The organism is Psychrobacter immobilis (assembly GCF_904846175.1).
Taxonomy (GTDB): domain Bacteria; phylum Pseudomonadota; class Gammaproteobacteria; order Pseudomonadales; family Moraxellaceae; genus Psychrobacter; species Psychrobacter immobilis_E.
Genome location: NZ_CAJGZM010000002.1, coordinates 403,698 through 461,368, shown reverse-complemented (window position 1 = coordinate 461,368; position 57,671 = coordinate 403,698). Strand labels below are relative to the sequence as shown.

The window sequence follows — 57,671 nt, the reverse complement described above, 5'->3', positions numbered from 1 at the left end:
ATCACGTTGAATGAAACCAAAGCCTTTTGAGTCATTAAACCACTTAACGATACCTTGCTCACGAGCTGACATAATATTACTTCCTAAAAAGTCACTTAACCCCAAATTCCTTTGCGAGATTGCATATAAACGGGGTTTAAGATTATGAAATCAAAATGTAAGAGTACTACTCCACATACCATCATCCGAACATAAAGACTCTTATGACTCTCTTTATGATTCAGCGTACAGTAAATTTACTATGGCCAATATAAGCAAATACTAAAATAATTTTAATCAATTTAATAGATAGCCCAATTAGCATCCGCAACAAATAGGTAATATATGTTGCGTAAAAAATATCATAGCACGGGTTTTTAGCAACATAAAGCCTTTTAACACGATTTTTAGTCCTTCGGATAACTTTTCATGTTATTTTTTATAACATTGCTGACAAGCTGTTATCATAAAGGGATAAACAGTCTTATATTTGATTCATTTTATATATTGAGAACGTATATATATTAATTTTATCTTATTCGATGCATCAACTAACGCTTTACTATAATTATAAAAACCAATCTCACCTAATAACGATAGAGCCCATTATGACCCCCACTTCTCAGTCAGCAGTAGCTGACAAACCATCTCAACAACAAGCTGTTTTAAATTCAAAGGCTAAAACGCATAAGTTATTACTTATTAATGGCGTTAATTTAAATTTACTCGGTAAACGTGAGCCTGAGATTTACGGTCATACGACCCTTGCTGATATTGAAACAAACTTAGTCGCGCGTGCAGCTAAATACGGCATTGAGCTGATTTGCATCCAGTCGAACCATGAAGGCGAACTTGTCGATGAGATTCAACATTATGGCCTGTTAGCCGAGGCAGCAGCGCAAGTAGATGCGATTATTATCAATCCTGCTGCCTTTACTCATACTTCGGTTGCAATACGTGATGCACTATCGGCGACACAAAAACCTTTTATAGAAGTGCATTTATCCAATGTACACGCCCGTGAGTCGTTCCGGCAGCATTCTTATTTCAGCGATATTGCCGTGGGCGTTATTTGCGGCTTAGGGCATTTGGGCTATCAAATGGCATTAGATTATTGGCTGACTCATACTTATCATTTAGCAGTAGACAGCTAACAATTTATCACTTGATACTTATGATAGAAATTCTATTTATTAGCCAATAAAAAACCGTCATACTGCAAATGCAATCGAAGTAGCAATTATGTTGCTTTTGGGATATTTTTTGGCACAGTAGTCAAACAGCATTCGTTTGCTTAAAATAATAACATTAGGGCTTAGTAAATAAACCCACTATATGGTGACATGAATGGCAAAATCGTCCGGAAAACGCTTTATGAAACTCGCTGGCATGACTGCCAGTATTGCCGGCAAAGCTGCAAAAAACTCATTAAAGCATCTCTCAAGTGATGAAGAAAAACGTTTACAAGCGCGCTCAGAGCTGATGCAAGACGTCGGTATTCAAATAGCCGAAACGCTTGGTGAGATGAAGGGCGCGGTGATGAAAGTTGGGCAAATTGCCTCACAATATAAGGACGTATTTCCGCCTGAAGTTGCGACAGCTTTAGAAAAATTGCAAAAAGATGCGCCGCCGATGCCTTATGCACAGATACGCGCACAAGTTGAGCGTGAGTTAAAAGCGCCGGTTGCTGAGTTATTCACTGAGTTTGAAGAAACGCCATTTGCCGCCGCGTCAATCGGGCAAGTGCATAGAGCGGTTTTGCCATCTGGGCAAAGAGTGGTGGTAAAGGTGCAATATCCTGATGTTGATGAGAACTGCGATAGCGACCTAAAGCAAGTACGCATGGCGCTAAAAATAGCTGGCGTGCTCAATATGAGTAAGCAATTACAAGAGCAGTTATTTAATGAGATTCGCCAAAGCTTGCATGATGAGCTCGACTATATTAAGGAGGCGCACAATCTACAAGTATTTGGTGCGTTTCATGCGGACGACGATGGTCTTATCATTCCTAAAGTAATTGGTAGCCATTCATCCAGACGGATTTTGACCTTGACCGAAGAGATGGGTGAAACCTTAACAGTCGCAGCGACTTGGGATAATGCCATTAAGCAAAAAATCGCTGAGCGCCTGTTCCATTTTAGTGCAGGGCAACTATTTGGTTTATATCGCATGCACTGTGACCCCCACCCTGGCAACTTTGCTTTTCGCACCGATGGTAGCGTCGTCGCTTATGATTTTGGCGGTATTCGCAGCTATAGCGATAGTGAAGTACAATTATTTAGACGTTTTGCTAAACATGCCTTAAAAGGTGATGTGACCGCGCTTGAGCAAGATTTAATTGCCCTCGATATTCGCCGTGATGACGATAAGAATGTGCCGGGTGAGTTTTATGAGAAGTGGCTAGAGATTGGTCTTAAACCTTTATCAATCAAACCCTATCAAGATGGAGCATTTGATTTTGGTAGCAGCCAAACCCATCACGAAGCCATCGCCCAAATGCGTTCATCCTTGAAGTATTTTGGACAATTTCAGCCCTCAGCGACGACGATGATGCTTGACCGTACAATTTCGGGTCAGTATTGGAATTTGGTCAATCTGGGCGTAGTGATAGATTTATCACCATTGGTTGCTCAATATATAGACTATTAAAACTTACGAGCCTAATAATTTTAAAAAGCCATATAAATAGCGTTAATAAACACTAAACATGCAGCGCATGACCGCAGCGATCACAGAAATCCGCTCCTACGGCGTGGCCAAATTTTCCACAGTTTGGGCAGGCAATAGGATTCAGCTGTGGACGCATATTACGCGCCAGCTCAGCCGTAAAAATACCCGTTGGCACGGCAATAATCGCATAACCGGTAATCATCACCATAGATGCAATCGCTTGCCCGATTGGCGTTTTTGGTGACATATCGCCATAGCCAGTGGTGGTGACCGTTACCACCGCCCAATAAATAGAGATGGGAATACTGGTAAAGCCATTTTCCGGCCCTTCCACCACATAGACTACCGCGCCAAAAATAGTCACAAGCAAGACTAAAGATAAGAAAAATACCGTGATTTTTTGCTGACTGGTTTTAAGCGCTGAGGCAAGAAAACCCGCTTGCTGCATATAAGTATTGAGCTTGAGCACGCGGAATATACGCAAGATACGCAGTATGCGAATCACCAGCAGATACTGGACGCCACCAAATATTAAGCTTAAATAGCTTGGCAATACCGACAATAAATCCACGACGCCAAAAAAGCTAAAAACATAACGAAAGCGATTGGGCGCTGAAAATAGCCTTAGACTATATTCGATGGTAAACAAAATGGTAAAAAACCATTCTGCATAACGAAATAGCGTGCCATATTGCAAACGCATGTACAGCACACTATCGAGCATCACCACAGCGACACTGGCCAAGATTGCAATCAACAATACAATATCAAACAGCTTACCCAAACGGGTATCCGTGCCTTCGATAATGATATGAATGCGGTTACGCAAATGAGTAATGGCTTCGGCGGTTGGTTGCTTCATAGAGTCAATAAAGTCACAAAATCAATGGTTATATAAAACCGAACGTTTTAGGCTGGCATGGACAAGCTTAGGTTGGTCAAAATGCGCTAAAGTGGTTTATAATATTGCAAATATTATTGCTGTCGACCGTTATTATGAGAATCAATAGTAGGTCAAAAGATAGAAAATAGCAGTGTAGCAAAAAAGCGCGCCAAACGACATACAAATCGTTAACTTGCCGATAGGCCGATTACACTGCATTGACAGCACAATCATATAATAAAAACACCTCATCAGGTATAAAAGGTTGTCATTGGGGCATGCCCTAACAACTTTTTTACCCGCACTATCAATAACACGTAAAACGTAAGGATGTTATATGGCAGGCCATTCAAAATGGGCAAATATCAAACACCGTAAAGCCCGTCAGGATGCGGTAAAAGGTAAAGTATTTACCAAGATTATTCGTGAAATTGTTTCTGCTGCCAAGCAAGGTGACCCTGACCCTGATAAAAACCCACGCTTGCGTGCCGCTATCGAGAAAGCACTGTCAGTCAATATGACCCGAGATACCATCAACCGTGCAGTTGCTCGTGGGACAGGCGGCGATGACAATGACAATATGGATGAGGTCAGCTATGAAGGCTATGGCGTTGGTGGCGTCGCGGTATTGGTCGAAACCATGACTGACAATCTGAACCGTACAGTCAGTGAAGTGCGACATGCTTTTACTAAAAACGAAGGCAATCTTGGCACCTCAGGCTCAGTGGCTTATCTATTTACCAAGCGCGGTGAAATCACCTTTAATGACATCAGCCTAGAGGAAGATGTCATGCTCGCGGCCTTGGACGCTGGGGCACTTGATATTGAAAACGATGGCGAGTCACTACTGGTCATCACCGAATGGGAAGATTTCGGTAAAGTAAAAGATGCGCTCAATGCAGCAGGTCTTGTTTCTGATAATGCCGAGGTCACTATGGCACCTGCCACCAGCGCCGAGATTGATAATGTCGACGACGCCCTCAAAGTAATGAAAATGATTGATATGCTAGAAGATATTGACGATGTGCAAGAAGTCTATAGCAACGTCAATTTTACAGATGAAGTCATGGCGCAGCTTGAACAGTAGTTAAGTATAAGCTGGCTTAGCTGCAAAGTGAGTGTCAAAAAATATTCATTTTAATAAATAGCTGACTTATCGGTATCAGAACCCGCATCAAAACATGAGAACCAGACAGTATAAAACTGTCTGGTTTTTTCATTTCAATCACCCACCTGCGGTATTGTATTTTTTCTAATCGAGGAATATAATCGGATTCAATAGTAACAATTATCATTAACATATAAGAACGGATAAGGACTCTTTATGAGCACAACTCTTTCACCCTCCTATCCTACCCCTACTGCTGCTAATATCAACACTCTTAATTCCAATGCTGCAAATAATACCAATGCTGAAAATCTGTGCTCCTTACTCGATTTGGCTAAACACCAACCTGCTATTATTGATGACATTGTCGCTAATGAACGCTTTGGTGATATCGATGACGTTATCAGTCAACGACTCAAAGATTTAGGCTTTTTGCCTAACACTATCATTCAAATTGTTGCCAAAGGTCTATTTGGAAAACCGCCTTATGCGGTGCAGCTTAGTACAGGCGCACAGTTTAGCTTACGTGCCGATGAGTTAATAAAAATCAGATGCCTCGCTATCACTATAGACTCAAGATAAGTCTTCGGTTCAATTTAATAAATTGCTCCTAAGCCACTGCATTAAGGCTGTTGTATAACCTTGATGACTTATAAATTGATAAATAAGCGATGTCCGAATAAATGCCAATTACGCAAATACAAGCTGTAACTAGCGCTATCAATCTTGCCTTAGTTGGCGCCCCTAATTGTGGTAAAACAGCTACTTTTAATGTACTGACAGGCTCTAAAGCGAAAGTAGCAAACTATTCCGGCGTCACCGTCGATAAACGCACTGCCACGATGCTTGGCCATTCTACTGTCAATATTGTAGATTTGCCGGGTACTTATAGCTTAAGAACCACCAGCCTTGATGAAGAGGTCACTCGTAAAGTGCTCTTTGGTCAGATGCCAGGTGAGCCGATACCTGATGGTATTATCTTCGTAGCTGATGCGACCAACTTGCGCATGTCACTACGTATGTTATTGGAGCTCAAAAGCTTAGGTTTGCCAATCATAGTCGCACTCAATCTGAGCGACGTGGCCGAGAGCCGCGGTTTAGTGGTTGATGAGACCGTATTATCAGAAGAGCTGGGCGTTCCTGTTGTTAAAACGGTCGCCATCAAACGCCAAGGCTGCGAGCAATTACTAATGTTGGCGGATGAATTTATTGACTATCTCAATAATAAAGCTCAGCCTGTACGTTTTTTTAATGCCGATACTAATGGTAATAGCATTAATATCGGCATTAATAGCATCAATAGCCTTAATACTGATACACAAGCTATGTATAAGAGTGCTGATGATATTCTGAGCCGAGCGGTGATAAGCTCACAACGTTTGCCAAAGTGGCATGAGCGCATAGATTATTTGGCGTTGCATCCTGTCATCGGGGTCATTATCCTATTAGCGATTCTTTTTATTATCTTTCAAGCCGTCTATGCGTGGGCAGAGCCACTTATGCTAGGCATTGAATGGTTGGTCGCGAGTATTGGGGCGCTATTAGTCGAATGGCTACCGGATGGCATATTACAAAGTCTTCTCGTCAATGGCGTCGTGGCTGGGGTCGGTAGCGTCGTGGTATTTGTACCGCAAATCACTTTGCTATTTTTATTCTTATTAATTCTTGAAGACTCAGGTTATCTACCGCGCGCTGCTTTTTTATTAGACAACTTATTGTCTAAAGTAGGCTTATCCGGGCGCTCATTTATTCCCTTACTGTCAGGTTTTGCTTGTACGGTACCAGCGGTTATGTCAACTCGCACTATCCCCAACCATAAAGAACGTTTTGTGGCGATTGCTGTTTTGCCCATGCTGACGTGTTCGGCGCGTCTACCGATTTATGCCCTGATTATTGCGGCGGTGATACCCAATCAAACTGTCCTAGGTATTTTCAACTTGCAGGGTTTGACTTTATTTATATTGTATATCGCGGGTATTTGTTCGGCGGCGTTTGTATCGTGGTTATTTAAACGCTTTCATAATACGACATCAAAAGCGGCGGCATTTCCATTATTGATGGAGCTTCCCACTTATCGTCTGCCAAATATCAAACATATTGCCAGTGAGCTTTGGGACAAGGTGAGCGCCTTTTTAATGAGAGCCGGTACAGTAATTTTTGCGCTGACGGTGATATTATGGGTATTGGTTACTTTTCCCGCGGCCCCGATTGGAGCGACAAACCCAGCGATTGATTATAGCTTTGCTGGCATGCTCGGGCATGTTATCGAGCCAATTTTTGCGCCCATTGGTTTTACCTGGCAGATGTGTATTGCTTTAATCCCGGGTCTAGCTGCCAGAGAGGTAGTCATTGCGGCGCTTGGCACAGTATATGCGGTCGGTAGTGTGGGCGATGAAGCCGTCAATCAAACGCTTATCCCTATCATTCATACGCAGTGGGGATTGGCTACTGCGTTTTCATTTTTAGCATTTTATGTTTATGCGCCGATGTGTTTGGCCACACTGGCAGTTATTCGCCGCGAAACCAATTCTTTGAAACAAACTGCAGCCATTGCTGGTTATTTGTTTATCTTGGCTTATTTAATGGCGTGGCTAACCTATCGGGTAACAGGTCAAATTTTCGGATTTTAGAGGTATGATGATGAGTACATTCTTAGAATATTTATTGGTATTTATAATAGTTGTTTTATCTTTTTATTATGTATGGACAAAGGTGATATTTAAAAAGTCGAAGGATTGTAACGGCTGTGGTAAATGTTCTAAATAGCCAAATGTTATTCAGAAGTTCTAGTGTCTGCTTATTGGTATAGGCCTGTTCTAAACACGAAAAGGCCAAACGTTTTCAGCGTTTGGCCTTTATTATTTGTAGAAATCTGCACAATAATAATTGAATGACTAAAGCGCATTCGCGGCATCGTATGCTGTCTTAGTTGCATATGATATATCAGCAACCTCACAACAATCACCTACCTGCACAACCTCAATACCTTTAATGCTCAAAGCCTCTGTATCGAAGACTACGGGGCGCGCACCACTAGCGATAACGACATAGTCGTATGGAATTTGGGCAATACTGCCATTTTTATCTTTGCAATTCACTTCACCGCTGTTAATGGTTGTTACCATATATCCAGTATACTGCTCTACATCGTATGCCTTATAATTTTCGAGCATGCTAGGTAAAACAGCCACGCTGATATCACCACCAATCTGATCACGCATCTCTATTATCGATACCTTGCAGCCTTGTGTAGCTAGATATTCAGCGGTCTCACAGCCGACCACACCACCACCGATTACCGCCACGCGCCCAGATACTTTATGTTTACCTGCCAGCACCTGCCACGCATCATAGACGTTTTTGCCATCTATACCTGGAATTGGCGGTATAAAGCTCAACGCACCGACTGCGACGATAACAGCATCAGGCTCTAGCGCTAGTATGCTTTGAATATTCGCTGTTTGACCCAATTTTAGCGTTACACTCTGAGTATGTACGGCATGCACTAAGTCTTCTATGGCTCGGCGTATTTCATTTTTACGCGGCGGGACAGCAGCGATATGCAACTGCCCACCCAGCTCAGTAGCGGTTTCAAACAGCGTTACACTATGACCTTTCTTTGCAGCCACACGGGCAGCTTCCAACCCTGCAGGACCGCCACCGATGACCACAATATTCTTCTTCATTTCAGCAGGCGTAATAAAACGCGTTTCTTCAAAGCCATTTTCAGGGTTGACCACGCAAGCAATAAACGAGCGATTTAGGACATTATCAACGCAGCCTTCGTTGCAGCATATACAGCGAACGATATCAGTGGCTTTATCCGCGCCCACCTTGTTCGCCCAATCAGGATCCGCTAAGAGCGCACGACCAATCCCAATCATATCAGCCTTGCCATTTTGCAGTATACCCTCACCCATGTCAGGATCAATGATACGACCTGAAGTGCTAACCGGGATGGAAACCGCTTGCTTGACGGCACCTGTGATATCAGCAAAGAAGCAGTAAGGCTGCACGCCCATCGGCGGGATCGTGTCTGCCATATTGCCCGTATGGTTCGCTTGCCCAACATGCAACATATCCACGCCAGCTGCTTCAAGCCACTGTGCAAACTCTGGCGCGTCGATTTCATCAACACCACCTTTACCGCGCTCAGGTGTGACAACCGATAATTTATAATCGATAATCATATCTGGTACGACCTTTTTTAACGCCCGTACTAACATCAAAGCAAAGCGTGTACGATTCTCAAGAGAGCCGCCAAACTTATCCGTGCGCGTGTTCATTTGTGTGCTGCATAGCGCGCCTACCAGTCTGTCGCCATGCACCTGAATGACATCTATCCCCGCTTTTTGTGCACGCACTGCACAGGCACACATCTTGTCGATAATATCCATCAAAGCGTCTTCTGACACCTCATTGACGAAATGTTGCATATCATGATTGAGCTGGGTGCGTACCTTGTGCATCTCGCCAGCAGCAAACAAGGCGTTAAGGACATTAACGTCATACTCAGGATAAAAAATCTGCACGCCAAGCTTGGCTCCGTAGGTATGCACATTATCAGCAAGTAGCCAGAAACTGTCTATTTGGCTATCATCAAATAATTTAGGCGTCGGCGCAAAACTACGGACAGGTGCGACGTCGCCTAGCACGATATAGCCTGTGCCACCCTTGGCAAGACGAGTATAAAAGGCACGGCTTTGCGAGCTGATATTGCCGTCTTTATCTTCATAGCCAGTCGTCAATGGTGGAAACATCGTACGGTTTTTAAAGATGACACCACCAATGGTGATAGGTTGTAATATTTTCATAGCCGATATTTTAGTGGTCGTATTATTCATAATACTCTACTTTTAGTCTATCCTTTGCACGCATGCTATTGATAGTATTTGTATCGAAAATTTGTATTGAAAAAACAATATTGGACTTGTACAATCAAAATAACTAATGCTTAACCTCGATACCTTTAATACCTTCGAGCGCTAGCAGGTACTCTTTTTTGTCTAAGCCGCCTGTATATCCTCCCAGCTTACCATCGCTAGCAATAACACGGTGACAAGGAATAATGATGCTAAATGGGTTTCTGCCATTGGCATTGGCAACGGCGCGGTAACCTTTAGGATTACCGACTCGCTGCGCGAGTGTGGCATAACTAATCGTTTCGCCATGCGGTATCTTTTGCAGCTCTTGCCAGACGCGTTGCTGAAAATTAGTACCTAAGCTTATATCTAATGGCAAATCAAACGCTTGACGCTCACCTTTAAAGTACGCTGTTAATTGCTCAAGCGCTTCTATAAGTAGCGCCTCGGCAGGCTTGCTTTTGCTTAGACTGTTTTGAGATATAAAGGTAAAATCTTGATCAACAAGTCCATAATGCTTTTTAAGCTTGGGAATAGATTTTGAGCTGTGCCAAGAATCGCCCACCTGCAGCCAATTGACTTCGACCAGTTTAGGACTACTATGCCTACTAGCAATCAGTGCTAACTGGTGCGACTCAACAGCTGCTATGGTGACTATCATGACTCTTCCCTCTACACACTCATATTTTTAACACTTATTTATTCATTGAAAAAAACTACCAAGCGCTACTGTTTATCATCGGTCTCAAATAAGGCGGCGACGAACTGCTTCGGACTAAAGGCACGCAAATCATCAATCGACTCACCAACACCGATATAGCGAATCGGCACATCCGTGGTTTCAGCGATATTAAAGACCACGCCGCCTTTTGCCGTACCATCAAGTTTGGTAATGGTAATACCCGTCAATGGTACGACTTTGTTAAATAACTCCACTTGGTTAATGGCATTTTGACCTGTGCCAGCATCAAGCACAATCATGCCTTCATGCGGTGCACTTGGATCGGCTTTACGCATCACGCGCACCACTTTTTCAAGCTCGGCCATCAGGTGGGTTTTATTTTGCAAGCGTCCAGCTGTATCAGCGATTAATACATCGATATTTTTTGCTTTGGCAGACTGCATGGCATCAAAGATAACAGAAGCACTATCAGAGCCATGACCTTGGGCGACGACTGGAATGTTATTGCGCTCACCCCAGATTTGCAGCTGTTCAGTAGCAGCGGCACGGAACGTATCGCCAGCCGCCAACATGACGGATTTGCCTTCACCTTGCAGACGCTTAGCAAGCTTACCAATAGTCGTCGTTTTACCAACACCATTAACGCCTACGACCAAGATAACAAAAGGCTTCTTACTCGTGTCAATGACCAATGGCGCAACTTTTGGCGTTAAGATATCAACCAGCTCAGTTTGCAGTGCTTTATATAATGAATGGGCATAAATCAAATCACCACGGGCGGTTTGCTCAGTAAGGCTTTTAATAATACGATTGGTTGCATTGACACCGATATCAGCGACCAACAGCTGGTCTTCAACCTCTTCTAATAGCTCATCATCAATCTCTTTGCCACCGATAAGGATACTGACCATACCTTCGGCAAGATTTTTACGTGACTTACTTAGTCCCGTTTTCATACGATTAAACCAGCTACCTTTTTTCTTATTTTCCTCAGTCTCTTGTGACTCCTCTGACGCTGTTGTTGGCTGCGGTAACTCGGTTTTCGATTTACTCTCTGTTTGCGCTTTATTGACAGCACTGGTATCGCTATTTGTAGAGGTAAAGCTTGCACTATCGCCTAAATGAGCTTGCAAAGGCATCGTAGGAATTGCGGTTGTAGACTGCGACGGAGCAGCAGTTGTTTGATCGTTATTTGAAGTGCTTGCTGCGCTACTTTCTATCGTACCTTCTACAATACTTTCGGCTGGACTTTGTTTTTCTATCTCAACAATAGGCGTCGCTAATGGTAGGTCTGCCGCTGTATCGGTATGTGATGTATCTTCAGGCTCATCGATGATGGGCACCGTTTGCGCTGGCAGACTGGGTAAGGTAATATCATCGTCATCCAAATCATCAAGACCGCCGTCAAGGTTGATGACCACGCGATTGCTATTATTGGGATTATTCATAAGCTTGCCCTAAAAGTTATCATTATCAGTAATTTATTTTAAAGTGATTGTTTTTAAAATGACTATGCCGCCCGCTTTTTATTATTTAACGGACGATTATTTTTAGCCTAGTTTAGCATAATTCAAGCGGTGCTTAGCCTTTAGCATTGTAGAGCGCTGTCAAATGATAAAAACCGATGAATCAACAACAAACAGCAATGCCTAAAACCATGCCAAATAGATGACTGTAAGCAATACAAAAAATCATGCTAATAAATTTATAGCAAACCGTCAGCTGATCTAAGCAAGTTTCGCTTAAGGTTTGGACACAAAAATCCGACCTTAGTTACGCCAAACTTCGCCTACATTATGCCACCCTATTTTGTTTACTTTATTCAACCATTTATATTGGGAATGACCTATGCTATCACTATCGAACAATTATAAAAAAATGATCCAGACGGGCGCCGCTTTGGTTCTCGTTACCATCGCATTGTCATCGACAGGCTGTAGCACCACACAAGAATTTAAGCCTACTGCTACCGTCATGGTTGGGGCACACAAGTCTTTATAATGGCTCTATGTTTATCATAAATACGTATATTAATATAAACATTAATATACGCCATTCTCATTCTATAAATCAGTCACTTATCAGCTGCCTTTTTATATAAGTAGAACCTATCATGTCATTGTTTTTATCACTGCCTTCATCACTGTCTTTACCATCACCTGCTCACTCTCTACGCCTTGCCTGCGCTTTAGCAATGGCGACTACCCTTGCTGCTTGCCAAACCAGCGCACTCTCTTCGACGAATGAAGTTGCTACGACTAAAAATGCCGCAACGACACAGGTAGTGAATAAAAACCAAGCGGTTAAAGATGCTGAGCAATCGTCAGCGCTGACCATGGATATGTCCGGTCGCCATGAATACAAGCTCGAAAATGGTCTAAAGATAGTGGTTAAAGAAGACCACCGCGCGCCTGTGGTCATGACTCAGATTTGGTATCGCGTCGGGTCAGCAGATGAGCCACTTGATAAAGGCGGTATCTCTCATGTGCTCGAACATATGATGTTTAAAGGCACCACTAATGTGTCAAGCGACGATTATGAGCGTTTGATTGCTAAGTTTGGCGGCGTTAACAACGCCTTTACCAGTTACGACTATACCGGTTATTACGAGCTATTTCCCGCCAATCGCTTGCCATTAGCTTTAGAGCTAGAAGCGGATCGCATGACCAATTTGGTTTTTGATGACAAAGCGTTTGCCAAAGAGCATCAAGTGGTGATGGAAGAGCGTCGTCAGCGTACTGATGACAATCCGATTTCCAAAGCTTATGAGTCATTTCGCTTGCTGGCATTGCCGAACAGCCCGAAAGGCGAATCGGTCATCGGACCCATGAGTGAGCTTGAATCAATCACCCTTAACGATTTAAAAGACTGGTATAAAACATGGTACGCACCCAATAATGCGACTTTGGTTATCGTTGGCGATGTCGAACCAACCGAAGTGTTGGCGCAAGTCAAACGCTACTTTGGTGAGCTAAAACCAAGCGCATTACCCAAGCGTCCTGCGGTCACTCAAAAGGGTTTCCGCGGTTATCAGCAAGTAGAATCTGAGCAAGCGGTACAAGTGCCAGTTTTACTGATGGGTTATAACGTGCCCAGCCTGGTAAGCGCTGGTGCTAATAATGAGAAGCAAGCTTATGCCCTCTCGCTTGCGCAAGATGTGCTAGATGGTGGTCTATCAGCACGTCTCGAGAGCAGGCTAGTACGCGAGCAAGGACTACTTACCACCGTAGGCACCTCTTATGATTTGCTTGATCGCGGCGATGGATTGTTTCTGATACAAGCGACTCCGCGTGAAGGCGTCAGCTTAGCCCAAGCACAGCAAGCTATCCTCTCTGAAATAGAAAAACTTAAAACTGATCCGATTGCCGCCGATGAAATCGAGCGTGCCAAAACCAATACTGTCACCGGTTTGGTATACGCACAGGACAGCATGGAAGGTCAGGCGCGTATGATTGGTTCACTACAATCTATCGGTCTAGATGATAGATTACTGGCTAAATTGCCAACCAAGCTTGATAGTGTGACGATTGCGGATATCCAAGCAGCAAGTAAAAAGTATTTGGTCAAAGATAATTTAACGGTGATGCATATCATTCCGCCTAAAGAGACGGCCAATAAAGGTAAAGTTAGCCAAGATAAGATGAGCAAAGAGACCGTTAGTAAAAATACCGCTACTAATATCGCTACTAAAGAAACGGTAAGCAAAGCTAAATAACATCACTATGCTATCCAGTTATCTTAGTAAGAACCCAATATTCGTGACATTAATAAGAAGAAAGACATGACTCAAACACCTTTTCTCAAAAAAACCAAATTATCATCTAATGTTAAGCAGCTCCCTTATCTGAGTGCCGCTATATTCTTTGGGATGATGACCTTGACTACCGTAGCGCAGGCCGATATGGCGGGTGGCGAAGATGCTCGCACGCCGGCTGCCGCAGTCGATACTAGCGCGCCTATTGCCGCTCTAGCTAAGCTTAGTAGCCTTTATAATGCCAAACCTTTAACAGTCACTGTCCCAAAGATTCAGACCTTTAACACCAAAGCCGGTATTCCTGTGCTTTTTGTGCCGACCACCACCTTGCCCATCGTTGATATTGACTTGCGCTTTAATGCCGGTAGCGCACGTGATGGTAGTATCAGTAAATCAGGCTTTGGTATTGCCAATATGACCGCAACGATGCTTGAACAAGGGTCTAAACGCTTAGATGAAAACGCGTTCACGCGAGCGGTCGAAACCTTGGGCATTAGTCTAAGTAGCAGCGCTTATAAAGACATGTTTACTGTCTCGTTGCGCAGCTTATCTGATGATAAACATCTACTGCCTGCCGTTAACTTAATGACGCAAATGCTTACTGAACCGAGCTTTGATGAGCAAATATTAGCCCGTAACAAAGCACGCTTACTGGTCGGTTTACAGCAGCAAAAACAAGACCCGGGTAGTCTTGCTAGCATTGCCTTTAGCAAAGCACTTTATGGCGACCATCCTTATGCCCATCCATCGGTTGGCACGCTTGAAACGGTTCCTAATATTAAAAGGCAACAGCTAATAGATTTTAAAAACCGCTATTTAGTCGCTGCCAATGCGTCGCTTGCCATGACTGGTAATTTGACGTTAGCACAAGCGAAAAATTTGGCGGAAGAAATAACGGCAGACCTACCAGCTGGTCAAGCAGCGGCTACCCTACCCGAGCCAAAGCCATTAACCCAATCTCAGCATATCCATATACCGTTTCCTAGCACTCAAACCACGGTATTAATGGGTCAATTGGGCGACAAGCGCGCCACTGACCCCCAAGCGCAGCAAAAGCAAACCAACTTTGCTGTCGGCAATGAAGTGCTAGCAGGGGGCGATTTTAATGCGCGCTTGATGACGGAAGTCAGGCAAAACCTTGGTTATACTTATGGTATCTCAGGTTCTATGAACCCGATGCTGGCGCGCGGACCTTATCAGATTGGTTTTTCAACCCGTAATGATAAAGCGCGCGCGGCGATTAATGCCAGCCTAGATGTGATTAATGAGACCTTAGAAAAAGGTATCACTAGCGATGAGATGAGATTGACCACAGACAGTTTAAAAAACAGCTTTCCGATGGGTTTTGCCAGTAACGCGGGAATCAACAGTTTACTTGGCATGATGAATTTTTATCAGCTGCCTAGTAGCTACCTGACCAATTATGTCAAGCGTATCGAACAGGTCAAACTATCAGAGGTCAACCAAACTCTGCGCGACACCCTAAAGCCTGATGATTTTTTAATCGTTACCGTCGGTGAGGTTGATCCTTGGGATGAAAAGAAATCTAAGAAGAAGAAATAAACTTGATAGCATATTTTTTACAGGTGTTAAAAAAATAGGTCGATAAAAAAGCTCAACCAGTAATATTTATTGGTTGAGCTTTTTTTAATTGAAGATACAGTCTTTAGCGACATATTACTTAATAACGACAAGCGGAGCTGCTACTGGCATGATTAAAGCCCCATTTGCGATAACCATCGGTATCAAGATGAATAGCACCGGTAGAATATAGCCCTAGCCCAAAGTTATTCGATTGACCCTGATATTGCCAAAACTCGCATAAACGGTCTTGCATGCTACTAAGCTGCCATTGATTGCCTTCATATTCAGGCACCCAGATATCCATCGCGCCTGCGGTCATGTGCTTACTGGCGTTTGCGCCGCCTGCGCAGTCATTTAGTCCTGGGCTGCGATATACTGAACGTATCTCTGTATTAGGAGGTAAAATTCCTTGGTTTTTGAGCTGACTATAAAGCTGCAAGGTCGGCACAATATTTGCCCATAGCTCCTGCGGTGGTAGCTGATAAGGCTCATAGCCACATTTATCCCAACTACGGGCGGTGGTTAGCAGCTGTGATAAAGGAGGTACGTTTTGTGCTCCGACTCGTGAGCTTAAATAGCGTTGATAATTGGCCACTTGTCCGGCGCGGTAGCTATTACTATTTAGCCAAGTATTAAAGTCCATACTGGTAAAATCGTTATAATTACTGTTTCCGAAGTTATTATTACCAGTGTTATAAGTAGTGTTATAACGTGGCGTCACTTTATTGGTAATGACGCGCTTGCTCTCTTCTATCGATAAACCACTATCAAAATTAAATTCACGCTGTTTTCGTTGAATGAGGCCTTGCATACTATCGCCGCCTAGGCCATTTGACCCACTTCTGCCATCGCTGAGTATAGTCGCGCCGCCACTATAACTATTGCTTTGGCTGCCATAATTTCTAGCAGGCGTGATATAAGCATTAGAGGTGCTATCAGTAGCACTACTGCCGTGACGGATTTGGATACGGCGCTCACTATTATCACTTATGATAGCGGCAGAAGCAGAGATGCTACTGGCACAAATGCACAGAGCGATAACAGGCTTATACATTTGCCTATAAACAGATTTTTTTATCTTTATCATTACAAGAAACTACCGCTAAAAACGTTTTATCGATACTATCAAATTTTAAGCAAGCAGGCTAAACTATCGCAGTGAATCAGCGGTCACCTATTCGTTATTAACACTTATCCTCATAATTTTTATATTGACGTTACTTTATTACTCGTAAGTTACTTTATTCGCTATTATCTCGTTGAGTGAACGCCTTATAATCGTCGCTTGCTAACTTGACAGCTGTCAAAGCAGACTTTTCTTTCACGCCAATTGCCAGTCACATTTTGCCTATGTCTTCTAACCCGCAATACCGTTTTTCCCGTCAGAGCCATCATTTTGGTCAAGGCCATGCGCCGACTTTGTGGCAACGCATTCATATCGACCCATGGTTAACCTTATTGTTATTAACGGTTTGCTGTATCGGTTTGACTATTTTATACAGTGCGGCAAGCCAAGATAGCGATATGGTCATACGCCAAATGGTCAGTTATGGCGTAGCGTTTACAGTGATGTTTATCATGGCACAGATACCGCCTAATATTTATCGTACCTTTACGCCCATATTTTACGTATTAGGGCTGATATTATTGGTCTTGGTCGACATCATTGGCGAGGTACGTATGGGTGCACAGCGCTGGATTAACTTACCGGGATTTGGTAGTGTCCAGCCTTCAGAGTTTATGAAACTTGGCATGCCAATGATGTGCGCATGGTTTTTATCCAAACGTGATTTACCACCCTCATTATCCAGTATCGCCATCACTTTGGCGTTAATTGTAGTGCCGGTATTGTTAATTGCTAAAGAGCCTGACCTTGGTACTTCATTACTGGTTGCTGCCAGTGGTATCTTTGTGTTGTTTTTGGCTGGATTATCATGGCGTTTAATTGCTAGTGCAGCGGCTTTGGCAGTGCCACTTATCGCTTTCGCTTGGAACTTTTTATTACACGATTACCAACGTACACGCGTCTTAACTCTGTTTAATCCTGAAGCTGACGTCCAAGGGGCTGGTTGGAATATCATTCAGTCTAAGACCGCTATCGGTGCTGGCGGTCTTACCGGTAAAGGCTATCTAGAAGGCACGCAATCTCATCTGCACTTTTTACCAGAAGGTCATACTGACTTTATTGTTGCGGCATTCTCTGAAGAGTTTGGCTTACTCGGTATGATATTGCTGATGTTTATTTATGCTTGCGTGCTCACGCGTGCTTTGTATATCGCTTTTAGTCACCCTGATACTTATAGCCGACTACTAGCAGGTGCGATTGCCATGTCGTTTTTCGTTTATGTTTTCGTCAATGTCGGTATGGTCGGCGGCATCTTACCTGTTGTTGGCGTGCCATTACCTTTTATCAGTTACGGTGGTACTGCTATTGTTACCCTAATGGCAGGATTTGGATTATTGATGTCGATTCATACCCATAAATCTAGCTAAGTTTTTTTGCATCATTCTTAAACAAGGTTATTTAGCACAATTTTAAAACTCAGTTTTCAAGCTTAATATTCAGCCTTAAACTCAGTTTAAAACCACTAAATAAACTTCTAATACAGACACCGACGAAATGATACGTTAACAAATTGGTAAGCGAATCTAAGCAAAATTCGCAGTGCTAAGTAATCGAATGTAACAACGAAATAGTTGAAGTTAAGTCAATTCATGCTGTTTTAATCAGGTTTTATTTGTAAACAATTCTACATAAATTATCATAAAAATCCTAACTTATGTGATTCATCTAAATAGATAAGTATTTGTTTTTAAATACAATAATACCAATAAACCCTTCCTTCTTTACTAAAAAAACCTGTCAGTAATCAACTAATACTGACAGGTTTTTTTTCTTGTTTTTTACAATTAATTGCGTTAACCTCGTTTTACTGTCACTATGATACATAACCCGTACATAGCTACTAAGAAAGTTATCATTCAATTATATTGCAGTTGTAGCTCATCCGTATAGTTAGCAGCTTGTAGATTTCGGACTTTCAAAGTCACTACTTAATTAACGGTTTAATAACAAAGAAATACGCAATACTCTTTAAACCCTTTATTAATTTAGCAATATGACTTAGCAATGTAAGAAGGTTCGTTTATCGGATAGCAGTACCCATTTTAGTGGTTGATTCGTTTTTAATAACGATTGTTAACTATCATTTGAGCGTGTCATAAGTGTGTTTGGTCAGTCGTATATAAACGATAAACGCCTCCTCACTTATGATGATGAAATGAAAATTACCATACGTTAGAGCTTATAAAAGCCCGCATTTATTATTATCATTATGAGAACGTCAGATAATATAGAGGCTTTCGAGTTTGCGACACGGTTAGATTGGTCTAACACTGTCTCGCTCCCTCTAAGAGGTTTTAGAGTTAAGTTTTAAGGTATAAGCTATAGAGGTATTTATGAATAAGCGTTTATCTGGTTTACTTACAATGTCGGCAGTTTTATTTGCTGGCTCTGCAATCGCTTCTAATGCAAATGCTGTAGAATCAAAAACCTCCCTTGCAATGGTCTCGCAAGATAACGCCTCCCATATCGACCGTGTACTCGGTGAACTTAGTCGCCAACATAACGGCGCATCAAGCTTAGTTAAGTCTGCCCGCCAACCTACTTCATTGGCGCTGAGCAGCTCACTGTTAGCCAGTGACACAGCACAAGTATCTAATGATGAAGATGTTCTAGAACGCCTAACAGCGGTTGCATCTAACTCTGTGAGCAAATTTAAGCAAACAGGCCTAGCCTCTTGGTATGGTCGTCAGTTTCATGGTCGCAAAACCGCTAGTGGTGAAACCTTCGATATGAATGGCCTAACTGCCGCTCACCGTTCACTGCCACTGAACTGCTACGTTAAAGTTACCAACAAAACCAATGGCAAAAGTGTTGTGGTTAAAGTCAATGACCGTGGTCCATTCCATGGTAACCGTGTCATGGATTTATCATATGGTGCTGCCAAGCAACTTGGTATTACGGCTAAAGGTGTCGGTAACGTCGCTATTGAGCGTGTTTCAGGCCCATCTTCATAAACCATTAACGTCTTAGAACAATAGCGTTTTAAGCCTTTAACGGTTTCGTATTATAAAGACCACAAGTCTTTATAGCCGTATTTTATAAATAAATAAAAAGCGCCTAACTTTTAATGAGTTAGGCGCTTTTTTATTGTTTAACACTTAACTATTAGTGTTAGAAGCTTTGTGCTCGAAACCTTATTGTCACTGAGTAATTACCTATCATACTGGTTTAGTTAATCTAACCTATTGAGCCCAATGTTTAGTAATTAGCTATCATACTGATGTTCCTATATTATTGATGGCTTCTATTTTAAACGATGTGCTGTATTTGATTGTTTTATTGGTGATATAAATATTCTATAAAGTATTTGATTTAACAAATACTTTTCTAGGCTTTCTTCAGCATAGCTCAATTCTCAGTCATTTACTTATTTACAATTTGTGAATAATACTTGATTAGTTTTTCTTTTGCTTCTGCAATAGTGGCAGTCCTTCCTTCAACGAAGTCATTAAATATATGACGAGTTTTTGGATTAATCGGGCTATCGCCAACTCCAATACTACCGAGAACATGCTTGTGAAGAATGCGCCGCTTGGCGATCTCTTCCTGGCTGACTTTCACATTTTCTGAAAAATTTAAATTACTTTCATTCTCTTTAATATGTTTCTGTTTCATTCCTATTTCCTTGAAATGACTTAATTATATGAGAGATGATTATACTAACGGTTGAGTAGCTATATTCTTGGAAACTGTCTGCTGAATTAGCTCAGTCTTTCAGGGTTTTACATATCAAGCCTATCATGTAGCTCGAGCATTTTAGGATGCCTAAATAGCGATAGTTTGTATTAAGAAAACGGACGGTAATCTTAAGCCATTCATAATCTATTTTATTAATATCTTACTGCCGCCAAACCTTATAGTGTTTCTTAGCAATAGCTGCCACAATATTAAGCAATGTTTATTTGATATTATATATTCATAAACTTAGTGCTGTGCTCGCACTGTGAAGAGCATAAGAGATATGAATATCTTTTAATAACGTGTATTTATCAGTCTTTTATAGGTGGTTCCATTGTAGCGGTCTATTAACTAATCAATTAGGCTTATTAGGTGGCTCCACTAGCGTATAACAAGAACAGATTTCGACATATCACGAATCTATTTATATTTAGGATTAAAGCTTAACTACTTAAAAAAATAGAAACGCGAAAACAACCTCTCTATTAAATCTTAGATTCGATTAACTTCAAATTAAATAGCGGGCTTGCGATGTAATTGCAATCTCAGTGAGCATATGTACACAGACTGTGTTACACTATATTAAGAATATCAAAGAATTATTTCAGATTGTAAATATTCTGTTAAACGAAAAGAGTCAGTTATTCTAAGGTAAGTACGTAATACCAGCGGGTTCCAGATTGCCAAAAGATGTGATTTCAGCTTTATAGCACGGTGAGGATCATTATTTATCTGAGTACTGAACTTCACATGATCGAAACACTAATAAATCTAATCCTTGGAGCTTTACCATGCAATTTAAAAAATCTTTAATGACCGCTACATTAGTTACTATTGGCGGATTCGCTGCTATGTCTAGTGCGAATGCTGGCGAAACCACTAGTGAATTTGGCGTTAGTATGGAAGTTGATTCTATATGCACTGTAGATGCACCTCCTGCAGCTGTTGTTCTTGCTAAAACTGAAGCAGGCAAAGCGACTACCGCTGTAACAGCAACTACTGCGCTTGTATTAAATTGTTCTAAAGGTTCTGTTGCTACTATTGGTCTAACACCTGTATCAACTGGTAGCCTCGACGGCACTGGCACTCTGCTTGGTGGACTTGAGACACTTGAAGAAGTGGCGTATAAATTAACCTCTGGATCAGCTGGCGGCACTGCTTGGGGTACTACTGATACTATTTCTACAGCAGAATTCGCAAATTATGCTACCGCCATCTCTACTCCTATATATCTCACAGTGACCGATAACGCCGACGTTACGCCTGGTGCTTACTCAGATACTGTTAATATTTCTGTAGCCTATTAATTTCAATGTTAAGTCTCTGGTTACGCCGTGTTGCGAGACCTGCGATTATCTCTAGCTTGATACTATTTAGTAGTGGAGCAATGGCGAGTGGCCTACAAGTCTCTCCCATTTCCTTAAGCTTACAAGCTAGAGAAAACGCCAGTGGCCTGACCCTTAGTAACTCAAGTGACGAAGTGATAAGTGCGCAAGTGCGCATTTATCAGTGGTCACAGGATGAAAAAGGCGATCAGCTCACATCCTCACGAGGATTATTGGCCAGTCCGCCAATGATTAAGCTCAACCCCGGTGACAAACAACTGGTTCGAATTATCCGTGCTAAGGCTCCGCCACAAGGTGCTGGAGCGGTGGAAGATAGCTATCGAATTTTTGTTAATGAGTTGCCCATTAAATCTGCTACCCAAAAGACAGGCTTGCAATTTGCGCTAAGTTATTCTTTACCAGTATTTGTGCAGCCCGTTGGCATTGTCAAAACTGATCCACAATTGCAATGGCGTTATAGCTTGCAACTAGATGGTAAGCAAATAACATTACGCGTTAGCAATAGCGGCAATGGTCATGCCAAGTTGATTGACCTGAGCATTGTAGACACTGCTGGCAATAGCGTTAATATACATCAAGGTTTACTGGGTTATGTTTTACCAGATGCCACTATGAACTGGACACTGAAAGTACCACCCTCCGCCATAACAAATGGTGCGATAGTCGGTAAATTCAAGGTAACGATCAATGGCACTCAAACGATGCAGGACGTTACACTGGACAATAGCACTCGCTAAAGCAGTTTTGTTGCAAAGTATGGCTATCTCTCTCAGCCATGCTGTTGAACCAAATAAGCTCGCCTCTAAAGATATTACTTCTACCATCATTGATGATATTAGAAAGGCTCAGCTCAACTTAAACAGTGAAAGCACTGACGATGATGAAGCTGATCTCGATCTGTATCTAGATGTCACTCTTAATCAGACCAGCTCTGGTTTGGTAAATTTCGTGTACCGCGAAGACCAACTCTGGGCCAACGCTGATGTATTGCAACAGCTTGGCTTTATTGTACCCCCTGATAGCACCGAACCCATAGCGTTAAATAGCCTGCCTGATCTCAAGATTGACTATAATGCACGGCGGCAAACGCTGAGCCTTATCGCACCTCTAAGTTTACTCAACCTAGACACGACCATACGCAATACACGCAGTAATCAGCGCCTGCAACCCACTGCATCGCCAGGCATGTTATTAAACTATAATATCTATGGTAACCAAACCCACAATAGTGCTAAAAACCTCAGTGCTTTTACAGAACTGCGTGCGTTTAATACTCTCGGTGTACTAAGCTCTACAGCATTGACCACAGCCACTCACTCTGCTGGCAGCAATGGGGATAGCAGCAATAATGACAAGGATTGGGACGGACGCACCGTGCGTTTGGATACCAGCTGGAGCAAATCATTCCCTGATAAGCTGATTACGGTTCGTGCTGGTGACATTCTCACAGGCGCCCTGTCATGGACGCGCTCTACGCGCTTAGGTGGTCTACAACTTGGGACTAATTTTGACTTACAGCCTTATATAGCAACCACTCCATTGCCCTCGTTTTTTGGCTCCGCAACCTTGCCCTCAGCAGTAGAGCTGTATGTGAATGGACTTAAGCAATATAGTGGTGACGTACCAACCGGACCATTTGAGCTACAGACGGCTCCTAGTTTCAGTGGCGCAGGCAATGCTCAGTTGGTGGTAACCGATGCATTAGGGCAGAGCACTACGCTCGAGTTCTCTTTATATGATGCCCATCGCTTGCTACAGCCGGGGCTTTCCGACTGGTCAGTAGAGTTGGGTGCGGTGCGCGAAAATTATGGTAACAAGTCCTTTGATTACGGTAATAATATTGCTGCTAGTGGTACTTGGCGTTATGGGGTGAGTAACCGTTTTACCGCAGAAACCCATGCCGAGGTAACCAATGGTCTGAGTAATGCCGGAGTCGGCGGCACTTGGTTATTAGGTCGTGCAGGTGGCATCTTATTTGCCTCGTTAGCGGGCAGCCAGAGTCAAGGGCAAGATGGCGCCCAATACAGCACAAGCTACACATGGAATAACAGTCGCTTTAATATCGGCGCCAGTGCCACAGGCACGAAAGGTGCTTACCGTGACGTAGGCAGTCAGTATGGATCTGTACCCGTTCGGCGCAGTAAGCAGATATCTACAGGTTATAGTACTCAATCCTTAGGTAGTTTTGGCATGAGCTATAACCAAGTGTCACTTGCGGATCAGGAAACCACACAGTTCGCCAGTGCCTATTGGAGTAAGTCCTTTGGTCGACGTCTAAGCTTGAGCGCTAACCTTAATCAAGACCTCAATAACTCTGCTAACAGCAGTGCTTCTATCGGCGCTTCATTCTCGTTAGCTCGTAATATTTCGATGAATAGCAGTATGCAGCATACAGACGAGCGTGATGTATTTGTGGCTGATATTTCACATTCAGTGCCAAATTCAGGCGGCATAAACTGGCGCGCGCAAGCAAGACACATTATAGATAATAGCCTAGATAGTAATTCTAATAGGAGTGACAGTAACGATGGATTGGCGGAATTAAGTTACCTTGGTCGCTATGGCCGAGTACAAGCGGGTGTAAGCGTCAATGATGACAGTTACGCTACTTACGCTAGTGGCACAGGCTCACTAGTCATGATGGGCGGAGGAATCTTTCCAACCCGCCAAATCAACAGTGGTTTTGCCGTAGTCTCTACTAACGGTATCGCCAATGTGCCTGTACTCCTACAAAACAGTACTATCGGTACTACTAATAGCCGTGGCTTGTTACTGGTGTCGCCACTGAATGCTTACCAAAGCAATAAAATTGGTATTGATCCTCTGGATTTGCCCGCTGACTTGCGGATTGACAAGGTGAACATTGATGCCACCCCAACTGACCGCGCCGGCACCATAGTAAACTTTGTTATCACGCCGGTGCGCTCAGCATCGGTTGCCCTAGTAGACAGTGATAACGAACCGCTGCCGCTTGGCAGTCAGGTACGCCAGCTCACCAACACAACTGTGCTATCAACAATCATCGGTTTTGATGGCGAGGTATATCTGGATACGCTGGATGAGCATAATGTGCTAGAGATAATTAATCCCTCTGGTGAAATCTGCAATGTCAGTTTTGACTATCAAAAGCAGGGTGATGAGATTCCATTACTCGGCCCTCTCATCTGCCAGAAGGTAGAAAAATAATGCAACGATTGCAAATAAAGACGTTCCAATGGCGTTACAGTTTATTGTTGATGCCCATCGTGTTGTGGTTACCAACAGGGAACACGCAGGCTGCAACTACTTTTGATTGCACAGCAAGCGTGTCCGATGTAAACCTTGGTAATATCACCCCAGCCAATGCTGATAATGCTAATCTCAATTCTATACAAGTGAATTGGTCATGCACTAATACTGGCACTGACAGTGGGTATGTGTCAATTTGTCTTGGAGTCGATGGTGGCTTGTCTGATCCTTTGCTCATCATCCCACGTTACATGTCGACGGAATCAAGTAACGTATCTAGCTTAGCATTCACCATGACACGTGCAAATAGTGGCACTGTTTTAGGACGGCGCACAATAAGCCCTGATCTAGAATTCACGACATTTAGTTACGTTGTTCCAGGAACACCTAAATCTGGTTTCTTTCGTATGAACGTGACACTGCTACCAGGATACAGTAATAAACTTGCTACCCAAGGTCTCTACACCGCAGACTTCACAGGTGCCAATACGGCAATAACATATAGTCAAACTGAAAATGGTGACCCCAACACAAAATGTAAGTCCGAAACCGAAGGAACTCGTCGATTCCCGTTTAAAGTCAAAGCTACTGTCATCGATAGCTGTGAAATCACTGCTAAGCCAGCTGATATCGACTTGGGCACTGTTTCGGCGAGCGTGATTGATACTACAGGTAGCAATAGTATCGGTATAACTTGCACCAATGATGCTCACTACAACATTGGATTAGCTGCTATCAGCAGCAATAAAACAGATGGTTCGGGCATTATGAGTGGAACCAGTGGTAACTCAGATTTGGTTCCTTATCAACTGCGATCCGCTGATGGAGCAGCGTGGGGCAACAACGGGAGCACTTATTCTACCTTAACAAACGGCGTGCTTGGTCAAGGTAATGGAGCAGTTCAATCACATACTGTGCATGTCATCGCACCTAGTGCTGACTTCAAGCCAGATCATTACTCTGATATAGTCACTATTAGTGTGAATTATTGATAAAACCTGTAAATTTAGCCATTTTTAGCCCATTAAGATAACTATCGTTCGAACTGATGACACATCCTAGTGTCATTATTAAAAATTTCCTGTTAAGCAAACCGCTGATGTGCTACAGACTTAGTCAATGCTGTTATCTAAGCGACTATTCCAGTAAAGGGCGTTATTACAAATAGCTGATAATCTTTTGAATACTTAGTTTTTCTTGGATCTGTCTTATTTTTTTCATTCACAAACAAAATCCTTCGCCATCTCTTTATATAAGATAACAAAGGATTTAGTATCACACAATAATATGATAGATAATTACTCAATGACACTTATAGCTCAAACGCCCTTTCAATCGCATCGTCTAAGCGTTCTACTGCAATCACATTGATACCTTTAAACTGCGGCGCATCTTTGGCAGGCGCATTGGCTTTAGGGATAATCGCGTGTTTAAAACCATGTTTCATCGCTTCTTTTAAGCGTTCTTGACCATTGGGTACTGGGCGAATCTCACCAGACAAACCGACTTCACCAAATACTGCCAGTGATGACGGCAACGGCTTCTCTTTTATACTAGAGGCACACGCCAACAGCACCGCCAAATCAGACCCGGTTTCTATCACTTTCACGCCACCAACGACGTTGACATAAACATCTTGTCCGCTGGTATGGATACCGCCATGGCGATGCATGACCGCCAGCAACATTGACAGTCGCTGAAAGTCCAATCCCAACGCCATGCGTCTCGGTGAGCCTTGCGAATCATCAACCAAGGCTTGTACTTCTACCAATAGCGGCCTGGTACCTTCACGGCTTACCATCACCACAGAGCCAGCCACAGGTTTGTCATAACGGCTCAAAAATATCGCTGACGGATTGGCAACTTCTTTTAGCCCCATATCAGTCATGCCAAAAATACCTAATTCATTGACCGCCCCAAAACGGTTTTTGACCGCGCGTATCATACGAAAACGTGAATCAGATTGACCTTCAAAATATAAAACCGTATCAACCATATGCTCAAGCACACGCGGACCGGCAAGCGTCCCTTCTTTAGTCACATGTCCCACTAAGAATAATGCCGTACCAGTTTGCTTGGCATAACGGGTTAAAATGGCCGCCGACTCACGAATCTGACTGACGCCGCCCGGTGCCGAATTTATCGCATCGGTATAAATGGTCTGAATAGAGTCAATAATAGCAATCGCTGGCTGCTCTTGCGTCAACGCCGCACAGATCGTTTCAACATTGGTTTCAGCAAGTACACGCAACCTATCAGCTGGCAAATCTAAGCGTTTGGCACGCATAGCCACCTGTGCCAATGATTCCTCACCTGTCACATACAAAGCGCTACCTGCCAATGAATCAGCCTTTGCCATATTGGTCGCGGTTTGCAGCAAAATCGTCGACTTACCGATGCCTGGGTCACCGCCTATCAAAACGACGGAACCGGCAACCAATCCGCCACCCAACACCCGATCAAACTCACTGATACCGGTCGGTAAGCGCGTATCCAAACCGACGCTTACGGCATTGAGTGGCATGACTGCACTATGTGTGCCAGAGTAGTTTCCAACGGGCGCACCGTCGCTACGAGAAACGGCGCGGCTAGGATTGGGTTTGGCCATGTTTTTGTTATGATGCGGCATACTGACGTTTGGTGCTTCAACCAAGCTATTCCATTCGCCGCAATCTGTACACTGTCCTGCCCACTTACCGAAATGCGCACCGCAATGCTGACAAACATAACTGCTTTTATTTTTTGCCATAACGTATGAACCTTATTCAGCTGGTCAATCGAAAGTAATAAATAGAGAGGAATAAATAGAATTTTATGAAGCTCTGTAAGAGCTTCAATACAAGAGTGATAGAGATGATATAACAGCCTGTAGAATCAGGCGGTAATTTATAGAAGACGGCGCTTGTAAAGACTGCTGTTATAAAAAAGCAATCGCCAAATATTAAGTTGCAACCTGCCTGCCAACGAAATATTTGACTAAAAATATAGATAAGGTTTTAGAAAATTATATTAGTTAAGACATGAGATTTTTTATACCTGAAAATCCTTACCAAGGTAAACAGATTTTACCAATTCATTTTCTAATACTTCGCACGACGTTCCTTCAGCGATGATGGCGCCTTCTGAAACGATATAGGCTTTTTCACAAATCGCTAAAGTATCTCGCACGTTATGGTCAGTGATTAACACCCCAATACCGCGATTTTTTAACGTTAAAATAACGTCTTTAATATCACTTACCGAGATAGGATCAACACCAGCAAAAGGCTCATCCAATAAGATGAATTTAGGGTCAGCAGCCAAAGCGCGAGCAATCTCACAGCGGCGACGTTCACCGCCTGAGACACTCATGCCCATTGATTTGCGTACATGTTCTAAATGGAACTCACCGATCAATTTTTCAAGCTCTTGCCTCTGCTCAGAGGCGCTCAATTCTTTACGAGTTTGCAAAATAGCTAAGATATTGTCTTCAATCGATAATTTACGAAAAATAGACGCTTCTTGCGGCAAATAGCCAATGCCGGCGCGCGCACGCTCATGCATGGCATATTTTGATAAGTCCATTTTTCCTAAGGTGACACGGCCTTTATCCATGTTGACCAATCCTACCACCATATAAAAACTGGTGGTTTTGCCCGCACCGTTTGGACCTAGTAGTCCGACGACTTGTCCTTGTTCAACAGAGAATGACACATCTTTTACTACCCAGCGTTTACCATAACGCTTGCCTAAGTTTTGCATCGTTAAACGAGCGACAGGTTCAGAGCTATTCGCTGACGCTATAGAGTCATTATTAAGCTCATTGCTACTAACAACATTATTTTTAATATCACTCATAACTTACTCATCACTTACTTGTAAAGTTGCAACACTCAAGCGCTAATATGGATAGCGTAAATACGGACGGCCTAAAGGTTTAAAAGTTTAACGATTTTAATGCATACAGCTTTATTAGCCATCCAATCAATTATCATTTGATACATTAATCAGTACAATCGTTTAACGTATACTGCTTTGATTGGTACTGTTATTAGGCGGGAAAACCAACTCTACACGTTGATTGCCACCAGCGGTTGCTTCTACATCGCCCGCTTTTAAGCTATAACGAATGACATTACCGGCAAAACTTGCGCCATTTTGTACCAGTTTTGCATTGCCTGTAAGCGTAACGATACCTGTGACCGCATTATAGTCGATTTTATTAGCCTGACCTTTTGCCAAGCCTTTTTCTTGCGTAACGACTTGCTGCATGGTGGCTGGACGACCAGTTGCGACGGCCGAATTGATACTGCGACCCTGTGATAGATTGACCGTAATATTATCAGCGGTCATCTTAAACGTCCCTTGGGTAATCACTACCGTACCCGAATAACTGGTAACTCCTGTGCGTTCGCTATAAGTGGCTTTATCAGCTAATAATTTTATTTCTTGATTGGCATCTGATGGCAAGGCATGGCTGTATAACGGCAAGGCTAATAGCATCACCATCGGCAGCGTGCGCAATCCCTTTGATACTTGGATAGAGCGCGTCGATAGCAAGCGTAAAGTAGGCAAAAAAGTGGATTTCATAAAAGTTACTCGTGTCATTATGGGTAGTAGAGTTTGCAAACTTCCTGCTAGGTGCTGCTGTTAATAAGCATGTAATATCAATGTAAGGGCTAAAATCATCGGGCAATGTGGACAATATTAAAGCTAAATCTGACATTAATTTGAAACTTAAGTTATTACTAAAGATTTTAAAACAAGGCTTTGTCTTGGCGTTTCGCAGGCGTAAAAGCAACGGCAACCTTGCCAAATTCATAGTCACCAGTTTCAAGATTGGCTTTCATGCTTGATGCCTCAAAGCGATTCATCCCTTGCTCAACTTTTACTGGCTCATCACTATAAACTTGACCTGACTTGGTATTACCTTTTAGTGTGGCACCGGTCACTTTGATAGGTTCAACATCAGACGTACCTGCCTTACCTTCACTGACTAAGGAAAAACCACCTGATAAGCTCATGTCGCCCGTCTGCTGACTGATCGCGGCACTACCCGCTTCAATGCGATAGCGCTGCTCATCTGAAGGCTCCCAATTCATCGTAATGCCTTTCATCTCATCCTTATTGGTCACAGGATTATGGGTCAAGGATTCAGCACTAAGTTCGTACTCTGTTTTTCCCTCATCGTTGGTCTGCACCGCTTTAATGTCGGTTGCTTCATAATCAACATCACTCGCTCCAATACTGACCGGTGGCGTAATCTCTCCTTGCTGCTTAAAAAACCAGCCAGCAATCACAGCGAGAATCAACGCAAGAACGATTAAAACACGAGTATTCACGACAAATCATCCTGAGTGTTGGCTTCATCAAGCGTATAAGAGGCAATAAAATCTTGATAGTGTCCATGACCCTTTAAAATAAGATCACATATTTCACGTACAGCGCCCGTACCACCTGCGCGCGTGGTCACCATATGGCTGCGTTTTATAACTTCTGCATGTGCGTTTGGAACAGTGGCGGCAAAACCAACGGTTTGCATGGCTTTGATATCGGGTAAATCATCGCCCATATACGCACAATCGGCAGCGGTAATATTGAGCGCAGGATCAAGCATAGCTAATAGCTCATTTAGAGCAATCAGCTTGTCATCACGACCTTGGACGATATGATTGACACCCATCTCAGCAGCGCGCTTGTCTACCATAGGGCTGCTACGACCGGTAATAATAGCGGTCAAAATACCATAACGTGCCAACGATTTAACGCCCACGCCATCTTGTACTGAAAAGGCCTTGGTCTCAATACCATTGGCATCATAAATAATCTGACCATTTGATAAAATACCATCAACATCCATGACCAATAACTTTACCTGTCCGGCTTTTTTAATTAAGTCTTGCATCAGTGCTCTCTTATTAAAGGCTTTTTTAATATGGTAGTTATTAATATAGTACTTATTAATACAATAATCATTCATTCAATAATTGTTAATGCACTACTTATTTTACACCGGCTTGTAATAAATCATGCACCGTGATGACGGCTTCCAAGCGCTCCGACTCATCAATGATCAGCAACTGGCTAATCCCATTTTCATTCATCACACTCAGGGCATCTGATGCGCGCATGCTTTTACTGACGCGACGTGGATTGCTCACCATCAGCTCGCGCATAGGTGTTTGCAAATCAATGCCTTTTTCTAAGCTGCGGCGTAAATCACCATCGGTAAATACACCGACCACTTTTTGCTGGTCATCAGTGACTACTGTCATACCTAGACGCCCAGCTGACATAGTAAATAACGCGTCTTGTAGCGGCGCTTGTTGATTAATCAGCGGTAAGTTTTCTGAATTAGTATGCATCAAATCTTCAACGCGCGTCAGCAATTGTCGTCCTAGCGCGCCAGCAGGATGTGATAACGCAAAGTCTTCTGATGTGAAGTTGCGAGCATGAACCAAGGCTACTGCCAAGGCATCGCCTAATGCTAAGGTCGCCGTGGTACTAGAAGTCGGGGCAAGATTAAGCGGGCAAGCCTCTTGTGATTTACCAAGCGTCAAAACGATGTCCGCCGCTCGTGGTAGCATACCGCGTTTGTCTCGACTGATACTAATGAGCGGAATATTCAAGCGTTTGACTACGGGCAGCAGCATTCTAATCTCATCTGACTCACCCGAGTTTGAAATAGCAAGTAACACGTCGCCCTGTACCAACATCCCTAAGTCGCCATGCCCTGCTTCACCGGGGTGCATAAAAAACGCTGGCGTTCCCGTAGAAGCAAAGGTTGCCGCTATTTTACGCCCAATGAGTCCTGACTTCCCCATTCCCGTCACCACGACACGTCCTTGACAAGCTAAGATAATATCGCAGGCTTGGGCAAATCTATCATCGATTTGCTCAGTTAACAATTCTAGTGCCGCCATCTCAGTATGAATCGCTTCGATAGCAGTACTAATAAATTGTTCATGAGTGACATTGCGTTGGGGGTTATTCATACAGCAGCTCGATATTCAGTGACTTTACATTCAAAAATCTTACATTCAACAACTTTAACTTTATCAACTTAAAACTCTAAATCCATCAGCCGAAACGGGCAATGAATCAATGGAATATTTTACTATACTATTTACGATATTGATAACGCTCTATATCAGTGATGCTCTATGTTAATAGTATAAGTATAAAACATGATGAAGTGGCAAAACTTTAGTCTTAATCTAATTATTACTAGGGGCAATTATACGTCTATTTATACAAAAAAAACCCACTATAATATAGTAGGTCTTAATCAGATATAAAACATTTTAATAACATAGTTCTAATCGATCATATATAGCTATTTATTGATTGCTATCATCAGAGTCGTCGTTTGGCTTATTCTCAAAACCCGAATTATCTGACTGATTCTCAAAACCACGATCCTGACCAAAACCACCACGCTCAAAACCGCGCTCCTGACCTTGAGTAAAGCTGCCGCGCTCGAAACCACGCTCTTGACCTTGACTAAAACCGCCACGATTAAAACCACTACGATTGGCAAAACCGCGCTCTTCAAAACCACCGGTACTCGCAAGATTACTACCGCGCTCAAAGCCACTACTCATACCACCACCTTGATAACCAACGGGTGCAGCAGTTGGCGTGGCTGTACTGGTGCCAGTTGCTGTGCTACTTCTAGGATTGCGCGCTGGCACTACTGTTGAGATGGCATGTTTATAAACCATTTGGCTAACGGTATTTTTTAGCAACACTACATATTGATCAAATGACTCGATTTGACCTTGCAGCTTAATACCATTGACTAGAAAAATAGAAACAGGGATGCGATCTTTGCGCAGCGAATTCAAGAACGGATCTTGTAAAGTTTGTCCTTTTGACATGAAATCTCTCCTAAATATTATATAATTATTTTTAGTGCCACTTATTCTTGGTGTCGCTTTAATTATAATGGCTATGGGCAGATACAATAATAAGTTTTATTTATAAAACGTATCTGAATAAGCACTAATTCTTGTTAAGTAATTCCACTTTATCGTGAATACGTTATTATTGTAAATAATTAAGTAACTACTTCTTTTTCAATTTATTTTGCAAGCTAATTCATCAACAAACGTTAATTAATAAGCATTAAAAAAATAGTTGTATAAATATAATTCACACTAATTTACTATGGTTTAAATTATAACAGTTATCTGTTACGTATATTGAAATTAATTGTGAATATTTTCTTATACCCTATACAGCTTTACAATCAAGTTATATTGCTAATATTTTGTAAAATAAGAATTTTTAGCCGTTTACAGCAACAACATATAAGTCTTTTATATCACGAGCTATTTAGAGAAGGTTAATATAAATAATCTCGTGCCTGCTCCATCGTGATAAATGAGCGTAATATCATCTTATCAGGGGCAGAATGATTCATATCAATAGATGAGGACGTTATGCTTGATGCAACTGTGACAGAATCTGAGAGCTGCATCACTTTGCGCAGCCACGTGTATTGACGCTTTGCTAACTGCCTTGTCGCATATAATGCCTTATTTTGCATTTGCTGACAAGCAAGCGCCTCCGTTTGGTTAGTGTGCTCAGTTAATTGAATGGTTAGCTGAGCAGCGCGCTCGGGGTTTATCTGCCCACTTATTGAAGCATCTATTTCACCAAAAGCATCATAAAATTGCGCTTTATCCAAATGCGCTTGTTCAAATATCGGATGCTTGATATGCACCAGGTATTCTAATACTTGTCGATAACCGACGCAGCGCATGGATGGTAAATTGGGCGTCAGTGGGTACTGCTCAAGCAATCCAATCACTTCCGCCACCAACCCGTCATGCCACATAATATCCAAACGTTGCTCGATACGCTTATGCAACCACGGGCGATCAGGCATCACCGCCAGCGCATGCCATTGCTGATTGGGATTATCAGCCAAGGCTTGCTTGGGCTTTTTTTGCCAGTCACTGATGGGTATATTAGTTTGCAGATACACTTCAACTGCCCGAGTAATACGCTGAGTATCAGTGCCGTTCAGTCGCTCATGGCTAATCGGATCTATCTTACCGAGATACTCATAAAGCGCACCAATACCTTCCTCTTGCCGCCACTGCTCTACGCGCGCGCGAACGCTATCATCACTATCCGGTACGGGAGATAGCCCATCAAGTAGCGCCATGTAATACATCATAGTGCCGCCAACAAGCAAGGGTATTTTGCCTTTCTCATGACAGCTATCAATTAAACGAGCAACATCTTGCACAAATTCAGCGACGCTATAGCTTTGCATCGGGTCAATGATATCAACCAAATGGTGCGGATAGCGCGCCAGCTCAGCAGCTGTTGGTTTCGCCGTACCGATATTCATATTACGATATATCAATGCCGAATCGACCGAAATTAGCTCATAACGTCCAGTATCGTATAGCTCATACGCTAGTGCCGTCTTGCCACTCGCAGTCGGTGCCATCAAACACACCACGCTATTATCCGTTAGCTTGGAATTTAGGCGATAAGATGAGCTATCAGACGAAAGTTGCATAGGATTACCTTTATGTATTATATGATTAGCACTAAGTGAATTTGCGCCATGTCACTGCTAAAGTTTGCTTATTATATTTCTTATATATTTTCTTAAATACTCTCTTAATATAGTCATCAAGAGATTCACTCAGGAGCAGATGACAGCATTAATGTAACCAATCGATGACTATCGATAGACTTGATCGCGTGTTTAACAAGTAAGGCTTCGATATCTGCTATAAAAATCAGTAAGTCTTGTGGTGACATTTGCATGCTGACGCTAGCAAGTTGCTGATTAATGGCAGCCGCACTGTGCAATATCTTATCTTTTTTAAATACCATATCGCCAAATACACGGGACTCAAACAAGAGACTCATTTTTGACTGCCAAACTTCAGCACTAATTAATAAATATTGGCTTTGGTAATAAAACAATAACAGCGGCAGCGCTTTATCTTCGATATATGTCGTGATAGCAGATTCACTTAACACCTCATTTAAATCGTTAATCACATCTAGACAATAAGGCAAAGATGTCGAATTTATTGCTACATCATTAGCGACATTTAGAGTGTTTTGACTGATATTTTTACTAAAATTTTCAGCAACACTTAATGTGTTTAGGAGTTGAGAAGTATGGGTATTTTCTGAAAACTGATACGACTGTTTGAGTGCTTGTACTTGTTGGCTTTTCGTTGAATGAATGGCTGGTGGCGCCTGTTGCCTTCCAGCAGCGAAGGCGTTATTGATAGACAGGCTATTATCTAATACTCGAGTATCATCATGAGCGGAATTAATGATTTGTTTAGTAGCAACCGCTTTAAGCTTTAATTGAATCGCATGACTAAGATGCGCCAAGATATTATTTAGCGGGCTGATTTTAATGCGTTGTTTAGACGGATGGACATTGATATTGAGCCACTCAGTTGGCAGATCAAAATAAAGCGCGTAGCCAATACCAGTTATTTGAGCATTTTGGGCAAGTTGGCGTAGCTGATTGCTAATCAATGCTTCTTTTACCAGTCGTCCATTCACATAAATCAACTTTGGAAAAGCACTCTGAGAACCATTGCTAAGCCATAACCAACCGTTAATGCTCGCTTGACCACCAAAGTTATTATTCACATAGTCTTTAGGCAATTGCATCAAACTGGTAAGGTCGATGGATATTTCTAAGGCGTTGTCCGTTAATGGTAACCCAGTCGCTTGCTCAAGACGTGATAAAGGCAGACGATGAGCGTTATTGTTGCTGTTATTAATGTTACCGTTATCATTTGCAGACATTGCTGTTGAAGAGCTTGCTCTTGAAGACAGTGACAGCCGCTTTTTATTATCATGAAACAGCGTCAGCGCCACATCTGCGCGCGCCAAAGCCACTTCGCGGACAATCGTTTCGATATGACCGAACTCGGTCGCAATAGATTTTAAGTTGCCGCGGCGTGCTGGCACATTAAAGTATAAATCCTTGACGGTAATGGTCGTGCCACGGTGATGCACGACTGGCAGCAGTTTTGGCCCATCATCCAATACACCGGCGACTTGCAATTGGCGACCAACACCACTGTCATCATGACTACTGGTTAAAGTCAAACGAGAAACTGCCGCCGTCGCTGCCAACGCTTCACCGCGAAAGCCCAATGTCGTAATACCGTGCAGGTTAGCCACATCAGCGACTTTACTGGTCGCATGGCGAGTAATTGCCATGACCATATCATCAGGATGAATACCCGTGCCGTTATCCACCACTTCAATCATACCCATGCCACCTTGGGTAATACGTATCTCAATATTGGTCGCACCAGCGTCTATCGCGTTTTCAAGCAGCTCTTTAACCACAGCGGCTGGGCGTGTCACCACCTCGCCTGCTGCCAATTGATTGATGAGCAGCGGCGATAGTTTTTTGATGCGGCTATTGGAGGGATTATCTGGCATTAATGAGTGTCATACTTTTATAAAACATCAGAGGCAGTAGTGCGGTTTAACCTAAACTTCAAGAAAAGATAAATCTAAGCCCTGCGCTTGACCAGCCTTCGATAGTCGCAGCTCAACCTGACGCGCTTCTTTATCATTATCAGTACTAGTAGCTTGCGTCATATCAATAAACAAAGTCGGCGGTGGTAAATAGCTGTCCGCACGGCTGGCCCATTCGATAATAACCAAGGCGTTTGGTTCATCCAAATATTCATCGAAACCGATAAAAGACAGCTCTTCTGGGTCTTGTAAACGATATAAATCAGCATGATAAACAGGTTTAATTGACCCGTCGCCTTGCTCAATATTATAGGGCTCGACCAAGGTATAAGTCGGGCTTTTGACCGCACCTACATGTCCGAGCGCCTGCAACCAATAGCGCGTCAGTGTCGTTTTACCAGCGCCTAAATCACCTGCTAACCAAACGCTACCCGATAAGGGTAATGCCGCCAATTTCACCGCCAAGCGCCGAGTATCTTCTTCAGAATGCAGCGTCAAGGTTTTCACATTTTTGTCTTCTTTTATATTATTAAGCATCAGGCTTACCTTCCTTTACTTGCATCTGTACTTGCGTTTGTACTTGCATAGTCACGGATGGATTGATAAAGCTTTCACCAGCAATCAGTTTGGCATATAGCTCAGGGTCATGCCATTCTGCCTTCACTTGCTCGCTAAACTCAAACTCTTCTAACACCAGCTTACCCATTTGCTCATTGGCTACATCGTCCGCAAAGCACTGTGCATAACCGGTTGCAGTCTCATGAGCAATCACCGAATAAACGCTGACATCAGATTCACCATTTTGCATTTGGGTTTGTTTTAGAATTTCTTGCGCCCAAAAGAAGATGACGCGTGAGAACTGCTCTGCTGATGGCGATACCGGCAGACTTATCCAGCGCGCACTGAATTTTTTACAGGCAGCGATATACTCTGAATCGTCTTTATTCCAAAAACAAATCGCATGATCAAAGCTGTCGATAATGTCCTTAGTAGACGATTTTAATAGACCGAAATCATAAACCATTTGCCCATGGTCTAAGCGCTTAGCCTCAAGAATCAATTCAATCTGATAGCTATGCCCATGGATAGAATGTTTGCAGCGCTCAGAGCTACAATTACGCACGACATGCGCATTTTCAAATTTAAACAGTTTACGAATACGCATAGTAATTAACCAAAACAGTAAGCTTCATTGTGCTAAACATGAATATTATAAAGGTTTGCCGCGACGACGCATCGGCTTGCGGCTCATTATAGCAAATCAGGATGACTCCGTAAGTAAGCACTTATTAATAGCAATATTGGCTAAATAAACCCATGACAATAAACACCCATTTATTAAAGACCGTTTATTAAAACCCCTCTCAAAAAACAGCTTTAAAAGAGGTTTCGTTAAATGCAATCGTAGGTGAATTGTGCTCTCGCTATCTATTACGACGCCTTAAGTCTATACTGATTGTAGTAAGCACAATTTGCGTCATCAGTATTACCCTAATCTTTAAGCTTGTTTATTTTGGCTTTAAAGGTATTACGGCTTATCTCAAGAGGAAAACACCATGAGCAAAGGTCAAGATAGTAAGAAGAATGTGAAGAAGAAACCGCTATTAACGGCAAAAGAGAAAAAAGCCGCTAAACAATCTAAAAAAGATGACAACGGCAGTATCTTAGGTAAACATTAATATCGAGTGCATTACTAAGCTAATTGAAGCTAGATTAATCTAAGATATACTATTAAAGCTATGCCTATCGAACCTAATGGTTTGATAGGCATTTTTTATGCAAAGCACTTTTTTTATAGTAGCGACTGCTTTTATGCTAGGAACTGCTTTCATACTAGCTACTGATATGATGCTAAGTACTACGCGGTGCAAACATAATAATCGCCATGCCTAATAGCGCGACGATAGAACCCAATATATCCCACGTGGTTGGTCTAATACCATTCACCGTCCATAGCCATAAAATCGCCATCGAAATATAAACACCACCGTAAGCGGCATAAACTCGACCAGCTGCGGTTGGATGTAAAGACAATAGCCAGACGAAAGCGACTAAGCTTAGTGCACCAGGAACAAGCAGCCAAATCGACTTGCCCTCTCGCAACCATAAATAAGGCAAATAACAACCTGCAATTTCTGCTAACGCGGTCAGCGCAAACAGTCCAACGGTTTTTAATTCAGTCAAACCATCCACTCCTAAACAGTGATAAATCCTGTCATATACTGCACGGCATTACCAGAAATCAGTACCCTATCACCTGCAACGACGCAGTCTAAAATACCACCGCGACGTGATGCTTGATAAGCGACCAAGTTATTTTTCCCCAAGCGCTCCGCCCATAATGGTGCTAAAGCAGTATGAGCTGAACCTGTCACTGGGTCTTCATCGCCACCATTAGCAGGCCAAAAATAACGTGAGATAAAATCGTAATCTTTGTAGTCAGCAGACTTAGCCTGACAGGTGACCACTACATCTAATGGCGCAAGCTGTTTTAGTCGCTCGTTATCGCGCTCTACGTTTAGGACATTTGCTTCAGCATTATAAATCACAAAATATGCTTGGGTGTTTTTATAAACTTCGACTGGTGCAATAGACAATCCTGCCAGCAAACTCTCGGGAATATCTTTGACCTTTTCAGGCTTATTATTAGGAAAATCCATTTGTATTTTGCCATCGTCTGTTTGCATGATGGTTAAAACGCCAACGGCTTTGGCTGAAAATTTAATGGTTTCTACATTAGGATTTTTGTTAAATAACACAAAGGCTGACGCCAAGGTTGCATGACCGCAAAATGCAATCTCAGTAAAGGGAGAAAACCAGCGGATATGATAAATGCTGTCATCTTCAAGAACAATAAAAGCTGTCTCCGATAAATTATTCTCAAAAGCAATAGACTGCATTAAATCATCATTTAACCAATCATATGTAATGATAACCGCCGCTGAATTGCCTTTAAAAACGGTATCCGTAAAAGCGTCAACGACATTCATCTCTAGTTGCATAGCATTCTCTTATTTTTATTAAAATCAGTTTTGGCTATCTTTATGTCCAACATTTACACCCAACGTCTGACTTTTGCCTTATAAGTCTCATAAGCCTTGCCAAATTTCTGTGCCAACATCCGCTCTTCTGGCTGGATTTGAAAACGGGTCATATAAAGTATAAAAAGGGGCAACAACACAAAGGCAAGGAAGTGCGACAGATATAATGCCCAGCTGAATAAGATAAGCACCAAACCCACATACATGGGATTGCGGCTATATTGATACACGCCGCTGGTCACCAAACTTGAAACCTCTTCAAGCGCTTGCGGGTTGGGTGTGGTCTGCGCTTTTCTAAATTGAGTGACGCCTAGAATACCGCTACCCAGTCCTATGACACCCAAACCCACTGCCAATGCAGTTGAGCCACCAAGCGAGAACTTCAAAGCGGGAGCAATTTTAGAGATGCCAACCATAGCAGCTGCGGTAACGATAACTTGCGCTACTGGCGGTACTTTCAGCTCTAGAGAATTCATAATGAAACCTTAGATAGAGTTAAATGATATATGAGCGGTTAATTACTTATCATAGTACTGATTATTTTTTTAACTTTCTGTCTTTTAATTTTTATCCGTTAAACACTTTACGCCACTATTGCCCCTACTTTACAAGTTTTAAGTGACTATTCATATTAGAATGAGCGCCTTTATTATCCCTAGAAGGTTATAATTATCATCTGTTGAATTTTTACCTTTTGCTCTAGTGAAGGTGTTATTTCTAAGACTGTAGTTGAATTTGAATGAGGAAGTTAGTGTCATGATGCGTATCGGATTGTTTTTATTAACCAACTTAGCGGTGATTGTGGTCTTTAGCATCGTATTTGGTATTTTATCCAGATTTTTTGGGATTGGTGGCGTACATGGCGCGGGCGGGCTAAATTACACCAGTCTTGCCGTTATGTGCGGTATATACGGGATGGTTGGTTCGATGGTCTCGCTATTTATCTCAAAATGGACGGCGAAAAGATCAACGGGAACAGTGGTCATAGAAACGCCAAGCACCGCTACGGAAAAATGGCTGGTTGATACCGTCGCTAAACATGCGCAGGCGGTAAATATTGGGATGCCAGAAGTGGGGATTTTTAATAACTCACAGCCGAACGCGTTTGCAACGGGCTGGAACAAAAATAAAGCATTGGTTGCGGTCTCATCTGGACTAGTACAAAGTATGACGCCTGATGAAATAGAAGCGGTGCTCGCGCATGAGATTGGCCATGTGGCCAATGGCGACATGGTCACACTGGCGCTCATTCAAGGGGTGGTGAACGCCTTTGTGATGTTCTTTGCGCGTATTATCGGCAGCTTCGTCGACCGCACTGTATTTAAAAATACCAGCGATGGTCCGGGTATTGGTTACTTTGTCACCAGTATGGTGATGGATGTTTTGCTTGGATTTTTGGCGTCTGCCATCGTTATGTGGTTTTCGCGCCTACGTGAATTCCGTGCTGATGAGATGGGTGCAAAGCTTGCCAGCCGTGACAAAATGATAAGTGCGCTTGATGCCTTGCGTCCTTCTGAGCAGCGTCCAGACCAGATGCCTGAGAGCATGAAAGCGTTTGCTATCTCGTCAGGACAATCTACTGGCTTTAGTATTGCAAACATCTTCCGCTCACATCCAACGCTTGATGATCGTATTGCGGCGTTGAGGAAGTATAATCCTAGTGAAGCGTGATTGGTTTAATGCCGAGCCTGCTACTTGTTAACAATTTCAGTGTTAAAACTTAATGGTAAATATTTTATATAAAGAGTAGTGGGTGCTGGGATATTGGCTCTTTTGAACCTAAGGTGTGTCCTAATTTTAAAAATGGTGATAAAAATGAGATAAATTGTAGCCAAACTAGGAAAGTAGCGTCGTTAATATCACGATATTACCCAGCTGTTTGACGAAGTTTGGCAAAATTTAGCCATTTTTAGCCCATTTAGATGTCCATCGATTGAATTGAGGACAGGCCCTAACTTTCACACTGTACTTTTTTAAACTCCCACTCCATTGAGCCGACCTTTTTGGCAACTAAAATATCACTACCTGATAAAAACAAAACACCTTTAATACCTTCAAAATCATCGCCTGTACAAGTGTAATGGCTATAGAAATCTATTTTCAACGCAAAGGCTTGAATCAGTACATCGCTATATTTTGAGATATTGCCAACAGCGACGAGACTCATACCCATGATAAATACAAAAGCGATGCCTGTAAGCAGTTTTTTACCCAAAGGCTGACGGTTAGTTGTTGCTGGTTTATCTGTTTTTTTGAAATAAAAATATAAGCCAATAGCTATCAGGTAACTGCTGAGTAATGCCATGATGGCGTATTTAAAGAAAATAATAGCCGTCAATACACTAGTAGTAAGCGCTAAGTTACTGGGGTCAACTAAAAATATGCGATTCACTTCCCCAATTGCCCAAAGATAAGCACGCGCACTGATTAAGGCGACCAGTAAATAAAGGACAACCTGACCCCAGATGCTAGACTTTAGGTAGAGATAAACGATATTTTTAATCGATACCATAATGAGCATGATAAATAAAACAGCAGCGATTGACAGGGTAAGACCATAAGACACATAAAACGGCAAATGTAGCGCAAAACTTAATACTAAGGCACTACTAAGAATAACAAGTATGATGGCAAACTTAGCAAAAAGCTGTGTGGTTTGAATCAGCCATTTTCTAACAGCATCAACAGTAATCTTTGGCGTTTCTACAGGTTTTTGCTCATCAATATTCATGGATACGGTCCTTCTTTACATAGAGTACAATCAGAGCTAAGGTAATAGCTTGAGCGCGATGTGTTGGGGCAAATGAATGACCGTTATTTTCTCAGCCCAATCTGGCTCAGTGAGATGCAGCAAACCAGCTAAAACCATCGAAGACTTCTGATAAATTCTTTAAAAGCGTTCACAAACCCAAGCGCCGTATCGTTGCAAGATACGATAATGATATTAGATGGCGCTTGCTGAAGTCGTTAGGTTAATCAGCTAAAAAGTCTTTAAAAGCATGATTTTTAAGAAAATTACTGTCTAGCGCGACAATTTTCCTTATACCATTCATAGCAATTATTTTTATGATAGAAGTAGCCACACAAAAAAGCATCCTATCAAGCCATGGCTCAATAGGATGCTTTTTATTTAACAGACAATAAAAGCTAACGCAAGAATTTAAATATCAAATTCAAGCGCTCTATCGCCGTTGCTATCTTTGATACGCGTTGGCAAACCAATCTCATTTAGCAAGTTGATAAATGGTTTAGCATCAAGCTCTTCAACGTTGACCATTTTGCCCGCATCCCACTCGCCAGTCGCGACTAACATCGCAGCAGCGACAGGTGGCACGCCAGCAGTATAAGAGATGCCTTGGCTACCGACTTCGTTATAAGCGTCTTTATGATCGGAGATGTTATAAATAAACACCTCGCTATCAACACCGTTAATTGTGCCTTTAACCTTGTCACCGATACAGGTCTTACCCGTATAGTTTGGCGCTAGCGAACTTGGATCCGGCAGTACTGCTTTGACCACTTTCAGCGGAATCACTTCTTGCCCTTCAGCAGTCATCACCGGCTGCTCAGACAATAGACCTAGGTTTTGGAGCACAGTAAACACATTGATATAATGCTCACCAAAGCCCATCCAAAAACGAATATTTGGCACATCTAAATTGGCTGATAAGGAATGAATCTCGTCATGACCACTTAAGTAACTGTTTTGCACACCAACGACTGGCAAATCATCGGTACGCTTCACTTCAAACATCTTATTCGACTGCCACTTGTTGTCCTGCCAAGAATAAACCGTACCGGTGAATTCACGGAAGTTAATCTCAGGATCAAAGTTGGTGGCGAAATATTTACCGTGGCTGCCCGCATTGATATCAATAATATCAATATCAGTGACTGAACCTGCATCCATCATGTCATAGCCAAGACGTGCATAGGCATTGACCATACCGGGATCAAATCCTGCACCCAAGATTGCCGTGACATTATTGTCCGCACAGCGCTGTTTACGCTTCCATTCGTAGTTCTCATACCATGGCGGCGTTTCACAAATCTTGCGAGGATCTTCATGAATAGCAGTATCGATGTAAGCCACGCCTGTCTCAATACAGGCTTCTAACACGGTCATATTCACAAATGCCGAACCGACATTGATCACGATTTGAATACCCGTGTCTTGGATCAGCTGTATCAGCGCCTGGGTATCCAACGCATCAACTTGATGCGTATGTAATACCGCAGGCTGCTTAAAGCTGCTTTTTTCTATGACGCTTTGGGCAATGGCATCGCATTTATCTTGAGTACGGGAGGCAATATGAATCTCGCCAAGTACGTCGTTATGCATCGCACATTTATGCGCGACCACTTGTGCGACACCGCCTGCACCAATGATGAGTACATCTTTTTTGCTTGGTTTAGCTTGTTGGTTTGTGTTCAAAGAACAATCCTCCTTTGTGTCCCTGTCGATACCATTGATATTGGCTATGCAAAACAGAAACGAGTGAATGATATGCGTGAATTAAAAAGGAAGACCGAGGAAAACCCACGCACCCGTTAGACAAACCTTACTGCATTTGCCAATGGCAATTATAACAATTTTTACTTACTTTTCGGCAAAAATTACAACATAACTTAGAAAATTCGAGAACAATCCTCATTTCTAGATAGTTGTTTGGCAGTGTCATTTAATAATCCCGAGCATAATAGTGTTATGACAAGCTTGCTTTGTAATCTTGATAATCGAATTCACGCTGGATATCGATACTGCCATCTAAACGACGGATAACAATCGCTGGCATATTAACGCCGTTAAACCAGTTTTTCTTCACCATGGTATATCCTGCAGCATTGCCAAAGGTCACGGTGTCACCTATTTTTAGATTATTTGGCAAGACATATTCACCAAAGATATCGCCTGCCAAACAAGAACGACCATAGATAATCGTATTATCAGCTGATTGAGCATTCTTGCTGATGGGTGCGATATTGGTAGGGTCGATATCAAGAGAGGCAATATTAATTAAATCACTATTAACAGCCACTATCGGCGCTGACTCACGGTAAATTAGCAAATCCAGCATATGCGCTTCAATTGATGAATCTACTACAGCCAAGTTTTTTTCATTGTGCATGGTATCTAATACCGTCGTCACCAATGACCCAGCGCCATGAATGCTCGCCTCACCCGGCTCAAGATAGACTTGTACGCCATATTTTTCGCTAAAGCCTTTTAATCTCTCAGCAAGTTTTTCTAGTGGATAATCAGGCGCAATAAAGTGAATACCACCGCCCAAGCTCACCCATTCGAGCTGCGCCAACATCTCACCAAATCTGTCTTCGATATCCGCTAAGCTTGCGCTAAACGCCTCAAAGCTATCATTTTCACAGTTGTTATGAATCATAACCCCAGTGATATCAGCAAGTACGGCAGTAATCTTATCTTTATCATGCTCACCCAAACGGCTAAAAGGACGCGCAGGGTCAGCGATAATAAAGGACGAGTTGCTGGTCTTTGGATTTAAGCGCAGCCCAACTGGAATGTTTTTTGCCGCGGCTTGATCCTTAAATGCATTCAACTGTGAAATAGAATTAAAAATAATTTTATCGGCATAGTTTAATACCTCATCAATCTCATCCGCGCTATAAGCGACGCTGTAAGCATGAGTTTCTTTTTTATTATAACTGTCTTTACCTTTACCAAAAGTCTCGTAGCCAAGTCTGACTTCATTGAGCGAAGATGACGTCGTACCATGCAGATAAGGCTGCATAACATCAAACACACCCCAAGTCGCAAAACATTTAAGGGCGAGTAAGGCTTTAGCGCCTGATAGCTCGCACAGACGCGCGATAATTTTCATATTAGCAACGATTGCCGCTTCATCAAGCAGATAATATGGCGTTGCTGGCAAAGATGAGTGACTGGTTTCTAACGGGGTTTTTGTATTCATAAGAGGTTACCTAATAGCTGAGGTCGGTATCATGACAGACCTAAATAATTGCGCTATAGTAGACTAAATTCATCATAATTAGAATATCTTATGGCACTCTCGACCGATTATTCGACTGCTAAAAACCCAACCAACCTATCGCATCTCGATCCGCAAAACATCAGTTTAGAGCATCTTCCTGCTGATGCGCGTGCGGTGTTGGACTTTTGGTTCGATAAAGACAATGAGCAGTATTGGTTTGCGCAAAATGATGCTTTTGATAAGCAAATAAAAGACAAATTTGCTGATATTTGGCAAGCGGCTAAACGAGGCGAATGTGTGACGTGGCGTATCGCAGAAGCGCTGACGGATAGCAATAGCTCAATCACCGCTTTGGCGGGACGTTTGGCAGAAATCATCGTTTTGGATCAGTTTTCGCGTAATTTATGTCGTGGTCAAGCGGATGCTTTTGCGCAAGACAGCATGGCCGTAGTATTGGCACAAGAAGCTATTGGGCAGCCGCATTTTGATAAACTACCGGCGCAGTGGCGTAAATTTATTATCATGCCTTTTATGCATTCTGAATCAGCGATGATTCATAAACGCTACCTACCTCTGTTTGAACAATTAAATGATGCCGACACGTTAGAATTCGAGCATCGCCATAAAGACATTATTGAAAAATTTGGCCGTTACCCACATCGTAATGACATCTTAGATCGTGAATCCACTGACGAAGAAGAAGCTTTCTTGGAGCAGCCGAACTCGTCTTTTTAAGTATTTCTTCAGCTTTAAGACATTCTTACTATTGAACGATGAAATAAAAACCACCTATTTATTATAAATAGGTGGTTTTTATATTTAAATGATAGCAAATTTTTACTTAGGCTATTCTACTAAACGTTTTAACAACCTACCTCTTGTCCTTTTCGGTATGTGCTACGTTTTCGAGCGCTTTTTTAACGGGTGCAAAACTACGTCTATGCGCGGTTAATACGCCATATTTTACGATTGCCTCCATGTGAGCGCGAGTCGGATAGCCTTTATGCTTGGCAATGCCAAATTCAGGATGCTCAGCGTCAAGTGCATACATGGTTTTGTCACGGCTTACTTTCGCTAAGATACTGGCTGCGGCAATACTGGTATGACGTGCATCACCTTTCACCCAAGCTTGACAGTCAATTACTGACTCTTTTATACCAAGTTTAGCAAGGCTTGCATAATCTAAATCTGGACAGCGATTGCCATCAATCAACACCTCAAACTGCTTTTCATGCGCCATATTAAGGTGCTTGACAACCATCTTGACTAATATCTCTGAGCATAAACGCATACCTAGCATCGTTGCTTGCAAGATATTCACTTGGTCGATGACCGCTGCGGGTATATCAGCGACGATGTGCCCGACTGCATGCTGCTGTACTAATGGATAAAGAATGTCGCGTTTTTTTTCACTCAGCTGCTTAGAATCTGTCAATATAGATAACGGCGTGCCTTTGAGTGGCTGTGCTTCAATTAGACCTGACCAAGTTGTAGGTAGTATCGCAGCCGCCACATTGACGCTTCCTAGCAGAGGTCCACGCCCTGCCTCATCAACACCAATTTGTAGTGGAGATGGGTGCATGTCTTCTATATTTATCGGATATTGCGTCAATAGCTCAGCAATATTCAACTGACCAGATAACTGTATCGGTGCCGCCAATTGAATATACTGGCCTTTAATATCTACTTGCTCAATAAGAAGGTTGATTGGCGTGAAAGGATTTTCGCTGCAGTATTGGTTACTCATAAAATTGTAATGTCTTATTTATTAATAAATTGAAGTGTTGTTCAAACAATATTGGAGCTACTTTACCGATGCTTAGTGAATTTGGGTTTGGTTTAGTGAGCTTGGGATTGATGATTGTGTTGTAAGAACCACTGCTCAATCACGCTATTAGCAGGGTCATGATTGCTCTGTTGTTGTAATAAATACTTGGTATCAATGAGTGCTTTTAATTGCTCGGCATACGCGCGTGGCTGCAACAGACGCATCACGGTACGACAGATATTATCGCCACTCGCCTGCTCTTGGATAAGCTCTGGCACAATCGCGCTATCTGCCAAAATATTGGGTAAGCCGACATAAGGAACTTTGACCAAACGCTTGGCAATCTGATAAGTCAGCTGATTTAACTGGTAAATCACCACCATTGGACGCTCAAGTAGCATGGCTTCCAAGGTTGCTGTACCCGATGCTAGCATCACCATGTCTGATGCCGCCATCGCCTGCTGACTAAAGGCTGGCTGGCTATCATCATAGACCACCACAATCGCTGCTCGCAGCTGCTCTGAGCGCTTATCAATGACATCTTGTACGATATATTGATGATTTTGATCGACCGTTGGAATGATAAAGCACAGCTTTGGGTCCAATAAAATCAGCTTTTGAATACCATCGAGCATCAATGGCAAAATAGCGGTAATTTCACCACGTCTAGAGCCTGGCATGACACAGATAAGCTGACTGACATCATCAAAGCGGTCGATAAAAAACTGCTGCAAACCATCATTATGCCAGACCAATTCACTACGGCGCTGATTGATGGGTGTCTCTAGCAACGTCTGATCAATAGTGCGTAGTAGCGGATGACCGACACAAATTGCTGGATGATTATGACGCTCATAAACTGGCAGCTCAAATGGGAATAGGCAAAGCACCAGATTGGTTGCCGCTTTAATATTATGAATACGCGACTCACGCCAAGCCCAAATAGAGGGACTGACATATTGTACGCAGAACACCCCTTGCGGCTTTAATTTTTTAGCCACTCTTAAATTAAAATCAGGGGCGTCGATACCGATAAACCAATCAATATTTGCCGTTTTAAATGCTGCTAACAGTTCTCGGCGCGCTCTGAGTAAGTCCGGTAATTGTGCGACCACTTCGACCAAACCCATCACCGCCAAACGTGATAAGGGAAAGATACTTTGCAGCCCTTGCGCTTGCATCTTTGCGCCGCCTACACCGACCCAAATGATATCATCACGTAGGTTATTCATCTGCTGCATAAAATCTGCGCCCAAGCTATCACCTGACACTTCACCAGCGACGATACCTATTACCAATGACGCAGCCGTTACCTCAGGCATTTCATCATAAGCATTATAGGCGTCAAGTGCTGACGTAAAATCAGAAGGTTGGTGAGGCATAGCAGAATCTGTCATGACAAGCTCTCAATATCAAGTTAGTACAATCAAAGCAGTACAGTTAAAATAGTACAAAGAATACAATATGAGTATTATAAAATATAGTATATGCAATCGCTCATAACATACCCATTAACAGCTACTTTAGTAGCATTTATGAGCTATAAGCTTAATTTATAAGGCTCAAATTTGGTTATTTATAAGCTCATCATACGTGACAGTGCTGAAAATAGCTAAATTAGCCAATAAAAGCTCGATAAACACTGTGCACAGGTTTGACGCTCATTGAGTAATAACAGAGAAAACCAAATGTCATTTTGATCTTTGTTAGCCTCAATATATCGCTCAGACTTGGCAATGATAACGAAGTTTTAGCCTCAGCATTCCAGTTAGCAGTCAATTAACTGCACGACTGCCCTTGTCAACCGGCGCTTTTGTCCGCATAATGAAACTCCCTATAAATCAGCTAGACGATATATAATCATGACAACACCAGTTACCCATAATGCAGATATTGACGACGTGAATATTGAAAAATTCATTCCTTTAATCACTCCCGCTGAGCTAAAGTCTGAGCTACCTTTGTCGAAAGACGCCTATAACACGGTCTTAAAAGGTCGCAATACCATCCAAGATATCTTAGATGGTAAAGACAAGCGTCTATTTGTGGTTATTGGTCCCTGCTCTATTCACGATATTAAAGCCGCGCACGAATATGCCGATCGCTTAGCCGTATTGGCAAAAGAGATTGAAGACAGCATCTTCGTTGTGATGCGTGTCTATTTTGAGAAGCCGCGTACCACAGTTGGCTGGAAAGGCATGATTAACGACCCTGATATGAACGATAGCTTTGATATCGAAAAAGGTCTGCGTACTGCCCGTAAGCTACTGCTTGATTTGAATGAAAAAGGTCTGCCGTGCGCCACTGAAGCGTTAGACCCAAATACGCCGCAATACATGCAGGATTTGATTAGCTGGTCAGCGATTGGTGCTCGTACGACCGAAAGCCAAACGCATCGTGAAATGAGCTCAGGCTTATCGTGCCCAGTTGGCTTTAAAAACGGTACAGATGGCGGTATGACGGTTGCTGTTAATGCTATGCAAGCAGTAAAAGAAGGTCATAGCTTCCTTGGCTTATCAGCAGATGGTAAAGTTTCTATCATCAAATCAAAAGGCAACCCTTATGCACACGTGGTACTACGCGGTGGTGATGGCAAGCCTAACTATGATGAAACGGCTGTTGCGCAAGTTGAAAACGAGCTAGCAAAAGGCAAAACCAATAGTAAGATTATGATTGACTCAAGCCATGCCAACTCGGGTAAAGACCCATATCTGCAACCAATGGTCATCCAAAACGTTGCCGAGCAGATTAAAAACGGTAATAAATCTATCATCGGTCTGATGATAGAGAGCCATCTAAAAGGCGGCAATCAAAAGCTGACAGCTGATTTGAGCCAGCTTGAGTATGGCAAGTCTATCACCGATGGTTGCTTAGATTGGGATAGTACGGTCACTGCCATGCACAATCTACGTGATATGGTTAAAGACGTATTGCCGAATCGTTAATAACGATTGGTCATAATAAATCCTTATTGACCACTCAATAAAAAAGCCCGTTTGATATTAGATATCAGACGGGCTTTTTTGTACTTTCTAACTTATTAATCTTCCTTTATAAGCATTAACTTATAAAGTACTGCTCTTTACGCACTTGCAGAACCTTCAGTTGCCGCACCTAAAACACTGTTTAAGCTTTCAATTACATGCTTAGAAGTCGCTTGCTTTTGCAGTTCAATCAACTGCTCATGCGCCATTTGACGACGTGGTTCAGCCAAGGTATTCCAACGTGCCAGCACTTGTAATAAGCGTGAGGCTAACACAGGGTTGGTATCATCTAGCTTTTTAATCACAGCAATATAAATATCTAAGCCTTCATCTGTCCATAAGACCGTTGGCTGCGAGGTAAAGGCACTGATGACCGAACGTACACGGTTGGGCGTATTCCAATCAAAGTCTGCATGCTTAAGCAATGATTGCATCCCATCAGGCGTAACCGTATCGGCAGAGGCTTGCACACTGAACCATAAATCTATGACCAAATCATCATCTTGGAAGCGATTATAAAAGTCCGTCAAATACTCATCAGCGTTTGCCAGTTGATGATTGACCATCGCTTTTAACGCACCAAAACGTTCTGTCATACAGCTGGCATTATCATACTGTTGTTGCGCCCATTCAGCTGCATCGGCAATATCGGCGGTCAATGCCATATCTAACACCACATTACGTAAAGCGCGGGTGCCACGAGCTTCAGCACTATCTTCATAAGCCTGTATGGGTAGCTGTTTATAAAGCGCTGTCCACTGGTCTTTTAACGCTAAGGCTAGCTGTTGATATAAGCCTTCACGCTGTGCTTTTACCAGCTCTGGATCATAGTCTTTGTGAATGGCAGATGCCAACTCTGGCGCTGATGGAATATCAAGCAAACGTGCTGCCAACATCGCATCACTAGCAGCCAACTCCGGTAAGGTCTGCGCCACTGCTTGCAAATATACCTCAGGGCTGCTTTTAGCGCCTTGACCTTGCAGCAAAATTCGATTAACGAGCATTTGCGTCACTTGCCAGCGATTAAAACCATTGTTCTCATATTTTAGCAAAAATGCCAAATCTTCATCTTGATAATCATAATTAAGCTGTACTGGCGCACTAAAATCACGTAGCAGGGATACTACTGGCTCGCTTACTACATTTTCGAAAGTAAAGGTTTGCGTTGCTTGATCGAGTAACAGCATACGCTCAGCGACGATAGCACCAGAATCTTTATCAAATAGTGCGGTCGCTACGGGTATTGGCAATGGTTTTGGTGCATCGAAACCTGCAACCTGACGGGTTTGCTGACTCAAAGTAATGGTCAATGTCTGCGCCGCGCTGTCATAATCTTGGTGCCCAGACACCACAGGCGTACCGGGCTGACGATACCAGTCGATAAAGTCTTCAATTTTGCTATCGGTAATACTGAGCGCTGACAAAAAGTCTTCAACCGTGACCGCTTGCCCATCATAACGACGGAAATACTCATCCGTACCTTTACGGAAATTATCTGGACCTAGCGTATTAGCAATCATACGCACGATTTCAGCACCTTTTTCATAAACCGTCGTGGTATAAAAGTTATTAATCTCAACGAAACTCTCAGGGCGTACAGGGTGCGCTAACGGTCCTGCGTCTTCGGCAAACTGATGCGCGCGCAAGGTTGCCACATCATCGATACGCTGGACGGCACTGGATTGCTGATCGGCTGAGAACGATTGATCCCGATAAACGGTAAAGCCTTCTTTTAAACACAGCTGAAACCAATCACGGCAAGTGATGCGATTGCCCGTCCAGTTATGAAAGTATTCATGGGCAATGATAGATTTAACACTAAAGCTGCGCGAATCTGTGGTTGTCTCAGGACTAGACAAGACACAAGCGGTATTAAAGATATTTAAACCCTTATTTTCCATCGCGCCCATATTAAACTGACTCACGGCAACAATCATATAACGGTCTAAATCATAGGCGCGGCCATAATTGATTTCATCCCATTGCATCGAGTCTTTTAAAGCTTGCATACCGACAGCACATTTATCGATATCTTCAGACTTCGCATAGAGCTCAAGCATTACCTCACGCCCTTCACTGGTCGTATAGCTGTCAGTCAATACATCTAAGTCAGCGATAACGCAAGCAAACAAATAGCTTGGCTTATTGGTCGGGTCTTGCCAAACAGCATAGTGACGCTCAGGCGCATCCACCACTTCACCTGCTTCGAGCAAATTACCATTACTCAATAGCGTTGGAAAACGCTTATCGGCTTCCAAGCGTGTGGTAAATATCGCTAGCACATCAGGGCGGTCTGGATAAAAGGTAATCTTGCGAAAGCCCTCTGGCTCGCACTGGCTGACAAACATAGTATCGTCACCACTGCCGGCAATATATAAGCCTTCAAGCGCCGTATTGGTATGCGGATGGATGCGTACTTGCAGCTGTAATCTGGTGTTTTCTGGCGCATCGGTAATGGTTAATGTGCCATCCGCTTGCGTATAGCGCTCACTAGCAAGCGGCTCATCATTAAGCTTAATAGACATCAGCTCAAGCGCTTCGCCATACAGCACCAAGTCGCCGTCAGTCTGACGTTGCATCACCAAGGTACTATCTACAATGGCATGATCATCAAATAGCTTAATATCCAAATCAACGGTTACGACATCAAAGCTTGGTGGTTTATAATCTTTTAAATGAATTTTACTTGGGGCATGTGGCGGCACATCTGGCATGTCAGGATTAATAATTTGAGCAGCGGTTTCAGTGGCGGACATAGATATTCCTATTATTATTTATGGTAAAAAGCTTTTGATAAAAAAGATTGTGATAAAAAAATATACGATAAAAACGTATGATCAGTTACTTTCAAGCGAGTCATCAATGAGTGCAAATTACATTAAAGTTAAATTTTTAGTGACACCTAGCTACATTGACCTAAAGCACCAAATTTCAAGTACGATGATCAATAAAATCGATTTAAATACTCCTGCTCTACTCTTCGCTCATCGTAATATTGATTATTACATCAACACTAAGATTAAAGGACAAAACTTTAATTAAAATCTACATATCTCTATGTAAGTTCTCGAATTATTTACAGTAATAGTACTTACATAAAGTAACATTTAGTATATGATAGATAGCAATTGCCTAAGTTTTACTAAAAGCAGTTTACAACAACAAATATCATTAAAATTTTAGGAGCTCATTATGTCAACAAGTTTTTCAAAAATCGCTGCCCTAGCAGTATTATCAAGCGCTTTAGTACTAGCTTCAGGTTGTGCTAACAAACGCGCGACTTCAGAAGTTGTGGTTGCCCCACTAGGTATCCCAGGTGGTCAAGCGGGTTATAACGGCGCAGTTATCGTTGGCAACTCAAATGCTGTTATTACTGGTGCCGAAAATCTACAAGCAGTGGTTTACTTTGCTTTTGATAGCAGTGAAATTACCTCACAAGCCGCTGGCGTATTAAATCAACATGCAAGCCTACTAAGCTCAAATCCAAACGCCGGTGTTGTTATCGCTGGTCACACCGATGAGCGCGGTAGCCGTGAATATAATATCGCTCTAGGTGAGCGCCGTGCCCAAGCCGCCCGTGATTACCTAGCTGCCCAAGGCGTTGCGGCAAATAATATCCGTGTTATTAGCTACGGTGAAGAGCGTCCTGCTGCTGCCGGTACGAATGAAGATGCCTATGCACAAAACCGCCGTGCTGAGTTGTCTTACTAATATAGTAGCCATTCAATAAGAATTTATTAGTATTCATTCTTTAGCACTAAGAAGCCTAGCAATCATATTGTTGGGCTTTTTTTATTCTATTACGCTAAGATGAGTTTACAAAAGACCTGAGATTCTGAGAATTTATAATCATAACCAATCATAAAACCCCAAAAACCAAATCTCTTAACCACTATAAGCTATCAGCCTTTACTATAAATAAATGATGCAAACCTTAAACTTACATAATATTCAATATACTCAGCTCAACCCCATGACATGGTGCGCGACAGCTGAAGTAACTGCACCTTTCTCTCAAAATCGCGTGGATTTATTGAGTAATTCACCAGCTCCATCTGCACGCGAAACCGCCTATCATCATCGCCTGCAACAACGCGCTGGCGTGCGCCTTTTATTACAGTCACTACTTGATAATCTAAATATTATTGACAGTTTGGACGATACAATCTTCCCTTATCGACTTGTTGACAGTCAATATTACGTGTGTTTTAGCCATACTGGGGCAAGCAGTAAATTCGCTACTCATAAACATAAGAATGAAAAAGTATTTGAAAATTTAAACAATAAAATCGCGGTTGTCATTAGTTGTCATCGCACTGCAGGCATCGATATAGAACTTAATAATGTTAAATGGCAAGTCGCGCAGCGTTTTTACCATGCCAATGAGATAGCCATATTGCAAACTCTACCAACTGTTCAACGAGATATTATCGCTAAGTTACTATGGCAAATAAAAGAAAGTTTTATCAAGATTTATCAATATAAGCTGGCGCAAGGTTTAGGAATGGATTATTCCTATCTCATTGCTGATTTAATACGTGGCGCTACAAGCAATTCACCTTTACTGGTATTTAGCGATAACAAAAGCAATTACTATATTACTCTGTCACTCTATCAACAAACCGTGATTGTTCATTAACGATTTTTTAATTCAATCAAAGTTGCGCTAAGTTATTTTAGACCAAAAAAAACGACCCTCGAAAGGATCGTTCTTTATTTACTTACTTTTCTTCTAAAAACAGTATTTAAACTGTAATTAGCTTAGAAGCGGTAAGTTGCACCAACTTTAACAATTGGCATCCACTCTAACCAATCTTTATCTTCTAGCTCTTTTTCTGCTTTAGAAGCAACTTGGCCAGCAGTAGTAGTAAGCTTATTGCCGTTTGCATCTACATAGTTAACTACACTGTTAGGATCCTGTGCACGAACGGTTGCATCAGTTTGACCCATGTACGCTGCGCCGATTTCACCAAACAAACCAAAGTTGTTAGTGATATTAGGACGGAAACCGATAGTAGCGTAAGGTGCTAACTTGTTACGGTGTTCCATAGTACCTTGAAGGGTACCTACATCAGCAGAATTATATTGCTGACCATCAATTTTAAAGAAACCACCATCAGCATTTGCAGTTACATCAAGGTCGTTATCAGGTACGATGATACCAGCACCCATTGTGAACCAGTTCGCCATAGGACGTAATTGTACGCCTAAGTACGGGTTGCTAAAATCTGCATCAACGTCATAGTTTACATCACCAGCGTCAAAATCACCGCCGAATAGGTCAGCAACATCGCCGCCTGCCCAACCAGCTTGTAGTTCAGTTTTGTCGTTAAGTGCCCAACCGATGTTAGCACCATAACCTAGTGTACCAACTTCAGCGCTGATAGCAGCTGGATGAGTAACCGTTTGGAAGAAAGTTTTAGTACCACCAACAACAGCACCAGTAGTATTACGTACAACACCAGCATCAGCATTATATGCATAAGCAGGTTGTACTTCATAAGCAACAGCTACTGGTTCAGCTTCGTATACAACTGCGTCATTACCGTCTACAACGATAACTGGCTCAGCTGCTAATGCAGCACTTGATGCTAAAACAGCAGCAGAGATAGCTGTCAATTTAATAAGTTTCATAAATACTCTCCTAAAGTGTGAAATAACTCGCCCATAAAAAATGATAATTTAGCTTCTTTTTAAACGACCATTTTTGTTGAGCTGATTAAAACAATTTTGGCTCCAAAAGTCACCCCCATGGATGCGCTTTTTATTTGCCGTTATGTAAAGATTGCATAGATATTGTAATAATTGCTACACCAACCGGTAAAACTTCGCGTTCCTGTTACACAACACTCTCAAAGCAACCGAATAGTACAAACATGAATATTGAATTGCTTAACGCTCATGTAAAGGTATTACAAAACATGTCAGTATAATGACCTACCTCACACATTAACTCAATTACAGTTATAGAGTTTATTACTACAGTTTGTTTTCGTTTGTGAGTTAACGTATCTAACATTACCTAAACCACAGATTACCTAAAAAACAGATAGGCCAAAAGTACGACCATGTAGGAAATCGGTATGGTACATAAATGTGTTTATATATAATGAGATATAAGCTTGTCTAAGCGCTATATTATGCTAAATTAGACTTAATAATAGATTTGTTTTTAGCCCTTATATTTATCGGCTTTTAACTGACTGATTCCATGTTCGTTTGTTCTTTGTTTTATACTTATTCTTCTTATCGAGCCATTTATATGCCTAAAGTATCGTCGATTACCCGTGTGTTAGAGATTATCGAAGCGGTTTCTTACGCTTCTAAACCCCTCTCACCACTTGAGCTGTCGCAAGAGCTTGATATCCCAAAACCTACTATTCATCGATTGATTCAAAATTTGGTTGATGAAGGGTTTGTTACCGTCGATATTGGCGGCGGTATTATTCCTGGCAAGCGGGTACGTAATTTGAGCGTCGAGCTTTGGCAACAGCGTCAATTCTTTAATGAGCGTCAGATAATTCTGCACAAATTGGTTGATGAGATTAAAGAGACCTGTGGTATTGCCATTCCTTATCAAATGGACATGATGTATACCAATCGAGCTAACACCTCTTTACCCTTGCAAATTTATCTCCCTGTAGGCGCAAAATCACCGATGTGGTGTACGGCCACGGGTAAGTTGTATCTAAGCCAATTATCTGCGACTAGCCGCGCTAAAATACTGCAAGGCCTACCGCTAGATAAATTCACCAAGAATACGATTACTGATATTGATGCGTTAAATGCCGAGCTTGATAGTATCGCTGAGACGGGTATCGGTATCGATAACGAAGAGTTTATCTCAGAGATGGTCGCGGTGTCGGTACCGGTATTGGATAAAAAATCACGCTATTTAGCATCCTTATATATTCATGCCCCAACCATCCGTGTGTCATTAGATGAGCTAATGACACACGTGCCGCGTTTGCAAACGGCAGCGCAGGATATTCAGGCGTTGGTGTATGAGCTACAAAACTAAAATCTGTATATTGCTAAATAAAAAAAGGTCTGCGCTATAAAACTAGCGCAGACCTTTTTTATACTTTGTTGATAGAATGATGACAATTAGCAAACACACTCTATTCAAAATTGATTAATCATTTTAAGTGTTTGGAGCATTAAGACAATACCGAACTATCATGACGCGCCATAATACTAGAAAAATCTTTATCGCCATTTTCTACCGTATGTGCTTCATAAAGCTCTGTCGCTTTGGCTCCCATTGGCGTCTCAACATTGGTATCCTGAGCCGTTTGCATAGCAAGGTTAAGATCCTTTTGCATCAGCTTACTCATAAAGCCGCCTTTATAACCATTGCTAGAGGGGACATTTTCCATCACTTGCGGATAAGGGTTATAGACCTCTAACGTCCAGTTACGACCTGAGCTTTGTAGCATAATATCTGACAACACTTTAGGGTCTAAACCGTTCTTGACTCCTAAGTTAATCGCCTCTGCCGTTCCCGCCATTAGAATACCTAACAGCATGTTGTTGCAGATTT

General features: G+C 42.4%; 49 protein-coding genes and 1 pseudogene (2 of these 50 cut by a window edge). 21 read left to right on the top strand and 29 right to left on the bottom strand.

All coding sequences use genetic code 11. The annotated features are described in order from the left end of the window. On the bottom strand, nt 1–72 hold the 5' portion of the coding sequence (locus tag JMW39_RS04460) for a cold-shock protein (RefSeq protein WP_011513806.1). The gene continues 144 nt to the left of window position 1, outside the view; the window shows 72 of its 216 coding nt (coding positions 1–72); its start codon is at nt 70–72; its stop codon lies beyond the left edge, outside the window. 515 nt (nt 73–587) lie between these two features. On the opposite strand from JMW39_RS04460, the gene aroQ reads away from it, so the two are divergent. Together aroQ and JMW39_RS04450 are read left to right on the top strand one after the other, a co-directional pair. After that, nucleotides 588–1,133, top strand: a complete 546-nt coding sequence (gene aroQ, locus JMW39_RS04455; RefSeq protein WP_201544211.1) for a type II 3-dehydroquinate dehydratase — start codon at nt 588–590, stop codon at nt 1,131–1,133. A gap of 193 nt (nt 1,134–1,326) precedes the next feature. Then, nucleotides 1,327–2,628: an ABC1 kinase family protein gene (locus tag JMW39_RS04450; RefSeq protein WP_201544210.1), complete on the top strand. Its 1,302-nt coding sequence runs from the start codon at nt 1,327–1,329 to the stop codon at nt 2,626–2,628. A 52-nt stretch (nt 2,629–2,680) separates the two neighbouring features. Here JMW39_RS04450 and JMW39_RS04445 read toward each other — a convergent pair whose 3' ends face one another. Beyond that, nucleotides 2,681–3,511 (bottom strand): ion transporter, encoded by an 831-nt coding sequence (locus JMW39_RS04445; protein WP_149489343.1) that lies wholly within the window; start codon nt 3,509–3,511, stop codon nt 2,681–2,683. Between the two features lie 358 nt (nt 3,512–3,869). Between JMW39_RS04445 and JMW39_RS04440 the strand changes: the two genes are divergently transcribed. The 3 genes from JMW39_RS04440 to feoB all read left to right on the top strand — a co-directional run bounded on the left by JMW39_RS04440 (nt 3,870) and on the right by feoB (nt 7,270). Then, nucleotides 3,870–4,619 (top strand): YebC/PmpR family DNA-binding transcriptional regulator, encoded by a 750-nt coding sequence (locus JMW39_RS04440; protein ID WP_201544209.1) that lies wholly within the window; start codon nt 3,870–3,872, stop codon nt 4,617–4,619. Nucleotides 4,620–4,856: 237 nt separating this feature from the next. Continuing rightward, nucleotides 4,857–5,222, top strand: coding sequence for a FeoA family protein (locus tag JMW39_RS04435; protein ID WP_201544206.1), 366 nt, complete (start codon nt 4,857–4,859; stop codon nt 5,220–5,222). Between the two features lie 101 nt (nt 5,223–5,323). Further along, nucleotides 5,324–7,270 carry a ferrous iron transport protein B gene (gene feoB, locus JMW39_RS04430; protein ID WP_201544204.1) on the top strand — a complete coding sequence of 649 codons (1,947 nt, stop codon included), beginning with the start codon at nt 5,324–5,326 and terminating at the stop codon, nt 7,268–7,270. A 264-nt stretch (nt 7,271–7,534) separates the two neighbouring features. Here the strand turns inward: feoB and bilR are convergent, their stop codons facing one another. From bilR to ftsY, 3 genes are all read right to left on the bottom strand, one after another. Further along, nucleotides 7,535–9,484, bottom strand: coding sequence for a bilirubin reductase, long form (bilR, locus tag JMW39_RS04425; protein WP_265088441.1), 1,950 nt, complete (start codon nt 9,482–9,484; stop codon nt 7,535–7,537). A 103-nt stretch (nt 9,485–9,587) separates the two neighbouring features. Next, nucleotides 9,588–10,163 carry a methylated-DNA--[protein]-cysteine S-methyltransferase gene (locus JMW39_RS04420; protein WP_201544202.1) on the bottom strand — a complete coding sequence of 192 codons (576 nt, stop codon included), beginning with the start codon at nt 10,161–10,163 and terminating at the stop codon, nt 9,588–9,590. Nucleotides 10,164–10,228: 65 nt separating this feature from the next. Then, a complete protein-coding gene (gene ftsY / locus JMW39_RS13355; RefSeq protein WP_320157909.1) occupies nt 10,229–11,632 on the bottom strand; it encodes a signal recognition particle-docking protein FtsY in 1,404 nt (467 codons plus the stop codon). 400 nt (nt 11,633–12,032) lie between these two features. Between ftsY and JMW39_RS04410 the strand changes: the two genes are divergently transcribed. The 3 genes from JMW39_RS04410 (at nt 12,033) to JMW39_RS04400 (ending at nt 15,501) form a co-directional block, all read left to right on the top strand. Continuing rightward, nucleotides 12,033–12,185, top strand: a complete 153-nt coding sequence (locus tag JMW39_RS04410) for a hypothetical protein (RefSeq protein ID WP_201544200.1) — start codon at nt 12,033–12,035, stop codon at nt 12,183–12,185. A gap of 193 nt (nt 12,186–12,378) precedes the next feature. Beyond that, entirely contained in the window at nt 12,379–13,899 is a 1,521-nt protein-coding gene (locus JMW39_RS04405) for a M16 family metallopeptidase (protein ID WP_413786215.1), read from the top strand. Nucleotides 13,900–13,965: 66 nt separating this feature from the next. Beyond that, a complete protein-coding gene (locus tag JMW39_RS04400; RefSeq protein WP_201544196.1) occupies nt 13,966–15,501 on the top strand; it encodes a M16 family metallopeptidase in 1,536 nt (511 codons plus the stop codon). Nucleotides 15,502–15,619: 118 nt separating this feature from the next. On the opposite strand, the gene JMW39_RS04395 is transcribed toward JMW39_RS04400, so the two are convergent. After that, the gene (locus tag JMW39_RS04395; protein ID WP_201544194.1) at nt 15,620–16,609 is read right to left on the bottom strand and encodes a D-Ala-D-Ala carboxypeptidase family metallohydrolase; all 990 of its coding nucleotides are present in this window, start codon (nt 16,607–16,609) and stop codon (nt 15,620–15,622) included. Nucleotides 16,610–16,872: 263 nt separating this feature from the next. On the opposite strand from JMW39_RS04395, the gene rodA reads away from it, so the two are divergent. Both rodA and JMW39_RS13380 read left to right on the top strand, forming a co-directional pair. After that, a complete protein-coding gene (gene rodA, locus JMW39_RS04390; protein WP_201544309.1) occupies nt 16,873–18,015 on the top strand; it encodes a rod shape-determining protein RodA in 1,143 nt (380 codons plus the stop codon). Nucleotides 18,016–19,254: 1,239 nt separating this feature from the next. Then, nucleotides 19,255–19,602, top strand: a pseudogene (locus JMW39_RS13380) (septal ring lytic transglycosylase RlpA family protein); the annotation flags it as partial. A gap of 409 nt (nt 19,603–20,011) precedes the next feature. On the opposite strand, the gene JMW39_RS04380 reads toward JMW39_RS13380, so the two are convergent. Then, nucleotides 20,012–20,263, bottom strand: a complete 252-nt coding sequence (locus tag JMW39_RS04380) for a hypothetical protein (protein ID WP_201544191.1) — start codon at nt 20,261–20,263, stop codon at nt 20,012–20,014. 914 nt (nt 20,264–21,177) lie between these two features. Between JMW39_RS04380 and JMW39_RS04375 the strand changes: the two genes are divergently transcribed. From JMW39_RS04375 to JMW39_RS04360, 4 genes are read left to right on the top strand one after another with little or no spacing between them, the layout of a single operon-like run. Next, the gene (locus tag JMW39_RS04375) at nt 21,178–21,633 is read left to right on the top strand and encodes a spore coat protein U domain-containing protein (RefSeq protein ID WP_227679271.1); all 456 of its coding nucleotides are present in this window, start codon (nt 21,178–21,180) and stop codon (nt 21,631–21,633) included. Nucleotides 21,634–21,638: 5 nt separating this feature from the next. After that, nucleotides 21,639–22,409, top strand: a complete 771-nt coding sequence (locus tag JMW39_RS04370; RefSeq protein ID WP_201544189.1) for a molecular chaperone — start codon at nt 21,639–21,641, stop codon at nt 22,407–22,409. Between the two features lie 19 nt (nt 22,410–22,428). Continuing rightward, a complete protein-coding gene (locus JMW39_RS04365; protein ID WP_227679266.1) occupies nt 22,429–24,858 on the top strand; it encodes a fimbria/pilus outer membrane usher protein in 2,430 nt (809 codons plus the stop codon). Next, a complete protein-coding gene (locus JMW39_RS04360; RefSeq protein ID WP_201544187.1) occupies nt 24,858–25,892 on the top strand; it encodes a spore coat U domain-containing protein in 1,035 nt (344 codons plus the stop codon). The genes JMW39_RS04365 and JMW39_RS04360 overlap by 1 nt, the downstream gene beginning before the upstream one ends. 320 nt (nt 25,893–26,212) lie before the next feature. On the opposite strand, the gene radA is transcribed toward JMW39_RS04360, so the two are convergent. The 11 genes from radA to JMW39_RS04305 all read right to left on the bottom strand — a co-directional run bounded on the left by radA (nt 26,213) and on the right by JMW39_RS04305 (nt 37,534). Then, entirely contained in the window at nt 26,213–27,649 is a 1,437-nt protein-coding gene (gene radA, locus JMW39_RS04355) for a DNA repair protein RadA (protein ID WP_201544186.1), read from the bottom strand. A 281-nt stretch (nt 27,650–27,930) separates the two neighbouring features. Then, nucleotides 27,931–28,641, bottom strand: coding sequence for an LPS export ABC transporter ATP-binding protein (gene lptB / locus JMW39_RS04350; protein ID WP_201544307.1), 711 nt, complete (start codon nt 28,639–28,641; stop codon nt 27,931–27,933). 258 nt (nt 28,642–28,899) lie between these two features. Next, complete coding sequence (lptA, locus tag JMW39_RS04345; RefSeq protein ID WP_201544305.1) at nt 28,900–29,388, bottom strand: lipopolysaccharide transport periplasmic protein LptA; 489 nt, start codon at nt 29,386–29,388, stop codon at nt 28,900–28,902. A gap of 248 nt (nt 29,389–29,636) precedes the next feature. After that, nucleotides 29,637–30,221 (bottom strand): LPS export ABC transporter periplasmic protein LptC, encoded by a 585-nt coding sequence (gene lptC, locus JMW39_RS04340; protein ID WP_201544184.1) that lies wholly within the window; start codon nt 30,219–30,221, stop codon nt 29,637–29,639. Beyond that, a complete protein-coding gene (locus JMW39_RS04335; RefSeq protein WP_201544182.1) occupies nt 30,218–30,784 on the bottom strand; it encodes a KdsC family phosphatase in 567 nt (188 codons plus the stop codon). The genes lptC and JMW39_RS04335 overlap by 4 nt, the downstream gene beginning before the upstream one ends. A gap of 97 nt (nt 30,785–30,881) precedes the next feature. After that, nucleotides 30,882–31,874, bottom strand: coding sequence for a KpsF/GutQ family sugar-phosphate isomerase (locus tag JMW39_RS04330; RefSeq protein WP_201544180.1), 993 nt, complete (start codon nt 31,872–31,874; stop codon nt 30,882–30,884). Between the two features lie 345 nt (nt 31,875–32,219). Then, nucleotides 32,220–32,759: an RNA chaperone Hfq gene (hfq, locus tag JMW39_RS04325; protein WP_201544178.1), complete on the bottom strand. Its 540-nt coding sequence runs from the start codon at nt 32,757–32,759 to the stop codon at nt 32,220–32,222. A gap of 467 nt (nt 32,760–33,226) precedes the next feature. Beyond that, complete coding sequence (miaA, locus tag JMW39_RS04320; RefSeq protein WP_201544171.1) at nt 33,227–34,417, bottom strand: tRNA (adenosine(37)-N6)-dimethylallyltransferase MiaA; 1,191 nt, start codon at nt 34,415–34,417, stop codon at nt 33,227–33,229. Nucleotides 34,418–34,542: 125 nt separating this feature from the next. Continuing rightward, on the bottom strand, nt 34,543–36,330 hold the full coding sequence (gene mutL / locus JMW39_RS04315; RefSeq protein ID WP_201544169.1) for a DNA mismatch repair endonuclease MutL: 1,788 nt from the start codon (nt 36,328–36,330) through the stop codon (nt 34,543–34,545). A 51-nt stretch (nt 36,331–36,381) separates the two neighbouring features. Then, complete coding sequence (gene tsaE, locus JMW39_RS04310) at nt 36,382–36,906, bottom strand: tRNA (adenosine(37)-N6)-threonylcarbamoyltransferase complex ATPase subunit type 1 TsaE (protein WP_201544166.1); 525 nt, start codon at nt 36,904–36,906, stop codon at nt 36,382–36,384. Next, the gene (locus JMW39_RS04305) at nt 36,899–37,534 is read right to left on the bottom strand and encodes a 6-pyruvoyl trahydropterin synthase family protein (RefSeq protein WP_201544158.1); all 636 of its coding nucleotides are present in this window, start codon (nt 37,532–37,534) and stop codon (nt 36,899–36,901) included. Before JMW39_RS04305 ends, tsaE begins: the two co-directional genes overlap by 8 nt. A gap of 391 nt (nt 37,535–37,925) precedes the next feature. Between JMW39_RS04305 and JMW39_RS13305 the strand changes: the two genes are divergently transcribed. Beyond that, nucleotides 37,926–38,048 (top strand): hypothetical protein, encoded by a 123-nt coding sequence (locus JMW39_RS13305; protein WP_020443648.1) that lies wholly within the window; start codon nt 37,926–37,928, stop codon nt 38,046–38,048. Between the two features lie 172 nt (nt 38,049–38,220). Here the strand turns inward: JMW39_RS13305 and JMW39_RS04300 are convergent, their stop codons facing one another. The 3 genes from JMW39_RS04300 to JMW39_RS04290 are packed head-to-tail and all read right to left on the bottom strand — an operon-like array spanning nt 38,221 to nt 39,886. Further along, nucleotides 38,221–38,553 carry a YnfA family protein gene (locus tag JMW39_RS04300; RefSeq protein ID WP_201544156.1) on the bottom strand — a complete coding sequence of 111 codons (333 nt, stop codon included), beginning with the start codon at nt 38,551–38,553 and terminating at the stop codon, nt 38,221–38,223. Nucleotides 38,554–38,564: 11 nt separating this feature from the next. After that, a complete protein-coding gene (locus JMW39_RS04295) occupies nt 38,565–39,371 on the bottom strand; it encodes a PhzF family phenazine biosynthesis protein (protein ID WP_201544154.1) in 807 nt (268 codons plus the stop codon). Between the two features lie 53 nt (nt 39,372–39,424). Next, nucleotides 39,425–39,886, bottom strand: a complete 462-nt coding sequence (locus tag JMW39_RS04290) for a methyltransferase family protein (protein ID WP_201544152.1) — start codon at nt 39,884–39,886, stop codon at nt 39,425–39,427. A gap of 280 nt (nt 39,887–40,166) precedes the next feature. Here JMW39_RS04290 and htpX point away from each other — a divergent pair, with 280 nt between their 5' ends. Beyond that, entirely contained in the window at nt 40,167–41,081 is a 915-nt protein-coding gene (htpX, locus tag JMW39_RS04285; RefSeq protein WP_201544150.1) for a protease HtpX, read from the top strand. Nucleotides 41,082–41,361: 280 nt separating this feature from the next. Here htpX and JMW39_RS04280 read toward each other — a convergent pair whose 3' ends face one another. The 3 genes from JMW39_RS04280 to JMW39_RS04270 form a co-directional block, all read right to left on the bottom strand. Beyond that, on the bottom strand, nt 41,362–42,141 hold the full coding sequence (locus tag JMW39_RS04280; protein ID WP_201544141.1) for a hypothetical protein: 780 nt from the start codon (nt 42,139–42,141) through the stop codon (nt 41,362–41,364). A gap of 429 nt (nt 42,142–42,570) precedes the next feature. Beyond that, nucleotides 42,571–43,845 carry a saccharopine dehydrogenase family protein gene (locus JMW39_RS04275; RefSeq protein ID WP_201544140.1) on the bottom strand — a complete coding sequence of 425 codons (1,275 nt, stop codon included), beginning with the start codon at nt 43,843–43,845 and terminating at the stop codon, nt 42,571–42,573. 271 nt (nt 43,846–44,116) lie between these two features. Further along, complete coding sequence (locus tag JMW39_RS04270; RefSeq protein ID WP_227679254.1) at nt 44,117–45,355, bottom strand: carboxynorspermidine decarboxylase; 1,239 nt, start codon at nt 45,353–45,355, stop codon at nt 44,117–44,119. A 90-nt stretch (nt 45,356–45,445) separates the two neighbouring features. Here JMW39_RS04270 and JMW39_RS04265 point away from each other — a divergent pair, with 90 nt between their 5' ends. Beyond that, the gene (locus JMW39_RS04265; RefSeq protein ID WP_201544138.1) at nt 45,446–46,111 is read left to right on the top strand and encodes a DUF924 family protein; all 666 of its coding nucleotides are present in this window, start codon (nt 45,446–45,448) and stop codon (nt 46,109–46,111) included. A gap of 136 nt (nt 46,112–46,247) precedes the next feature. On the opposite strand, the gene JMW39_RS04260 is transcribed toward JMW39_RS04265, so the two are convergent. Beyond that, nucleotides 46,248–47,123: a ribonuclease HII gene (locus JMW39_RS04260; protein WP_201544136.1), complete on the bottom strand. Its 876-nt coding sequence runs from the start codon at nt 47,121–47,123 to the stop codon at nt 46,248–46,250. Nucleotides 47,124–47,215: 92 nt separating this feature from the next. Continuing rightward, nucleotides 47,216–48,466 carry a lipid-A-disaccharide synthase gene (lpxB, locus tag JMW39_RS04255; RefSeq protein ID WP_201544301.1) on the bottom strand — a complete coding sequence of 417 codons (1,251 nt, stop codon included), beginning with the start codon at nt 48,464–48,466 and terminating at the stop codon, nt 47,216–47,218. A gap of 540 nt (nt 48,467–49,006) precedes the next feature. Here lpxB and JMW39_RS04250 point away from each other — a divergent pair. After that, on the top strand, nt 49,007–50,089 hold the full coding sequence (locus JMW39_RS04250) for a 3-deoxy-7-phosphoheptulonate synthase (RefSeq protein ID WP_201544134.1): 1,083 nt from the start codon (nt 49,007–49,009) through the stop codon (nt 50,087–50,089). Between the two features lie 137 nt (nt 50,090–50,226). Here JMW39_RS04250 and pepN read toward each other — a convergent pair whose 3' ends face one another. Then, complete coding sequence (gene pepN, locus JMW39_RS04245) at nt 50,227–52,842, bottom strand: aminopeptidase N (RefSeq protein ID WP_227679323.1); 2,616 nt, start codon at nt 52,840–52,842, stop codon at nt 50,227–50,229. A 478-nt stretch (nt 52,843–53,320) separates the two neighbouring features. Between pepN and pal the strand changes: the two genes are divergently transcribed. Beyond that, nucleotides 53,321–53,839, top strand: coding sequence for a peptidoglycan-associated lipoprotein Pal (gene pal, locus JMW39_RS04240; RefSeq protein ID WP_201544127.1), 519 nt, complete (start codon nt 53,321–53,323; stop codon nt 53,837–53,839). Nucleotides 53,840–54,050: 211 nt separating this feature from the next. Continuing rightward, on the top strand, nt 54,051–54,767 hold the full coding sequence (locus JMW39_RS04235) for a 4'-phosphopantetheinyl transferase superfamily protein (protein ID WP_227679244.1): 717 nt from the start codon (nt 54,051–54,053) through the stop codon (nt 54,765–54,767). Nucleotides 54,768–54,889: 122 nt separating this feature from the next. Here the strand turns inward: JMW39_RS04235 and JMW39_RS04230 are convergent, their stop codons facing one another. Next, the gene (locus JMW39_RS04230; protein WP_201544126.1) at nt 54,890–55,762 is read right to left on the bottom strand and encodes a hypothetical protein; all 873 of its coding nucleotides are present in this window, start codon (nt 55,760–55,762) and stop codon (nt 54,890–54,892) included. A gap of 628 nt (nt 55,763–56,390) precedes the next feature. Between JMW39_RS04230 and JMW39_RS04225 the strand changes: the two genes are divergently transcribed. Then, nucleotides 56,391–57,149, top strand: a complete 759-nt coding sequence (locus tag JMW39_RS04225) for an IclR family transcriptional regulator (protein ID WP_201544125.1) — start codon at nt 56,391–56,393, stop codon at nt 57,147–57,149. 139 nt (nt 57,150–57,288) lie between these two features. On the opposite strand, the gene mmsB is transcribed toward JMW39_RS04225, so the two are convergent. Beyond that, on the bottom strand, nt 57,289–57,671 hold the 3' portion of the coding sequence (gene mmsB, locus JMW39_RS04220) for a 3-hydroxyisobutyrate dehydrogenase (protein WP_201544124.1). Its footprint extends 592 nt past the window's final position; the window shows 383 of its 975 coding nt (coding positions 593–975); its start codon lies off the right edge, out of view; it ends in the stop codon at nt 57,289–57,291.

Bases quoted from the DNA above. Each gene is read 5' to 3' on its own strand.
- htpX (WP_201544150.1), top strand. From the start codon at position 40,167: ATGATGCGTATCGGATTGTTTTTATTAACCAACTTAGCGGTGATTGTG.
- feoB (WP_201544204.1), top strand. From the start codon at position 5,324: ATGCCAATTACGCAAATACAAGCTGTAACTAGCGCTATCAATCTTGCC.
- tsaE (WP_201544166.1), bottom strand. From the start codon at position 36,906: ATGCTTAATAATATAAAAGAAGACAAAAATGTGAAAACCTTGACGCTG.
- JMW39_RS04305 (WP_201544158.1), bottom strand. From the start codon at position 37,534: ATGCGTATTCGTAAACTGTTTAAATTTGAAAATGCGCATGTCGTGCGT.
- lpxB (WP_201544301.1), bottom strand. From the start codon at position 48,466: ATGCCTGAGGTAACGGCTGCGTCATTGGTAATAGGTATCGTCGCTGGT.
- JMW39_RS04405 (WP_413786215.1), top strand. From the start codon at position 12,379: ATGGCGACTACCCTTGCTGCTTGCCAAACCAGCGCACTCTCTTCGACG.
- JMW39_RS04400 (WP_201544196.1), top strand. From the start codon at position 13,966: ATGACTCAAACACCTTTTCTCAAAAAAACCAAATTATCATCTAATGTT.
- JMW39_RS04260 (WP_201544136.1), bottom strand. From the start codon at position 47,123: ATGAGTAACCAATACTGCAGCGAAAATCCTTTCACGCCAATCAACCTT.
- JMW39_RS04420 (WP_201544202.1), bottom strand. From the start codon at position 10,163: ATGATAGTCACCATAGCAGCTGTTGAGTCGCACCAGTTAGCACTGATT.
- JMW39_RS04335 (WP_201544182.1), bottom strand. From the start codon at position 30,784: ATGCAAGACTTAATTAAAAAAGCCGGACAGGTAAAGTTATTGGTCATG.
- miaA (WP_201544171.1), bottom strand. From the start codon at position 34,417: ATGCAACTTTCGTCTGATAGCTCATCTTATCGCCTAAATTCCAAGCTA.
- JMW39_RS04360 (WP_201544187.1), top strand. From the start codon at position 24,858: ATGCAACGATTGCAAATAAAGACGTTCCAATGGCGTTACAGTTTATTG.
- JMW39_RS04435 (WP_201544206.1), top strand. From the start codon at position 4,857: ATGAGCACAACTCTTTCACCCTCCTATCCTACCCCTACTGCTGCTAAT.
- JMW39_RS04375 (WP_227679271.1), top strand. From the start codon at position 21,178: ATGTCTAGTGCGAATGCTGGCGAAACCACTAGTGAATTTGGCGTTAGT.
- pal (WP_201544127.1), top strand. From the start codon at position 53,321: ATGTCAACAAGTTTTTCAAAAATCGCTGCCCTAGCAGTATTATCAAGC.
- bilR (WP_265088441.1), bottom strand. From the start codon at position 9,484: ATGAATAATACGACCACTAAAATATCGGCTATGAAAATATTACAACCT.
- JMW39_RS04450 (WP_201544210.1), top strand. From the start codon at position 1,327: ATGGCAAAATCGTCCGGAAAACGCTTTATGAAACTCGCTGGCATGACT.
- JMW39_RS04365 (WP_227679266.1), top strand. From the start codon at position 22,429: ATGGCTATCTCTCTCAGCCATGCTGTTGAACCAAATAAGCTCGCCTCT.
- JMW39_RS04330 (WP_201544180.1), bottom strand. From the start codon at position 31,874: ATGAATAACCCCCAACGCAATGTCACTCATGAACAATTTATTAGTACT.
- JMW39_RS04295 (WP_201544154.1), bottom strand. From the start codon at position 39,371: ATGCAACTAGAGATGAATGTCGTTGACGCTTTTACGGATACCGTTTTT.
- JMW39_RS04290 (WP_201544152.1), bottom strand. From the start codon at position 39,886: ATGAATTCTCTAGAGCTGAAAGTACCGCCAGTAGCGCAAGTTATCGTT.
- JMW39_RS04395 (WP_201544194.1), bottom strand. From the start codon at position 16,609: ATGATAAAGATAAAAAAATCTGTTTATAGGCAAATGTATAAGCCTGTT.
- JMW39_RS04370 (WP_201544189.1), top strand. From the start codon at position 21,639: ATGTTAAGTCTCTGGTTACGCCGTGTTGCGAGACCTGCGATTATCTCT.
- JMW39_RS04230 (WP_201544126.1), bottom strand. From the start codon at position 55,762: ATGAAACTTATTAAATTGACAGCTATCTCTGCTGCTGTTTTAGCATCA.
- radA (WP_201544186.1), bottom strand. From the start codon at position 27,649: ATGGCAAAAAATAAAAGCAGTTATGTTTGTCAGCATTGCGGTGCGCAT.
- pepN (WP_227679323.1), bottom strand. From the start codon at position 52,842: ATGCCAGATGTGCCGCCACATGCCCCAAGTAAAATTCATTTAAAAGAT.
- ftsY (WP_320157909.1), bottom strand. From the start codon at position 11,632: ATGAATAATCCCAATAATAGCAATCGCGTGGTCATCAACCTTGACGGC.
- JMW39_RS04265 (WP_201544138.1), top strand. From the start codon at position 45,446: ATGGCACTCTCGACCGATTATTCGACTGCTAAAAACCCAACCAACCTA.
- JMW39_RS04225 (WP_201544125.1), top strand. From the start codon at position 56,391: ATGCCTAAAGTATCGTCGATTACCCGTGTGTTAGAGATTATCGAAGCG.
- mutL (WP_201544169.1), bottom strand. From the start codon at position 36,330: ATGCCAGATAATCCCTCCAATAGCCGCATCAAAAAACTATCGCCGCTG.
- JMW39_RS04270 (WP_227679254.1), bottom strand. From the start codon at position 45,355: ATGAATACAAAAACCCCGTTAGAAACCAGTCACTCATCTTTGCCAGCA.
- JMW39_RS04380 (WP_201544191.1), bottom strand. From the start codon at position 20,263: ATGAAACAGAAACATATTAAAGAGAATGAAAGTAATTTAAATTTTTCA.
- rodA (WP_201544309.1), top strand. From the start codon at position 16,873: ATGTCTTCTAACCCGCAATACCGTTTTTCCCGTCAGAGCCATCATTTT.
- lptA (WP_201544305.1), bottom strand. From the start codon at position 29,388: ATGGTGATGCTATTAGCCTTGCCGTTATACAGCCATGCCTTGCCATCA.
- JMW39_RS04280 (WP_201544141.1), bottom strand. From the start codon at position 42,141: ATGAATATTGATGAGCAAAAACCTGTAGAAACGCCAAAGATTACTGTT.
- JMW39_RS04410 (WP_201544200.1), top strand. From the start codon at position 12,033: ATGCTATCACTATCGAACAATTATAAAAAAATGATCCAGACGGGCGCC.
- JMW39_RS04235 (WP_227679244.1), top strand. From the start codon at position 54,051: ATGATGCAAACCTTAAACTTACATAATATTCAATATACTCAGCTCAAC.
- JMW39_RS04445 (WP_149489343.1), bottom strand. From the start codon at position 3,511: ATGAAGCAACCAACCGCCGAAGCCATTACTCATTTGCGTAACCGCATT.
- hfq (WP_201544178.1), bottom strand. From the start codon at position 32,759: ATGTCAAAAGGACAAACTTTACAAGATCCGTTCTTGAATTCGCTGCGC.
- JMW39_RS04440 (WP_201544209.1), top strand. From the start codon at position 3,870: ATGGCAGGCCATTCAAAATGGGCAAATATCAAACACCGTAAAGCCCGT.
- JMW39_RS13305 (WP_020443648.1), top strand. From the start codon at position 37,926: ATGAGCAAAGGTCAAGATAGTAAGAAGAATGTGAAGAAGAAACCGCTA.
- JMW39_RS04250 (WP_201544134.1), top strand. From the start codon at position 49,007: ATGACAACACCAGTTACCCATAATGCAGATATTGACGACGTGAATATT.
- aroQ (WP_201544211.1), top strand. From the start codon at position 588: ATGACCCCCACTTCTCAGTCAGCAGTAGCTGACAAACCATCTCAACAA.
- lptB (WP_201544307.1), bottom strand. From the start codon at position 28,641: ATGCAAAACTTAGGCAAGCGTTATGGTAAACGCTGGGTAGTAAAAGAT.